The 57671-nt window shown below is 32.5% G+C and carries 54 protein-coding genes, 1 riboswitch and 1 other annotated feature (1 of these 56 running past the window's edge); of the genes, 20 read left to right on the forward strand and 34 right to left on the reverse strand.

What is annotated here, in order from left to right; all coding sequences use genetic code 11:
• Nucleotides 1-227 precede the first annotated feature (227 nt).
• From ACHAJD_RS03125 to ACHAJD_RS03135, 3 genes are all read right to left on the reverse strand, one after another.
• Entirely contained in the window at nt 228-1121 is an 894-nt protein-coding gene (locus ACHAJD_RS03125; protein WP_435584405.1) for a DMT family transporter, read from the reverse strand.
• Nucleotides 1122-2447 (reverse strand): glucose-6-phosphate isomerase, encoded by a 1326-nt coding sequence (locus tag ACHAJD_RS03130; protein ID WP_435584406.1) that lies wholly within the window; start codon nt 2445-2447, stop codon nt 1122-1124. It abuts the gene before it with no gap.
• A gap of 67 nt (nt 2448-2514) precedes the next feature.
• Complete coding sequence (locus tag ACHAJD_RS03135; protein ID WP_435584407.1) at nt 2515-2844, reverse strand: S1 RNA-binding domain-containing protein; 330 nt, start codon at nt 2842-2844, stop codon at nt 2515-2517.
• 168 nt (nt 2845-3012) lie between these two features.
• Between ACHAJD_RS03135 and ACHAJD_RS03140 the strand changes: the two genes are divergently transcribed.
• The gene (locus tag ACHAJD_RS03140; RefSeq protein WP_435584408.1) at nt 3013-3666 is read left to right on the forward strand and encodes an ABC transporter ATP-binding protein; all 654 of its coding nucleotides are present in this window, start codon (nt 3013-3015) and stop codon (nt 3664-3666) included.
• Nucleotides 3656-4438, forward strand: coding sequence for an ABC transporter permease (locus ACHAJD_RS03145; protein WP_435584409.1), 783 nt, complete (start codon nt 3656-3658; stop codon nt 4436-4438). The genes ACHAJD_RS03140 and ACHAJD_RS03145 overlap by 11 nt, the downstream gene beginning before the upstream one ends.
• A gap of 21 nt (nt 4439-4459) precedes the next feature.
• On the opposite strand, the gene asnA is transcribed toward ACHAJD_RS03145, so the two are convergent.
• From asnA to ACHAJD_RS03200, 11 genes are all read right to left on the reverse strand, one after another.
• Complete coding sequence (asnA, locus tag ACHAJD_RS03150; RefSeq protein ID WP_435584460.1) at nt 4460-5443, reverse strand: aspartate--ammonia ligase; 984 nt, start codon at nt 5441-5443, stop codon at nt 4460-4462.
• Nucleotides 5444-5485: 42 nt separating this feature from the next.
• Nucleotides 5486-5692: a binding site (T-box leader), on the reverse strand.
• A gap of 92 nt (nt 5693-5784) precedes the next feature.
• Nucleotides 5785-6303 carry a phosphatidylglycerophosphatase A family protein gene (locus tag ACHAJD_RS03155; RefSeq protein WP_435584410.1) on the reverse strand — a complete coding sequence of 173 codons (519 nt, stop codon included), beginning with the start codon at nt 6301-6303 and terminating at the stop codon, nt 5785-5787.
• Between the two features lie 18 nt (nt 6304-6321).
• Nucleotides 6322-6555, reverse strand: coding sequence for a NifU family protein (locus ACHAJD_RS03160; RefSeq protein WP_435584411.1), 234 nt, complete (start codon nt 6553-6555; stop codon nt 6322-6324).
• Nucleotides 6556-6657: 102 nt separating this feature from the next.
• A complete protein-coding gene (locus ACHAJD_RS03165) occupies nt 6658-6915 on the reverse strand; it encodes a YutD-like domain-containing protein (protein ID WP_435584412.1) in 258 nt (85 codons plus the stop codon).
• 13 nt (nt 6916-6928) lie between these two features.
• Nucleotides 6929-7216: a PspC domain-containing protein gene (locus ACHAJD_RS03170; RefSeq protein ID WP_435584413.1), complete on the reverse strand. Its 288-nt coding sequence runs from the start codon at nt 7214-7216 to the stop codon at nt 6929-6931.
• 15 nt (nt 7217-7231) lie between these two features.
• Nucleotides 7232-7708 carry a 2-C-methyl-D-erythritol 2,4-cyclodiphosphate synthase gene (gene ispF, locus ACHAJD_RS03175; protein ID WP_435584414.1) on the reverse strand — a complete coding sequence of 159 codons (477 nt, stop codon included), beginning with the start codon at nt 7706-7708 and terminating at the stop codon, nt 7232-7234.
• Entirely contained in the window at nt 7705-8349 is a 645-nt protein-coding gene (gene ispD / locus ACHAJD_RS03180) for a 2-C-methyl-D-erythritol 4-phosphate cytidylyltransferase (RefSeq protein WP_435584415.1), read from the reverse strand. Before ispD ends, ispF begins: the two co-directional genes overlap by 4 nt.
• 3 nt (nt 8350-8352) lie before the next feature.
• Nucleotides 8353-8880: a 5-formyltetrahydrofolate cyclo-ligase gene (locus ACHAJD_RS03185; protein ID WP_435584416.1), complete on the reverse strand. Its 528-nt coding sequence runs from the start codon at nt 8878-8880 to the stop codon at nt 8353-8355.
• 4 nt (nt 8881-8884) lie between these two features.
• Nucleotides 8885-10030, reverse strand: coding sequence for a diguanylate cyclase domain-containing protein (locus ACHAJD_RS03190; protein ID WP_435584417.1), 1146 nt, complete (start codon nt 10028-10030; stop codon nt 8885-8887).
• 11 nt (nt 10031-10041) lie between these two features.
• Nucleotides 10042-12363 (reverse strand): phytoene desaturase family protein, encoded by a 2322-nt coding sequence (locus tag ACHAJD_RS03195; protein ID WP_435584418.1) that lies wholly within the window; start codon nt 12361-12363, stop codon nt 10042-10044.
• A 78-nt stretch (nt 12364-12441) separates the two neighbouring features.
• Nucleotides 12442-13182 carry a diadenylate cyclase gene (locus ACHAJD_RS03200; RefSeq protein ID WP_435584419.1) on the reverse strand — a complete coding sequence of 247 codons (741 nt, stop codon included), beginning with the start codon at nt 13180-13182 and terminating at the stop codon, nt 12442-12444.
• Nucleotides 13183-13448: 266 nt separating this feature from the next.
• Between ACHAJD_RS03200 and ACHAJD_RS03205 the strand changes: the two genes are divergently transcribed.
• Nucleotides 13449-15980 (forward strand): vitamin B12-dependent ribonucleotide reductase, encoded by a 2532-nt coding sequence (locus tag ACHAJD_RS03205; protein ID WP_435584420.1) that lies wholly within the window; start codon nt 13449-13451, stop codon nt 15978-15980.
• 130 nt (nt 15981-16110) lie between these two features.
• Nucleotides 16111-17352 (forward strand): GTPase HflX, encoded by a 1242-nt coding sequence (hflX, locus tag ACHAJD_RS03210; protein ID WP_435584421.1) that lies wholly within the window; start codon nt 16111-16113, stop codon nt 17350-17352.
• A 251-nt stretch (nt 17353-17603) separates the two neighbouring features.
• Here hflX and dusB read toward each other — a convergent pair whose 3' ends face one another.
• Nucleotides 17604-18578 (reverse strand): tRNA dihydrouridine synthase DusB, encoded by a 975-nt coding sequence (dusB, locus tag ACHAJD_RS03215; RefSeq protein ID WP_435584422.1) that lies wholly within the window; start codon nt 18576-18578, stop codon nt 17604-17606.
• Nucleotides 18579-18681: 103 nt separating this feature from the next.
• Between dusB and hslO the strand changes: the two genes are divergently transcribed.
• The 3 genes from hslO (at nt 18682) to ACHAJD_RS03230 (ending at nt 21068) form a co-directional block, all read left to right on the forward strand.
• Nucleotides 18682-19554, forward strand: coding sequence for an Hsp33 family molecular chaperone HslO (hslO, locus tag ACHAJD_RS03220; RefSeq protein ID WP_435584423.1), 873 nt, complete (start codon nt 18682-18684; stop codon nt 19552-19554).
• 82 nt (nt 19555-19636) lie between these two features.
• Nucleotides 19637-20095 carry a MarR family winged helix-turn-helix transcriptional regulator gene (locus ACHAJD_RS03225; protein ID WP_435584424.1) on the forward strand — a complete coding sequence of 153 codons (459 nt, stop codon included), beginning with the start codon at nt 19637-19639 and terminating at the stop codon, nt 20093-20095.
• Between the two features lie 67 nt (nt 20096-20162).
• A complete protein-coding gene (locus tag ACHAJD_RS03230; protein ID WP_435584425.1) occupies nt 20163-21068 on the forward strand; it encodes a permease in 906 nt (301 codons plus the stop codon).
• A 38-nt stretch (nt 21069-21106) separates the two neighbouring features.
• On the opposite strand, the gene glnA is transcribed toward ACHAJD_RS03230, so the two are convergent.
• From glnA to ACHAJD_RS03285, 11 genes are all read right to left on the reverse strand, one after another.
• On the reverse strand, nt 21107-22438 hold the full coding sequence (gene glnA, locus ACHAJD_RS03235; RefSeq protein WP_435584426.1) for a type I glutamate--ammonia ligase: 1332 nt from the start codon (nt 22436-22438) through the stop codon (nt 21107-21109).
• A 128-nt stretch (nt 22439-22566) separates the two neighbouring features.
• On the reverse strand, nt 22567-23808 hold the full coding sequence (gene glyA / locus ACHAJD_RS03240) for a serine hydroxymethyltransferase (protein ID WP_435584427.1): 1242 nt from the start codon (nt 23806-23808) through the stop codon (nt 22567-22569).
• A complete protein-coding gene (gene pyrR, locus ACHAJD_RS03245; protein WP_435584428.1) occupies nt 23808-24314 on the reverse strand; it encodes a bifunctional pyr operon transcriptional regulator/uracil phosphoribosyltransferase PyrR in 507 nt (168 codons plus the stop codon). The genes glyA and pyrR overlap by 1 nt, the downstream gene beginning before the upstream one ends.
• A 126-nt stretch (nt 24315-24440) precedes the next feature.
• Nucleotides 24441-25823, reverse strand: coding sequence for an NCS2 family permease (locus ACHAJD_RS03250; RefSeq protein ID WP_435584429.1), 1383 nt, complete (start codon nt 25821-25823; stop codon nt 24441-24443).
• A 66-nt stretch (nt 25824-25889) separates the two neighbouring features.
• A riboswitch (purine riboswitch) is annotated at nt 25890-25991 on the reverse strand.
• 53 nt (nt 25992-26044) lie between these two features.
• Entirely contained in the window at nt 26045-26728 is a 684-nt protein-coding gene (locus ACHAJD_RS03255) for a TIGR01906 family membrane protein (RefSeq protein WP_435584430.1), read from the reverse strand.
• 1 nt (nt 26729) lies between these two features.
• Nucleotides 26730-28028 (reverse strand): adenylosuccinate lyase, encoded by a 1299-nt coding sequence (purB, locus tag ACHAJD_RS03260; RefSeq protein WP_435584431.1) that lies wholly within the window; start codon nt 28026-28028, stop codon nt 26730-26732.
• Between the two features lie 15 nt (nt 28029-28043).
• Nucleotides 28044-28895 (reverse strand): bifunctional methylenetetrahydrofolate dehydrogenase/methenyltetrahydrofolate cyclohydrolase FolD, encoded by an 852-nt coding sequence (folD, locus tag ACHAJD_RS03265; RefSeq protein ID WP_435584432.1) that lies wholly within the window; start codon nt 28893-28895, stop codon nt 28044-28046.
• Between the two features lie 10 nt (nt 28896-28905).
• Nucleotides 28906-29463, reverse strand: coding sequence for a GNAT family N-acetyltransferase (locus ACHAJD_RS03270; RefSeq protein WP_435584433.1), 558 nt, complete (start codon nt 29461-29463; stop codon nt 28906-28908).
• A gap of 1 nt (nt 29464) precedes the next feature.
• On the reverse strand, nt 29465-29971 hold the full coding sequence (locus ACHAJD_RS03275) for a flavin reductase family protein (RefSeq protein WP_435584434.1): 507 nt from the start codon (nt 29969-29971) through the stop codon (nt 29465-29467).
• A gap of 10 nt (nt 29972-29981) precedes the next feature.
• The gene (locus ACHAJD_RS03280) at nt 29982-31478 is read right to left on the reverse strand and encodes a carboxypeptidase M32 (protein WP_435584435.1); all 1497 of its coding nucleotides are present in this window, start codon (nt 31476-31478) and stop codon (nt 29982-29984) included.
• Between the two features lie 75 nt (nt 31479-31553).
• A complete protein-coding gene (locus ACHAJD_RS03285; protein ID WP_435584436.1) occupies nt 31554-33227 on the reverse strand; it encodes a formate--tetrahydrofolate ligase in 1674 nt (557 codons plus the stop codon).
• A gap of 156 nt (nt 33228-33383) precedes the next feature.
• Between ACHAJD_RS03285 and aroA the strand changes: the two genes are divergently transcribed.
• From aroA to aroF, 7 genes are read left to right on the forward strand one after another with little or no spacing between them, the layout of a single operon-like run.
• Nucleotides 33384-34658 carry a 3-phosphoshikimate 1-carboxyvinyltransferase gene (gene aroA / locus ACHAJD_RS03290; protein ID WP_435584437.1) on the forward strand — a complete coding sequence of 425 codons (1275 nt, stop codon included), beginning with the start codon at nt 33384-33386 and terminating at the stop codon, nt 34656-34658.
• Nucleotides 34651-35640, forward strand: a complete 990-nt coding sequence (gene aroB, locus ACHAJD_RS03295; protein ID WP_435584438.1) for a 3-dehydroquinate synthase — start codon at nt 34651-34653, stop codon at nt 35638-35640. The genes aroA and aroB overlap by 8 nt, the downstream gene beginning before the upstream one ends.
• A 12-nt stretch (nt 35641-35652) precedes the next feature.
• On the forward strand, nt 35653-36756 hold the full coding sequence (gene aroC / locus ACHAJD_RS03300) for a chorismate synthase (protein ID WP_435584439.1): 1104 nt from the start codon (nt 35653-35655) through the stop codon (nt 36754-36756).
• Nucleotides 36744-36995 carry a chorismate mutase gene (locus ACHAJD_RS03305; RefSeq protein WP_435584440.1) on the forward strand — a complete coding sequence of 84 codons (252 nt, stop codon included), beginning with the start codon at nt 36744-36746 and terminating at the stop codon, nt 36993-36995. The genes aroC and ACHAJD_RS03305 overlap by 13 nt, the downstream gene beginning before the upstream one ends.
• 4 nt (nt 36996-36999) lie before the next feature.
• Nucleotides 37000-38280, forward strand: a complete 1281-nt coding sequence (locus tag ACHAJD_RS03310) for a shikimate kinase (RefSeq protein ID WP_435584441.1) — start codon at nt 37000-37002, stop codon at nt 38278-38280.
• Nucleotides 38231-38671: a type II 3-dehydroquinate dehydratase gene (locus ACHAJD_RS03315; RefSeq protein ID WP_435584442.1), complete on the forward strand. Its 441-nt coding sequence runs from the start codon at nt 38231-38233 to the stop codon at nt 38669-38671. Before ACHAJD_RS03310 ends, ACHAJD_RS03315 begins: the two co-directional genes overlap by 50 nt.
• Nucleotides 38668-39669 (forward strand): 3-deoxy-7-phosphoheptulonate synthase, encoded by a 1002-nt coding sequence (gene aroF / locus ACHAJD_RS03320; RefSeq protein WP_435584443.1) that lies wholly within the window; start codon nt 38668-38670, stop codon nt 39667-39669. The genes ACHAJD_RS03315 and aroF overlap by 4 nt, the downstream gene beginning before the upstream one ends.
• Before the next feature lie 28 nt (nt 39670-39697).
• On the opposite strand, the gene ACHAJD_RS03325 is transcribed toward aroF, so the two are convergent.
• The 8 genes from ACHAJD_RS03325 to rpmH form a co-directional block, all read right to left on the reverse strand.
• Complete coding sequence (locus ACHAJD_RS03325; protein WP_435584444.1) at nt 39698-40984, reverse strand: adenylosuccinate synthase; 1287 nt, start codon at nt 40982-40984, stop codon at nt 39698-39700.
• A 471-nt stretch (nt 40985-41455) separates the two neighbouring features.
• The gene (locus ACHAJD_RS03330; RefSeq protein WP_435584445.1) at nt 41456-42502 is read right to left on the reverse strand and encodes a glycerophosphodiester phosphodiesterase family protein; all 1047 of its coding nucleotides are present in this window, start codon (nt 42500-42502) and stop codon (nt 41456-41458) included.
• 97 nt (nt 42503-42599) lie between these two features.
• Nucleotides 42600-46049: a transcription-repair coupling factor gene (mfd, locus tag ACHAJD_RS03335; RefSeq protein ID WP_435584446.1), complete on the reverse strand. Its 3450-nt coding sequence runs from the start codon at nt 46047-46049 to the stop codon at nt 42600-42602.
• 104 nt (nt 46050-46153) lie between these two features.
• On the reverse strand, nt 46154-46702 hold the full coding sequence (pth, locus tag ACHAJD_RS03340) for an aminoacyl-tRNA hydrolase (protein ID WP_435584447.1): 549 nt from the start codon (nt 46700-46702) through the stop codon (nt 46154-46156).
• 2 nt (nt 46703-46704) lie between these two features.
• On the reverse strand, nt 46705-47319 hold the full coding sequence (gene jag, locus ACHAJD_RS03345) for an RNA-binding cell elongation regulator Jag/EloR (protein ID WP_435584448.1): 615 nt from the start codon (nt 47317-47319) through the stop codon (nt 46705-46707).
• Between the two features lie 10 nt (nt 47320-47329).
• The gene (locus ACHAJD_RS03350) at nt 47330-48193 is read right to left on the reverse strand and encodes a YidC/Oxa1 family membrane protein insertase (protein WP_435584449.1); all 864 of its coding nucleotides are present in this window, start codon (nt 48191-48193) and stop codon (nt 47330-47332) included.
• Nucleotides 48190-48537: a ribonuclease P protein component gene (gene rnpA, locus ACHAJD_RS03355; protein ID WP_435584450.1), complete on the reverse strand. Its 348-nt coding sequence runs from the start codon at nt 48535-48537 to the stop codon at nt 48190-48192. Before rnpA ends, ACHAJD_RS03350 begins: the two co-directional genes overlap by 4 nt.
• 84 nt (nt 48538-48621) lie before the next feature.
• The gene (gene rpmH / locus ACHAJD_RS03360; RefSeq protein ID WP_435584451.1) at nt 48622-48756 is read right to left on the reverse strand and encodes a 50S ribosomal protein L34; all 135 of its coding nucleotides are present in this window, start codon (nt 48754-48756) and stop codon (nt 48622-48624) included.
• A 369-nt stretch (nt 48757-49125) separates the two neighbouring features.
• Here rpmH and dnaA point away from each other — a divergent pair, with 369 nt between their 5' ends.
• The 6 genes from dnaA to gyrA all read left to right on the forward strand — a co-directional run.
• Nucleotides 49126-50499, forward strand: coding sequence for a chromosomal replication initiator protein DnaA (gene dnaA / locus ACHAJD_RS03365; protein WP_435584452.1), 1374 nt, complete (start codon nt 49126-49128; stop codon nt 50497-50499).
• A gap of 127 nt (nt 50500-50626) precedes the next feature.
• The gene (gene dnaN, locus ACHAJD_RS03370; RefSeq protein WP_435584453.1) at nt 50627-51751 is read left to right on the forward strand and encodes a DNA polymerase III subunit beta; all 1125 of its coding nucleotides are present in this window, start codon (nt 50627-50629) and stop codon (nt 51749-51751) included.
• A 117-nt stretch (nt 51752-51868) separates the two neighbouring features.
• A complete protein-coding gene (locus ACHAJD_RS03375) occupies nt 51869-52078 on the forward strand; it encodes an RNA-binding S4 domain-containing protein (protein ID WP_435584454.1) in 210 nt (69 codons plus the stop codon).
• Nucleotides 52075-53166: a DNA replication/repair protein RecF gene (gene recF, locus ACHAJD_RS03380; RefSeq protein WP_435584455.1), complete on the forward strand. Its 1092-nt coding sequence runs from the start codon at nt 52075-52077 to the stop codon at nt 53164-53166. Before ACHAJD_RS03375 ends, recF begins: the two co-directional genes overlap by 4 nt.
• On the forward strand, nt 53159-55066 hold the full coding sequence (gyrB, locus tag ACHAJD_RS03385; protein ID WP_435584456.1) for a DNA topoisomerase (ATP-hydrolyzing) subunit B: 1908 nt from the start codon (nt 53159-53161) through the stop codon (nt 55064-55066). The genes recF and gyrB overlap by 8 nt, the downstream gene beginning before the upstream one ends.
• Nucleotides 55067-55077: 11 nt before the next feature.
• Nucleotides 55078-57671, forward strand: partial view of a DNA gyrase subunit A gene (gyrA, locus tag ACHAJD_RS03390; RefSeq protein ID WP_435584457.1) — the 5' portion only. The gene runs 55 nt beyond the window's last position; only the first 2594 of its 2649 coding nucleotides appear in the window; the start codon lies at nt 55078-55080; its stop codon lies off the right edge, out of view.

Below are 57671 nucleotides of genomic sequence, written 5' to 3' on the forward strand. Positions count from 1 at the left end.
AAAAAAATAAAAACTAAAAAAAATAAATTACCTTTTTAAAAAACAACAATCATGGCTTAAAATATGCTGTTAATAGTTCATATAATGAAGAAAAAAGCATCAAAAATAATGCTACGTAAATTCATAACTTTACTCAAATATATTGAATTTCAGTACTGTTTTTATTCTATATTTTTTAAAGTTAATTTTCCTTCTTTTAAAAAATAAAAAGGGCTTAAAATAAGCCCTTATGCAACTTCAGGTTCAATTCTTCGTTTTCTAAACGGTTTTAATTCTGTAAGTAAGATTGCTGAGATAATTAGTAGCCCTCCAAAAACGATATTTACTGTCAAAATTTCCTTAATAATTAATACCGATCCTATTGCCCCAAATAATCCTTCTAGTGATACAATTAAACTCACTCTTGTAGGATGCGAGATTTTTAACGCATAACTTTGAACTAAAAAGCCGATTGCTGTATTAAAAATACCTAAGAAGATTAGTGGCCATACATTTTGGACAGTTAATGTAGGAATTGTTTCAAAAGGAATTAAAATAAACGCAAAAATCATTGCAGTTATCATTGAAACTAGTACAAACATTGGTGGATCAAAATCATGTGTTTTTTGATAATGACTACTTGTGACTACATGAAAAGCAACCAATATAGCACAAATAAATGTAAAGATGTCTCCACGATTAATTGTGTTAAAACTCACCTGATGAAAACTAATCATATATAAGCCAAATAATGCAATGAGTACGGCTAATATGTTATGGATATCTATACGGATTCTAACAAAAATAAAATATAAGAATGGAACAAAGATAATATTCAACTGTGTTATAAATCCGTTTTTAGATGGTGTCGTAAAAATTGCGCCTAAGGTTTGAAAGTAAAATCCAAGAAATAAAAATATTCCCGCTATAAAACCATATTTAATTATAGTCTTATTAATAAATTTTAGACGTTTTCTGTAAAGTATTGAAAGCACAATACTGGCAACTAAAAATCTAGCAAGGGTAACACTATAAGGACCAAACCCTGCATTAACTGCAAGTTTAGTAATTGGGAAGCCTAATCCCCATATAACCGTTACAATAACGAGCAAAGACTCGCTTAATAAAACTTTATTTTTCATTTACTTTAAACGTTTTTTAATGGCTTTTGTTGCTTCTTCAAAGCCAGGTTTTTCAAGTAATGCAAACATGTTTTTCTTGTATGCTTCAACACCTGGTTGATCAAATGGGTTTACCTGTAATAAATACCCACTTAGTGCACAAGATAGTTCGTAAAAATATAACATATAGCCTAGATTAAATGCATCTAGTTTTTCTAGTCTAATTAGGATGTTTGGAACATCGCCATCGTTATGGGCAAGGAGTGTTCCGATTAATGCTTGTTTGTTAACATAATCAACAGATGCGCCTGCTAAAAAGTTAAGGCCATCTAAATCTTCATTAGTTTTTTCAATCTTAAAATCTTCCCTTACATTTTCGATTGAAATAACTGTTTCAAATAAATGACGTTCGCCATCTTGAATGTATTGTCCTAATGAATGAAGGTCAGTTGTGAAGTTTGCGCTTGCTGGGAAGATTCCTTTTAAGTCTTTTCCTTCACTTTCACCATAGAGTTGTTTCCACCATTCAGCAACATACATCATTGATGGTTCATAATGAACTAACATCTCAATTTTTTTACCGTTTCTATATAAAGCGTTTCTAGCAATAACATAGCGATAAGCTTCGTTATCATCATTTGATTCGCTTAAGGTTTCATACGCATTTAATGCACCATTTAAAAGTGCATCAACATCAATATAACGGCACGCAATCGGTAATAAGCCTACAGCTGTTAAAACACTATAGCGTCCACCAATGTCATCTTCAATTATAAATGTTTCGTATCCTTCTTGTTCTGCTAGATGTCTAAGCGCACCTTTTTCTTTATCTGTAGTTGCTACAATACGTTTTGAAGCTTCAGCTTTACCTACTTTTGATTCTAATAAATCTTTAAACACTCTAAAAGCAAGGGCCGGTTCTGTCGTTGTTCCTGATTTACTTATTACATTAATAGAAAAAGATTTATTTTCTAGATATTTTAATAGTTGTGCCATATAAGTACTAGAAATATGATGACCAACAAATATCACTTCGCAACCTGTTTTATCAAAATAAGGATCCAATGCTTCAATAACTGCTTTAGCCCCTAAATATGACCCACCAATACCTATGACTAAAATGATGTCACTTTGGTCTGTTAAACGCTTAGCGGTTCTTTTAATACGAGCAAGTTCTTCACTACCAACCATTTGTTTAGGCAGGTCAAGCCAACCTAAAAAATCGCTTCCTTTTCCTGTTTTGTCACCTAATTGCTTATGTGCCACTTTAACTTGTTCTAATAGCTTATTATAGTCTTTTAGATAATTTTCATGGACATAAGATAAATCTACTTTTAATGGTTTCATATACATCCTCCTTTAAACGATTAAATTGTATCATAATATGATAAAAAAGACATTAAAAACAGTGAGATTACTCACCGTTTTTTTCTTTGTATGACTTGATCCATACATTCAGTTGTTTCTTTAGGGGCGTAAACCCTTGTTTCAGTTTTATACGGTAGCGTTTTTTACGCTTGTGAAGACTTTTAAAGCTTAATGAAAGCTTATTATCTTCTTCAATACTAATAATCTTTAAATCTAAAACATCACCCACATTGACAAAGTCTTCAATGTCTCGAACATAACGATCACTAAATTCTGAAATGTGAATTAATCCTGATGTTTTATCATCAATTTTTACAAACGCACCGTATGGTTTAATCGCAGTAATTTCGCCCTTGATGATGTCGCCAACTTTCATGATTAAACACCTCGGTTCTGATTAGATTTAGTATAACAAAATCTAGTGTAAATTGAAAGAACTATTACTTATCTATTTAGTACAATAATCTATATCGTTTGAATAAGATCTGTAAAAAAATGCTATAATAACTATAAGGTTTTTAAACGATTACATGAGGTGACTTATATGCGAGAAATTTTATTTAAAGGTGAATCAATCACCTATAAAGAAATACTACAAATTGATGAAATTACTATTTATGCCAATAAAATCACTTGTATTGTTGGTGAAAGTGGTGGGGGGAAAACCACGTTACTAAAATTATTAAATAAACTTATTTCGCCTACTTCAGGGAAACTATATTATAAAGATCAAGATTTAGATTTACTTCCATCCATAGAGCACCGTAAAGAAGTGATCCTTCTTGCGCAAAAGCCTTATATTTATCCTAAAACAATTTTAGATAATTTTAATATTGCATCAAAGTATCACAATCTAACGCTTGACGAGGCTAAAATTCATGATTTATTAAAAGAAGTATCCCTTGATAAACCGCTAGATTTTGAAGTTTCCAATTTATCAGGTGGTGAAGCACAACGCTTAGCACTCGCACGTGTGATTGCATTAAACTCAGAAGTGATTTTACTTGATGAACCTTCTAGTGCATTAGATGATGAAACAGAAAAATTGGTGATTGAAAAAATTGTTCGTTATGTAAAATCTCATGAAAAAACGCTGGTGATGGTCACACACTCTAAACAAGTCGCAAACACCTATGCAGATCACATATATACTATTGATAAAGGTCAAATTAAAGGACGTGTAAATAATGGGCTCTGAAATTATTCAAATAACTTATTTACAAGTTGCATTAGGCTATATTTTTATTTTAATTGTTTTATTAATGATAAAAAAAAGAGGTATTTCACGTGAGAAAGAATTAGTTGTTGCTTCTATTAGGATGACATTTCAGTTGGTATTAGTAGGGTTTTTACTCGCTTATATAATTGAGAACCCACATCCTATAGTTACTTTTTTAATTGTGTTAATAATGATTAGTTTCTCAGTTTATACCATTATACATAAGTTTAAATCTGCTTTAACTCCTGCACTTAAAAGAATCATTGTTTTATCGATGTTTTTTGGTACTATCCCTGTAATACTATATTTTTTATGGTTAGTTATCCAAATTGAACCTTACTACAATCCGCAATACTTCATTCCTATTACAGGGATGATTGTTGGAAACTCGATGACAGGGATTTCGTTAGGGGTTCATACACTCACTAAACGTTTTACAGATAACAAAAATGAAATTGAGGAATCGCTAATATTAGGGGCGAGTCCAAAAGAAGCATCCAGTTCAATACTTAACGATTCATTTGATGCGGCCATCTTACCTACACTCAATAGTATGTTGGGTATGGGAATTATTTTCTTACCAGGGATGATGACTGGACAAATTTTATCTGGTGTTTCACCAACATTAGCTATTTTATATCAAATAGCTGTTATGCTTGGTATTTTAGGTGGAGTGAGTGTTACAACTTATATCTTCTTACACCTTGGGTATAAAACTTACTTTAATGCCCAAGCCCAGTTGAATAATTAAAACAGTCTAAGACTGTTTTTTTTATAGTAAACGAATATTTTTTTGCCTGCAATCATCGATGATTGTTTTGGGCCAAACCGAACTTTGCACTTCACCAATATGTGCTTTTTCTAAAAAGAACATACATAATCTTGATTGGCCAATTCCTCCACCTACTGTTTGTGGTAAATGTGACTGCTTAACTGCTTGGTGATAATCAAGCGCTAATCTATCTAATGCATTGGTAAAAGAGAGTTGTTTCACCAAACTTTTAGCATCCACTCTTATACCCATTGAGGAAATTTCAAAGGCACTATCTAACACTTCATTATAAAACAAAATGTCTCCATTCAACGACCAATCATCGTAATCTGGTGCCCTTAAGTCGTGCGGTTTACCTGAGGTTAGGGCGTGACCAATATGTGATATAAAAACGGCTTTATGTTTTTTAGTGATTGCTGTTTCTCTTTCTTTTGGGTTTAATGCTGGGTATAAATCTTCTAGGGATTGCGAAGTTATAAAAAATATATCTTTGGGTAATTTTTGTGATAATACAGGAAACTCATCTGCAATATATTCATCAGTAATTTTTAACACTTTGTAGATTTTATGAACGATATGCTTTAAATAACGGAAATTCCTACGTTCGTCTGGCATAACTCGTTCCCAATCCCATTGATCAACATAATAAGAATGGATTGGACTTAATGTTTCATCTTTTCTAATTGCGTTCATATCTGTATAAATACCATTTTTTTCTTTTATATCATATTGATAAATAGCCATGCGTTTCCACTTAGCTAAAGATTGTACTATTTCAACACTTTTGTTTTCAAACACAGTAAACGTAACCGGTTTTTCTATTCCGTTTAAGTTATCATTTAATCCACTCTCAGGTAAAACAAATAACGGCGCACTAACCCTAGTTAAGTTAAGTTCATATGCGAGTTGACGTTCAAAAAAATCCTTTAACTTCTTAATTGCTACTTGTGTTTCAAATAATGTTAGTTTACTTTGATACATAATCTCACCTCTTCATATATTAAAAAAAAACAGCCAAAACGTCCTGAAAGGGACGAATGGCTGTTTTTCGCGGTACCACCCTAAATTGTCTACTGACCTCTTTTAAGATAACGGTTTATCCGTCTAAATCTACTATTATTTCGAAATAGAAGCTCAAAGGTGTTCTTCGTTTTTAAATCTGAATTAGGCTCACATCGTCCCTAAATTGCTTGATCGACCATTAAAAACTACTGTCCTCATCAATGCCTTTGTTTTAATTAATCATACACATCTTCACCATCAATTACAACTTTTTTTATTGGTTGCGATACGCTTTCATAAAAAAAACAAGCCTTCGCTTGTTTTTATGCGTATCTATGTGCGATAGAACTTGCAGCTGCAGCTGCAATAGCTCCAACAATATCATCTAAGAATGTGTTGCACTTTCCTTCTTGTTTACCAATATCATCGAGTTTTTTAATGACACCAGGTTTTAATTTATCCACATAACCAAAATTAGTAAAACCAATTGAACCATAGACGTTTACAATTGCTAAGGCTAATACTTCATCAATGCCATATAAACCGTAATCATTCATGAGCATGCTACTTAAAGGTTCTGATATCAACCCTTTTTCTGCTAAAATATCTAGTTCTAATCCTGTTAAAATCGCGTTTTGCACTTCGCGCTTAAAAACTACACGTTCAACATGGTCTAAACATGTCTCCATGGTTAAACTCGGAACATAACTAATTTGTAAATCATAAGTTAATTCAGCAATTTCTTCTAAAGTAACTCCGCGTTCATTTAACATTTTTACGACGATATCATGCTTTTCCGTATCGTTCAAACGATTTTCTGCATACTTTTTCTTATCTGTCATCATTATATACCTTGTCGTTTATATTTGTTCGACACCAATAATCCCTGGTACCTCTTCTAATAAAATAGTCTCAACACCATCTTTTAAGGTTGAATCGATTGCCGCGCATCCAACGCATGCGCCAAGCATTTGAACATAAACGATCCCTTCTTCATATTTTACAAATTTAATATCTCCACCATCTCGGTTTATGTAAGGTCGGAGTTTTGCGATAATCTCTGTTACTTGGTTAATAATTTCTTGATCATTCATTTTAGATTCACCTCTTTCATGCACTCACATTATACAATACCCTACATAAAAGCGTGGAAAAAACGCTAAAGATTTTAAATAAACCCTTAAGTGAATTAAATGTTATTTTGTTTCAACTGGTAATCGTTTCAATATAAAATAAGCACAGTTTGGTGTTGCAGATTCCATTAGATAGTCTTGTATCATATGCATCGTGTCTTTTGAGAAGCCTTTTAGCCTGAGCATCTCGGCACTTACATCGCCAACAATATAGTCGTACTTATCTAAATATTCTACATAACGATCATTAAATGTTTTAACATCAAGTGCTTCTTTATAGTCTTTAATAATTTCAAAATTTCCATGTGCAGTTTCTAACATAAAATCACCTTTTCTATAATTTGTAATCGTCTGGGTCTATCGTAAAATCATCGTTTTTATCATTATTACGATATTTGCTATTTGGTTTAACTTTACCTTGTGCAACTAACACAGATTTTGATGGAATGATTAAAGCCATAACAATATAAGCAATCACTACCCCACCACCTGTGAATACTGCCAACAAGAAGGTTAAAACACGTACTAATGAAGCATCCATATCCGTATATTCTGCAAGACCAGAACACACACCAGCAATCATCATGTTTTTGTCGTCTCTATATAATACTTTGTTTTGCATCATAACACCTCGCTTTTATTTTTCTATTAATAATACTGTTTCACAAACAATGGCTTCACTTCTGCCTACAATGCCAATATTTTCACCGGTTGTGGCCTTAACACTAATTTGATTAATATCTAACTCTAATATTTTAGCCATGTTTTCGCGAATTAAGTCGATATAATTTCGCAACTTAGGCGTTTCTAAGAAAATCATGCTATCTATATTATTAATTTTATAGCCGTTTTCTTTTACTTTTTCATAAGCGAAAACTAATATTTTTTTTGAATCAATCCCTTTATATTTAGGATCATTATCAGGAAAAAACGTTCCTAAATCACCTAAAGCACATGCACCAAGTAACGCTTCCGCAATGCTATGAAGTAAGCAGTCTGCATCACTATGGCCTACACTTTCAAGTGGTGAATCAATTAATAATCCGCCTATAACTAATGATTTACCTGGTCTTAACTGGTGGATGTCTGTACTATGGCCGATTCTAATCATCATAAAATCATCTCCAATAACTCTAAATCATCTGATGTAGTAAATTTGATATTTTTTCGATCTCCAGTGACAGTATAAACACTGACATTTAACACATCTTGGATTAAGCTTGCATCACATGTATAAGTTTTAGTACTCTTTTTATACGCATCAATAATCAAATCTTTTTTAAACGCTTGTGGTGTTTGAATGGCAACTAAATTATCACGCTCAACAGAGTTTACAATAACATTTAAATGCGTTTTTTTAATCGTATCTACAACCGGTAGTGCTAGTGTAGCTGCGTCATATTTTTTCATGGCTTTTTTTAAATTAAATAACATTGTTTTTGTAAGATATGGTCTTGCGCCATCGTGAATCATAACATACGCTTCATGCGCTGCTAACAGTCCATTATACACGCTTTCTTGACGAACTGTACCACCTAGAATGAAATTATCTACCAACCCATTTAAATGCTTAATTAAGTCTTCCTTATCTTCTTTACGATAAACGACAATAATTTGACGACAGTCTGGGTCTTGCTTAAACTGCTCTACTGCATAACGAATGATCGGTTTACCGTTAATACATGCTAAAACTTTGTTTGTGGTAAGACCTGTACGTTCTCCTTTTCCTGCAGCAACAATAATCGCTGAATACATACGTCACCTCTTCAATATTCTTTGATCTGTAACAATGATATCTAACGCTTCATCGTGCGTTTCAATAGGGACAGTTTCTAGTAAAAACAGTTCAAAACAAACACCGATTTTCACACCTTTGTATCTAGATAAGCATTCATCGTAATAACCTTTCCCATAACCAATTCGGTAAAAATTATGCCCGAAAACTAATCCAGGAACAATCATGACATCAATTTCATCTAAAGATGCTTGATTATTATGTGCGGGAACAGTCGTGTTAAATGGTGCTTTTTCAAATACACCAATGTCTTTATAAAAGACAATTTGATTTCCTTTTATTTTTGGATAATAAAGTTGATAGTTTTCTTCTAAACTACGTAAATCTACTTCGTTATGCATCGGATAAAAAATCGCAACCGTTTTTGGCTTTACACTATCAAGGAACTGGGATAATTTATCGAGTAACATAAAGTTAAATAACTGATGCATTTTAGGATCGAGCAATTTACGTCGTTTTAAAAACATATCTCTATATGCTTGTTTTTCCACATTATCACCTAATTATAAAGAAGTTTTCTTGATGGTCATCACTTAATGCAATGTCAAGGGCTTTGTGTGTTCTATCAACCATTTCATCAATAGGTTCATCAAATATCGATATTTTTTGGATACCAAAATAAGGGAAAACACTTTGTTTAACATTCCCAAATACCATCTCGAAATTTAATAAATCACCGCCGTGTTTTAGGGCACGTTCTAACATATCATATTTACGATCATCTTTCATAACCATCGCAAAGCGTATGCCTGATAATCTAAATAAACTCTTTTCATCCTTTACAAAATTAAAACGGATTTTGTTTATAAATTCTCCCATAAGTAAATCACCGATATCACGACCGTATTTCTTATTAATACGTGGAATATTAGATAACTCAAAAAATACTAATCTATAAGGAACTTTTAAACGATTTAAACTTTGTAAGTACTCATAAAACTCATAATCAATTCTTAACTGATTTAATACCTCAACCTCAGAATCTGGATAAAGTTTTACATCAATAGCCTTATTCATTGATATAATCATCATACGATCTTCATACTCAATCATCATGCCGTTTTCTTTGATCCAAATATATTTCGGTCCTTTTTTAAAACGATATGTCATTTCATAATTTGATTTCTTTTTACTAAGTTTTGTCAACTTGCTTTTGTAACTTCCGATATCTTCTGGATGAATCCCTTTTTCAAATTCAATCTGTGAAAACTCGTTTTGATCAAATCCAATCAATTCTATAAAAGGATTAGTTCCAAACATCATGCCATCGTCACTACGAAACGCCATGCCATCTTTTAATAATTCTAGAGTTGCGATATAACGTTTCCTTAATGATTCATAACTTGTTAAGACTTGCTTATGTTCTTTCTTTAACGCTTCATATTTTGTGGCACTTCTTTCTTGGCCTCCAAGTTCTGAAACACTAAAGAAGAATAATGTTAACGCAAATCCTGCATAAATGGCTCCATCTAATATCGAATGATCGACTGGATATAATTCAAAGATGCCGAATGCTATTTTGGCACCAACGGCAAACACAAATAAAATGATATCTAAATCACCTTTTTTAAGTGCTAAACGTTTTACAATGACAAGTAATAACCATACACCTATTAATATTAGTATTTCTAATTCTGGCATAACATTCACCCTTACTTCCTGTTTTTAATCGTACTTCTAACATACATACTTGGATAACGATGCGTTAAGTAAAACGCAATTAATACGGTATAAAACCCAATGGTTTGGTTTACACCCTCTAAATAATAAGTTGAAGCAAATCCAACACCTAATGTTAACATCCATATGAAACTTAATCCACCCATCATCGTATTAAAAAATGGGGTCATGGCGTAATCACTACGGTAATCCTTATAAACATAGTCATAGATAATTGGTTTCTTAATAAGCCAAGTTAAAAACCAATAAAGCGTAATGAACGCTAAAAACGTTTCTATATTTAGCCATTGTGTTAAGATACCAGTCCACGAAAAGACACTCCAAACCATCCATAACAAAATTAACATTCCATCAAATAACGTGATTTCACGGACTATTTTTAGTTGTAAACCGATCTTAACTAATGATAATCCTACAGTTATTGGAATTAGTAACGTTAAAGGAACATAAAAACTCAGTATTGAAAACATGGTAAAAATGAACATTGTTAAGTAAAAAAACATCATACCATATTCTTTATGATTTTTCTCGTAAGTTTTTCCACGACGTTTTTTTCCTAATGCAAAAGCTTTAAAAACCAGGTCAATAAGGGTTTCATCCCCTAATATTTCAAGATTATTAGAATTCTTTACATCTTCTAAAGTTAAATCTTTGGCAACTAACTGATAAAATGTTTCATTTGTAGCACTTAATAATAAATCATAATCGTTATTAATGTAACGATAGATTTCTAAATATTTCCCTTTTGCTCTAATTGTGTAACTACTCTTACCTATAATAAAGGCAATATACTTTTCTTTTTCTCCTAATCCTTTAGGTGTAAATTGGTGTGCAATCATGTTAATTAGTTCATCATGACTAACTAAAGGCATATCAAGTTCTAAATTATCTAAAGCATCATCAACTAAATCGCCAACTTCCACACCCATTTGTAAAAGTCCTGTAACACCTGATTCTGGACGATAAAAACTACCTACAAAATAAGCGTTATCAAAAACGTGTAGTGGTTTGTATTGATCTAAATTGTACAAATCATTTAATGTTTTATGTGATTTAAAGAAGTCATTTTGACTACCAAAATAAGGCACTTTTTCTCCAAATCTAACTAAGGTTATCGCTTCTTTTCCTTTATCAATATATTTGCTTAATGCCTCGATAATAAGCGTTTCATCCACATCGCCTTTATCAATAAACTCTATTAACAAAGTCCCGTAATTTTTAGCGGTGCTATCTGGGGAAATATAACTATAGTTAATCATACTAAGAAGAGGAACTTCTTTAGTTAAATCAACTTCAAAGACATACTTAACATGAGATAAGCCTAATTCATTTAGCGGTTTATTTAGTCCAATCATTGCGGTGTTTTTATATATTTTATCTTTTCTACTTTTAAATACGGACGGAAGTTTTTCAATTAAAAACCCTTTGTCTTCTTTAATGTATTGATCAATAAATAACTCTGGGAGTCCGTTAATGATATAAAAATCCGCTGTGTAAAACTCATCGTTTTTGTCGATAATCTTTGTGATTTTATTATTTTCGATGATCACTTCTTTTATCGTATCATCATTAAAGATGGTTTCATGGTTATTTTTTTGGATAAAAAGTTGATTAATTTCTTCATAAGTATTTTGAATAAAGTAGGATTTTTCCATAAATATATTAAACCATCTTACAAAATAATGTACTGCATTAATCGCGTCTAAGTCCAAGCCTACAGTATGATGCATATAGGTAAACTCTTGCATTAAATTGATGTCTTTAAAATAGTCTTTTAAAACTTCTTTTAATGACTTGCCTCCCCAATTTGCAGTTAAGGCATTTAATGTGAATACTTTACCTCTTAATCGACTCATACGTTGATTTTTATAATCAATATAATAGTCTGATAGTGTGTTGAAGAATTCATGAATTGCGTCTCTGGATTTTGGATAATGACGCACTAAGAATAGTTTAAACCCGTTAAAATCGTTTGGTCTAGATATGATTCTTCCATTTTGTTTTACAAGGATAGTTTCCTTATTTTCAACAACCTTAAACTTCTCATCCATACCAAGTCTAGTCAGATAGTATGATAATAACTCGTCTTTTTCTAATCCGCCAAACTCATAATATGGGACTTCAAATTTATAGCGTTTTCGGTTTTTATCCGCATAGGTTTTTGATCGTGACATAATTTTGGTTTCATCATTCAATACAAACAAAGCGACATTTCTTAATCGCTTAGATAAATACGCAGCGGATGTCATAGCTGCAACACCACTTCCAATTACAATCACATCAAAATGCTTCATAAGTTCACCTTCTTTAGTCTATTATTATTATATCATAGATAAAGTGCTAATTTATTATAGAAAAAAAAGCCTTTCGGCTTAATTTTGTAAATATTTTTCGAAATATAAAATTAGTGATTCTTTACTAATATCTTGATCTAAGTACCCATCAATTGCGACACTGATTTGACCGGTTTGTTCACTGACAATAATCGTTAGTGAATCAGTTACTTCACTAATTCCTATTGCGGCACGATGTCTTGAACCTAAATACTTAGGAATATCCATGTTTTCACTTGGTGGAAAATAGGTTCCAGCACAAACAATTTCACTGCCTTTAATAATCACAGCCCCGTCATGTAAGGGGGTTTTAGGAATAAAAATAGTAGTGAGTAATTCTGAGCTTATTGGTGCGTGAATAGAAAAAGCAGTTTGGATGAATTCATCTAGTGACATGGCACGCTCAAATGTAATGAGTGCCCCTATTTTATTGATAGATAAATAATCTATTGCTTTTATGAGTTCGATTTTCACATCTTCTTCAATGGTATTTGATAATAATAATCCCGATTTAACCCCAATGAACTTTAAAGAAATTCTAACCTCAGTTTGCACAATAATAACAACTAAAATTAAAAGGGGTAAACTTTTAGGAATCAGGTATAGAAAATTAATTTCTTCAGTTGGTGTCTTAAATACGCCATAGATAAAAATACCAAACAAGACGACAACGAAAAATTTAAGAAAACGATAAATATTCGGTGTTGTTTTTTGTTTGACGAGGGTTGCGAATATAGCAAGTAAGTAAATGTGTATAATAATTAAGTCAAGTTCTGTCATCATGTTGCCCCCTAAAAAAATGAAAATGCGTTTTTATCTACAAGTTGGTGTTTTCATGATAAATTATAACATATATTTATTTTTTTATTGATAGGCATATAAGAAAACGCTTTATTTTTTTGTATTTAAAACTATCAAAATTATTTATTGTTTTCTACAGTGGCTAAACATCTAGATTTCATACTCACTTTTAAATGTCAAGGCTTAATTTTTATGTTGTAATAACTTATAATAATTGATACCAGTTTAAAGGGGAAGTGATTTAATTGAAACAATATCTAAAAGAAACCATCGCACAATTAAATGAAGATATCAAAAAGCATTACCCTCATCTATACCCAATCACTGAAGATATGTATCAATCATTTACTGGTGTATCTCGACTAGTTATGCTTGATCGTTACACACAAAAAGACCTTACCTTGTCTACACTTCGCGAAGGAGACTTAGTTATTACCATCGTTCGAGATGATCCTAAATTCCCAGCACGTGGTGTAGGGATTGTTAAATCGATTGATAAAGATAAAGTAACCATCAAAGTTGAAGAAGAGTATTTAGCAACAACTGAAGACGCTGATAAAGATGGCTGTATTGTTAGAACAAAGCGACAACTTGATAAACCACTTGAACTTTATTACGAGCAAATTGCTATGCGTTTAGCTTATCATTTAGGTGAAGACGAAAGTGATGACATGAAGAAAGCATTTTATCATGAAGTTGCTTCGTTAAATTTAGTTCCTGCCGGTCGTGTATTATTCGGTGCTGGTTCTAAAACTAATGTTACTTACTTTAATTGTTTTGTAATGCCATTTATTCATGACTCTCGTGGTGGAATTAGTGATCACCGTAAACAAGTTATGGAAATTATGAGCCGTGGCGGTGGCGTTGGAACCAATGGTTCTACACTGCGTCCTAAAAACAGTTTAGCTAAAGGTGTAAATGGAAAATCAAGTGGCGCTGTTAGCTGGTTACATGATTTATCTGAACTAACCCATCTCGTTGAACAAGGTGGTTCAAGACGTGGGGCACAAATGATTATGATGTCTGATTGGCATCCTGATATTGTTGAATTTATTATTTCTAAGATGCAAAACCCAAAAATTTTACAATTCTTAATTGAAACGATTAAAGAGCCTTCAATCGTAAAAGCGGCTAAAAATAAACTTAAATTTGTTCCCTTAAGCGATTCTGAAGTTGAAATAAATGAATACATTTTAGAACAATCTAAGACTAATCCTGATTTATTCTCAAAACGTATTTTAGATACGGCATTTGAACGATTAAATAAAGGTGGAAATTACGAAGTTAATAACTCAGAATTCCTAACTGGTGCAAATATATCTGTTGCTATCACTAAAGAATTCATGGAGGCTATCGAAAACGATGTCCTCTACGACTTAAGGTTCCCAGACATTGATAACTACAACGAAGAACAAAAGCGTGCTTACGATGAACTGTGGATGCATGTAGGAGACGTTAGAGAATGGGAACGTTTAGGTTATCCTGTTAAAACGTATCACTCAATTCGCGCAAAAGAGTTATGGAACTTAATCAATATTTGTGCGACTTACTCTGCAGAACCTGGAATCTTCTTTATCGACAACGCAAACGAAATGACTAATGCTATTGGATATGACCAAAAAGTTGTTTGTACGAATCCGTGTGGAGAACAACCATTAGCACCTTATTCTGTTTGTAATTTAGCTGCTATCAACTTAGCAAACATGGTTGTCCATGAAACTAAAGATGTTGATTGGGAAAAACTAGCACAAACCATTAAAACCGCTGTTAGACTACAAGATAATGTTATTGATAAAACCCATTACTTTTTAGAAGATAATAAAACCCAAGCACTAGGTGAGCGTCGAATTGGCTTAGGTGTTATGGGATTACATGATTTACTCATATGGTGTAATCGAAGATACGGAGCCCCTGATGGTAATAAACTTGTAGAAAAACTCTTCAAGTTCATTGCTACAAAAGCTTATGAAACTAGTATTGAAATTGCCAAAGAAAAAGGATCTTTCCCTTTCTTAGAAAATGAAAAAAATCGAAACAAGATTCTAAACAGTGGATTCATGAAAAAAATGCCAGAACATATCCGTGAAGGTGTTAAAAAATATGGTATTAGAAATTCTCACTTACTCACTATTGCCCCAACAGGATCAACAGGAACTATGGTCGGTGTGTCTACAGGATTAGAACCTTATTTCGCATTCAGTTATTTTAGAAGTGGTCGTTTAGGTAAATTCATTGAAGTTAACGCACCAATTGTTGATAAATATCTAGAAAAATACCCTGGGTTCACTAAAGAAACTCTTCCTGATATATTTGTAAGTGCTATGGATTTATCACCTGAGGCTCATGTTGATGTCCAATGTACCATTCAACACTGGGTAGACTCTTCTATTTCTAAAACAGTTAATGCACCAAAAGGTTATACAGTTGAAGAAGTTGAAGGCGTATACCAACGCTTATATCGTGGTGGCGCTAAAGGTGGAACTGTTTATGTAGATGGTTCGCGTGATTCTCAAGTTCTAAGTTTAACTAAAGATGATACTGAAAAACCATCTAAACCACAACAAGTTGGTTTATCTGATTTAGGTATTGAACTAGAAGATGAGAAAAAAGAACCTAAAGTTTCTAAAACACAAGGATTACGTAGCGATAGACAAGATCGAAACATCGGTGTTGAAGCTGGAAATATTTGTCCGATTTGTTTAGAAGGTACGGTTGAGAATCTAGGCGGTTGTCATACTTGTACTAACTGTAACGCTCAACTAAAATGTGGATTATAAAGCGCAGAACTTGCGCTTTTTTCTTTGATTAAAATAATTCTTGTAAACATGCTATAATAAGATATATAAAGCCAATATAAATTTGCTAAATAAAGGGCTTAAACCAATTATTCCAAAAAGAGGTGACCCAATGAAAAATGCAATACTAGTAGGTGTTGATTACTGTCCAAAAAACAAAATTTCCATATATATGGAAGAACTACGTGCACTGACACAAACTTTAAATATTGATGTAAAATCGATATTTACTCAAGACGGAAAACAAGCTTCTGCTCAATATAAAATTGGTACTGGTAAAGTTGAAGAATTAAAAGAATATATTGATGATGCATCTATTGATTTAGTAATTTTTAACGATGAGCTTACAGGGAGTCAAATAAGAAACTTAGAAGCAGCATTAGATAAGCCTGTTATAGATAGAACCTTACTAATTTTGGATATATTTGCTAAAAGAGCTAAAACAAAAGAAGCGATGTTACAAGTTGAAGTGGCTCAGTTAAAATATATGCTTCCGAGATTAACTTCTTTGCATGCATCATTTGAAAAACAACAAGGTGGAATTGGTTCAAGAGGACCAGGAGAAAAGAAAATTGAGTTAGACCGTAGAAAAATAGAAAATGAAATCAACCATTTACAAAAAGAACTAAGCAATATTGTTCAAGTAAGACAAAGTAACCGCAAACAAAGAAAGAACTCCTTAATTAAAACTGTTGCAATTGTTGGGTATACCAATGCGGGTAAAAGTACTTTAATGAATACTTTATTGGAATACTCAAAAGCTTCATCTGATAAAGATGTTCACGTGAAAGATCAACTTTTCGCGACACTTGAAACTTCAAGTAGACGTATTGAATTACCGAATACTAAACCTTTTGTTTTAACTGATACCATTGGATTTGTATCTAATTTACCTGTTGATTTAGTAGATTCATTCAAGTCAACATTAGAAGAAATACAAGAAGCTGATTTATTATTACACGTAGTTGATTTCTCAAATCCATATTATTTCTATCAAATTATGACAACACAAAAAGTATTAGAAGAACTTGGCGCTGATGAAATCGAAACGCTTTATGTTTTCAACAAAATTGATTTAAATCAGGAAAATTTACCCCATGGTTTCACCCCAAGTGTTAAAATATCACTCACTGATAAAACAAACATAGATCTTCTACTAGAAAAAGTAATTTATATGCTTTCTAAAGATGATGCCGTTGTAGTTTACCGTATTCCCTATGATAAAGGTAATATTGTAAATGTATTAACAGAATATAGTCAAATATTAGAAAAAAGTCATGATGAACATGGAACAGTAATTAAAGCACGTGTTTCTAGTGTATTAAGACATCAATATAAAGAGTTTGAAATTTAATACTATTTTGTAATCAAAAAACTGCACTCAAGTTTAATTGGGTGCAGTTTTTTTTAATCGATTAGGTATCATTTAAGGTTACAATAATCTCTAACACTCATTTAAATACCAATCGTATCATGACTTGTAATTCAGATAGGTCAAGTGATTTTCATCAATAAAAAAACTCTCTATGAAAATAGAGAGTTGAATCCTTACAAAATCGTCTAATCTCAATGCATTTCAATGATAAAATACACCGAGTACGCTTACTAATTATTTAAATATTCTAAATACTTATCTAAGGTTTCAAATAAAGACTCTTTATCTTTAATTTTTGCAATTTCTCTTTTTACATAGGTTGCACCAGGCATTCCCTTAACATACCACGCTGCATGACCTCTCATTTCTAAAATTGCAATTTTTTCTCCTTTTAAATCAGTTAATAAATTTGCATGGTACTTAATCATTTCGATTTTTTCATCATAAGTAATTTCTTTTTGATAAGTTCCTGTTTCTAAGTAATCAACCGTTTGCTTAATTAACCAAGGATTCCCCATTAATGCACGGCCAATCATTATGGCGTCGCATTTTGTATATTCCAACATGCTCTTAGCATCTTCTGGTGTTTTAATATCACCATTCCCAATAACCGGAATGCTGACGGATTCTTTAACCGCTTTAATGATGTCCCAATCAGCTTTTCCACTATACATTTGTGCACGTGTTCTACCGTGAATTGCAATAGCTGATACTCCAGCTTTTTCAAGTTTTTGAGCTAGTGAAATAGCATTAATCATTGTACTATCCCAGCCTGATCTTATTTTAACAGTTACAGGCTTACTCGATACATCTACCATTTTAGATACAAGTTCAAATGTTAAATCTTCATCTTTCATTAAACTTGCCCCGCCATTCCCTCTTACAACCTTAGGCACAGGACACCCAATATTAAAATCTACAATACATGCATCAGAATCCTCATTGACGAGTTTTGTAGCGTAGGCTAAACTTGGCATGTCTGCTCCAAAAAGTTGTAATGAAACAACCCCTTCTTTAGCACTTACCTTTAACATATCAAGTGTTTTTTTATTACGATGTTTTAATGCTTTATCGCTAACCATTTCTGTATAAATTAAACCAGCACCCATTTCATGGGCTATCAAACGAAAAGCTTCATTTGATATGCCAGCCATCGGCGCTACAATAACTTTATTCTTTAATGTTACATTACCAATTTTAAACATAGTTCACCTCATTGAAAACCGCATCTATTTTGCCACAAAATAGATTTATTTTCAATCATTTTGTATTTAATTCTAACTATGCTATAATTATCGCGGTGATATTATGAGTGATTATTTAGTAAAAGCATATGCTTTTGGTGGTACTGTAAGAATTTATAGTGCTCAAACCAAAAATCTTGTTTCACATGCACAAAAAATACATGATCTTTGGCCGACTAGCGCAGCTGCTTTTGGTCGTTTACTAACAGCAAGTGTTATTATGGGCGCTATGTATAAAGATGACCAAGAATTAACCATTAGAGTTGAATGTGATGGGCCTATTCAAGGGATGTTGGCTACAACAAACACTTACGGAGAAGTAAGAGGCTATGTAGGCAATCCACATGTATTTTTACAATACGATTCAGGGAAATTAAATGTAGGTCAAGCTGTTGGAAACGGATTTATCCATGTAACTAAAGATGTGAAAGTTAGAGATACTTTTACTAGTACTAGTGAAATTAGAACAGGTGAAATTGCTGAAGATTTTGCTTATTATTTTACTGCTAGTGAACAAATTCCATCTGCAGTTTCATTAGGCGTTAAAGTTAATGAAGATAATAGCATCTTAAGTGCTGGCGGATTCATTTTACAAATCATGCCTGGTTGTAAAGAGGAAACTTTACAACTTATTGAAGATAAAATTGCGAATTTACCCTCGATATCTTGTTTATTAGAAGAAAATTTTACACCAGAAGACATTATTAAAGCCATTACAGAAGGTGACCATGAAATTCTTCAAGAAATGCCACTTTCATATGCTTGTAATTGTAATAAGGAAAAATTTGAACGCGGGATTATTTCGATTGGTGAAGAAGAACTAAAGTCCCTAATCGAACAAGATGGTAAAATAGAGACGTATTGTCATTTTTGTACAACGACATATACATTTAATGAAGACGAGGTTATTGCCTTAATAAACGAAAACAAAAAGTAAGCGCCAATGGCGCTTTTTTTTATCAAAATAGTTTACAATCTTTTTGTTGTATGATACAATCTTTTTGTAAGGAGTGATGATCATGAATAAAACTTTCGATGACTGTTGTTTAGAAGATGTAAGTCAGACCGTTCAAGAACTCGTAAGGGTATTACAAATTTTTGAACGAGATGAGATTAAACCTTTAGGTTTTACAACTTCACAATGTTACACATTGATACACTTAAAGAACAATCCCCATTTTACCATGCAAGCTTTAAGTGAAAAGATGAACTTAGATAAAAGTACTATGACTCGAATCTTAAATATTTTGGAACGCGATGGGTATTTATTACGTTATAAAGATCAAAATGATAGGCGTGTTGTAATGGCAAAGTTAACCGAAAAAGGGCTAACTGCAACCACTCAAATTGAAAGCTCTATTCATGCTTATTACTTGAAAATCGTTGAGAATCTTCCGAAAGGTCAAGTAGAAGATGTGCTCAAAGCTGTATCTACATTAATTGATGCATTTAAGAAAGCTAACCCAAGTTGTTGTTAAAGCTACAATATTTGTAGCTTTAAAAAAGACTTTTAGTTGTATAATACAATTTAATTAGGAGGTAATTATGGAAGCAATTTTTTTCATCTTTTCTTCTTTATATCAATCAATAATTAATATCAGTGTCTATTTTTCGATTGGTATAGGACTTGCAACCCTCATCAAAGTGAATGGCTACGACAAATATTTACAACTATTAATCGCTAAAAGACATCATACATCAATTCCAATATCAGTTGGAACAGGGTCATTTACACCGTTATGTTCTTGTGGGGTCATCCCAGTAATTGCCGCATTACTAACAGCAGGCGTACCTCTTGCGCCTATCATGGCTTTTTGGATTACCTCACCATTAATGGACCCAGAATCATTTATTTTAACTATTGGACTTTTAGGTATGGAGATGGCAATTGCAAGACTGGTTGCGACTATATTTATTGGACTCACCGCTGGATACTTAACACTTTTTTTCGTTAAAAAAGGGTATTTAAACAATCAAATTCTTAAGTTGAAAACATGTGGATGTGAAACTGATAAAGACACAAAAAATGTAATATCGTTATCTAACAAAATCAGGCTATATATAAGAGGATTTTTTTCTTTAAGCTTATTTGTAGGAAAATTTTTAATCCTTGCGTTTATTTTAGAAGCACTAATCGTTTTATATATCCCTATGGATTGGGTTCCTAATGTTTTAGGACATAGTAATCCTTTTGGCCCAGTTATTGCTGCATTTATTGGCATCCCTGCTTATGCGAGTAGTTATGCTTCGATGCCTATTGTTAGAAGTATGATTGATTTAGGAATGGATAAAGGTACCGCATTATCATTTATGATTGCAGGAGCTGCTACATCAATTCCTGCAATGGTTGCAGTTTATACGCTTGTTAAAAGAAAAACATTTATTCTTTATATTAGTTACTCTCTTGTAGGTGCAATTATATCAGGATATATATTTCGACTATTTTTGTAAATTAAAAACCGTGAATTTCAATTTCACGGTTTTATTTATTAAATACTTTTTAAGTACGCTTTAAGTTCCCATTCTGAAATGCTCATTCTGAAACGGTCCCACTCATCGTATTTTGCTTCTAAGAATTTCTCAAGTACATGATGCCCTAATGCTTCAATTACTATTTCATCTTTTTTAAGTTCTTTTAAAGCATCTTTTAAGTTCTCTGGTAGATTTTTTATACCCATGGATTCTCTTGATTCTCTATCTAGTTCATATAAATTGATGTAAACTGGTTTTACACCATTTAGTTCGTTTTCTATTCCATCTAAACCACTAGCTAAAATTACACTCATAGCTAAGTAAGGATTAGCAGAAGGGTCTACACTTCTTATTTCAGTACGTGTTTGTCTTCCGCGTTTAGCAGGAATTCTAATCATCGCTGAACGGTTAGCATCACTCCATGAAATATAACAAGGGGCTTCATAACCCGGTATTAATCGTTTATATGAATTAACTGTTGGATTTGTGATTGCGGTAAATCCACGTGCATGCTTCATAATTCCTGCGATCCAGTTAATAGCTAATTTGCTTAGCTGTAATGGTTCATTTGGATCAAAGAAAACGTTATTACCATCTTTATCACTTAAAGAGCAATTTGTATGCATTCCAGATCCGTTAATGTTTGCGATTGGTTTAGGCATAAATGTCGCATGAAGGCCATGTCTTTTAGCAACATTTTTAACAACTAATTTAAAGGTTTGTAAATTATCACAGGCTTCTAGCGCATCATCAAACTCAAAATTGATTTCATGTTGTCCAGGAGCAACTTCGTGATGTGATGCTTCCATTCTAAACCCAAGTTTTTCAAGTTCTAAAACAATATCTCTACGGCAATCTTCAGCTCCATCAACAGGTGCTAAATCAAAATAACCACCATTGTCGTTAAAATCTAATGTAACTTCACCTTTTGAATCAAGTTTAAATAAGAAGAATTCAGGTTCAACACCAATATTGAATGATTTGAATCCTAATTTTCTCATGCGTTCTAAATTACGTTTTAATACATGTCTTGGATCTCCTTCAAATGGTTTTCCATTTGGTAGATAAACATCACATATTAAACGGGCAACTTTACCATAAACAGGATTTTCCCAAGATAAAATTAACCAGGTTTTTGGGTCAGGATATAAATACATGTCTGCTTCTTGAATACGAACAAATCCCTCAATACTAGATCCATCAAACATGATTTTGTTTTCTAAAGCATCTTCTAAACTACGTGCTGGTATTTCTACATTTTTAATAACGCCATGAATATCAGTAAAAATTAAACGGATGTACTTAACATTTTCTTCTTTTGCACTTTTTAATATTTGTTCTTTAGTCATATATTAATCCCCCATAAATTTAAAACTCTGCATAAAATGCCTAAGGCATTTCGTGCAGAGTATTTTCTCTTATTGCCTTTGGATACCATTATACTGGTATACCTATAAAGATGCAATATGAAAACGTTTTAATGGTATAAAGGGTACTTGTCTGTTAGCATTTTTACCTGTTCTCTAACTTTAGATAAAACGTACTCATTACTAGGGTTCATGAGTGTATCATAGATTAATTTTGCGATGAGTTTAAAATCCTCTTCTTTAAATTTTCTACTGGTAAGTGCTGGTGTACCTAAACGTATACCACTGGTAATAAATGGCTTCTCAGGATCGTTTGGAACCGTGTTCTTATTACAAGTTATATTTACTGTTTCTAACAGTTCTTCAGCTTGTTTTCCTGTAAGACCTGTCAAAGTTTTAACTTCAACTAAAACTAAGTGATTGTCTGTGCCTTTACTCACCACTTTAAATCCTAAATTTAATAATTCTTCAGCTAAAACTTTAGCGTTTTTGACTACTTGATGTTGATAAGCTTTAAATTCAACGCCTGCTGCTTCCTCAAATGCAACTGCTTTAGCTGCAATAACGTGCATTAGTGGCCCGCCTTGTATTCCAGGAAAAACTATTTTGTTTATAGTTTTATAAATCTCAAAATCGTTTGTTACTATAATTCCACCACGTGGTCCACGTAATGTTTTATGGGTTGTAGACGTAACAATATCAGCAACATCGCACGGATTGTTATGTATCCCTGCAGCAACAAGCCCCGCTATATGAGCCATATCAACCATTAGTTTAGCGCCTACTTTATCTGCGATTTCTCTAAACTTTTTAAAATCAATTTCACGTGAATACGCACTTGCTCCAGCAACAATTAATGCCGGTTTAACTTCTTGAGCGATTTTTAATACTTCATCATAATCAATCATTTCAGTTTCTTTATCAACACCATAGCTGTAAAAGTTGTAGTCAACTCCACTAAAGTTTAATGGGTGTCCATGAGTTAAGTGACCTCCGTGATCAAGACTCATACCTAATATTTTATCTCCTGGTTTAACCACACTTCTATAGGCACCCATATTTGCTGTTGAACCTGAATGTGGTTGAACATTTGCGTACTTAACATTAAATAATTTCTTTAAACGATCACGTGCTAAATCTTCAACTTGATCAACAAACTCACAACCGCCATAATATCGTTTATTAGGGTAACCTTCAGCATACTTATTCGTTAAAATACTACCTTGTGCTTCTAAAACTGCTTCACTTACAAAATTTTCACTAGCAATTAACTCTAAATGACTCTCTTGTCTATTTTTTTCAAGTTCAAGCATTTCATAAAGTACTGGATCTTTTGTTTTTAAAGTATTCATTATTCATTCTCCTTTGAGATCATGACGCCTTTTTGATTCACAATATCTACGATGATTTTTTCGTCTAACTGTGTTGGAATATTTTTACCTACATAATCTGCTCTAATGGGTAATTCTCTATGTCCGCGATCAATAAGCACTGCTAACTGCATTTTACTAGGTCTACCTAAATCCACAACTGCATCCATCGCTGCTCTTGCTGTTCTACCTGTGAATAAAACATCATCAACTAATATGACATGTTTATTCGTTAAATCAACATCAAGTTTAACTAATGGACCTTTTTTTTCATCATCTCGATAAAATGAAATATCTAAATCATAATTAGGAACAGTGATTCCTTCAAACTCAAGTAGATTTTCTTGAATCATTTTTGCAAGTGGAATCCCACTTTTTTTAATACCTATAATAACCACATCATCAAGTTTATGTGTGCGTTCTAATATTTCATGGGTCATCCGTTTTAACGTTCTTTCAACCTTAATATAATCAAATAATACTTTCATATTTAACACCTCAATCACCTACTATTTTAACTAATATAAAGGTTATTGTAAACCACTTATTAAAGCGTTTACAAAGTCGAATAAAAAAGGACCACCAAAGTGGTCCTTATGTTGAAATACTATTTATTATACAATGGCATTTAATACGAAGAATAAAATGAAGAAAGCCATTAATACATACATTACAGGATTAACTTCTTTATGGCGTCTTGAAGCAACCATAACGATTGGATAGAAAATAAATCCAATAGCAATACCTTCAGCGATAGAGAATGTGAAAATCATAAATACGATTGTTAAGAATGCAGGAATAACAATTGCTTTATCTTTCCAATCAATTTCTTTTAACTGAGTAACCATTAATGCACCTACCATAACAAGTGCCATTGAAGTTACAGGTGAATAAACAATAGGATCACCAAATCCATCAAATCCAACTACAACACCAGTGAAAATACTTAATAAAGGATAAATTGCAAGTGATAATAAGAATAATACACCTACTGTAACTGCAGTTAATCCCGTACGTCCACCTTGCTCAATACCTGTACTTGATTCAATATAGCTTGTTACAGTACTTGTTCCAAGTAATGAACCAGCAATGGTTCCTACTGAGTCTGCAAGTAATGCTTTATTACCATCTTTTAACTCACCGTCTTCGCTAATTAAACCAGCACGGTTACCAACTGCAATTAAAGTTCCAGCTGTATCAAAGAAATCTACAAATAAGAATGTGAAGATAATAAATAATGCTTGAGGTGTACTAAACAACTCTGCTAATCCTCTAAATGCTGCGAAAGTCGTCTCGCTAGCACCTTCAAATAAGTTTCCAGCACCACCTGCAACATATTCAGGCATCATTGGAACACCTAATGCATTTAAAATTAAACCAACGACTGCAGTAACCATAATCGAAATAATTAATGAGAATTTGTTACCCATTGAATAAAGAATAACAACTAAAATCAATCCGAATACACCTAATAAAACGGTTGGATGTGCTAAATCTCCAAGTGATACAAATGTTGGACCATATGCAACAACTAGTCCTGCATTTTTTAGTCCGATAAAAGTAATGAAGAACCCAATCCCCGCACCAACAGCATATTTTAATCCCTGTGGTATTGCGTCAATGACTTTTTTTCTTAATCCTGAAACCGAGATGATTAAGAATAAAATCCCTGAAATTAATACTGCTGCTAATGCAGCTTCCCAGCTTAATCCATATCCAAATACAACAGTGAATGTGAAAAAGGCATTAATCCCCATACCTGGTGCTAAAGCTACCGGATAATTTGCCAGTAAACCCATGATAAGTGCTGCGATAAACGAAGCTACTGCTGTTGCGAAGAACACACCTGCGATAGGCATTCCTGTAAGACTTAACATATTTGAGTTGACTGGTAAAATATACGCCATTGCTAAGAATGTTGTGAGCCCAGCTAATATTTCTGTCTTAACTGAAGTATTGCGCTCATTGATCTTAAAAAATTGTATTACTTTCTCCATTAAAAAAAATCCTCCTATTTTTTGTTGTTAGTACGTAAAAAAACAAAAAAAGGGAGAATTCATCTCGATTATTTTGCAAGGTAACGTAGTCCCGGCTTTTACGGCGCCAGGGTAGAGACAACCAGACCCTATTTCTAGTCATATACGATACTAACCATGTTTATTGTAAACAAATAAAAAAAATATTGCAATGGTTAATTGCAATATTTGTAATTTTTTTATTATGATAACGTTTTTAAAAAACGATGCGAAATAACTACTGTAAAACCTAATGCTATTACTGTTCCAAACAAAATTATGACACCACTCACTAACCAAAAGTTTTCAGGTAGCAAAGGAATTAGTACATTATAATTTTCTATCATCCAATCATCATTATCGAATAATAATTCATGAAACCATGTAAATATTCTAGCAAAATCAATCAAGAACCAAGTTCCCACAAAGATTAAGAACCCAAGTGGTAACCAAAAGATGTTTTTGTAGGTGTGATATAGCAATGGTTTATCTTTATAGTACATATATGTCGTTAATGCAATAACTATAAGTAATGAAACCCCAGCTAAAATACGTAGTCTTGTGTATAAAATTTTAACATCTTCCATATGTTTTACTTCTTGTTCATCCATGATTTGCTCAGTGTCAGTTTCACTGCCACCAAAAGATAGATCATCATGCTTATAGTTAAGATAATCAATTAGTTCTTTAGCTACATAATTGTGATCAAATGTAATATCATTATGACTTTCATATAATCCTTTTGAAATTTTCAAGTAGGGATTCGATGTTAGTAAAGATGCAAATAACATAATGATGACAATAGGATATGCAATCCATATAATCATAGGAATAATTTTTCTTGTTAATTTTTTAAGCCTTGTAAGAACTGGTAATAATTTATCCACATTAATCATCCTTAAATACGCGTTTATAAATGGTTGGAACTTCTTTTAAATAGTAATCTAAAGTAAAACAGTCATCTAGTACTTCATCATATAAATGTGCCATTACATGATTGTTTTGTTTAAGTAACGCTTTAAAGTCTTTTCTTTCTTCATATGCAGTTAATGCAATAGGTTGAATTAAATCATAAGCAGTCTCACGATTTAAACCTTCTAATATTAAGGTATTCATAACGCGTTGTGCAAAAATAACGCCATGAGTCTTATAAATATTTTCAATCATTTGTTCTTCATTAACGATTAAATCACGTACAACAACTGTAAAGCGGTTAAACATATAATGCATTAGTTGTAAGGCATCAGGGAATACAACACGCTCCACAGAAGAATGCGAAATATCGCGCTCATGCCATAATGCTATGCTTTCAAAAACAGGATGCATATACCCTCGCATGATACGGGCTGCACCAGTGATGTTTTCTGATGCAATAGGGTTTTTCTTATGGGGCATAGCAGAAGATCCTTTTTGGTCTTTGCTAAAATATTCAGAAAGTTCTCGTACTTCTGTACGCTGTAAATGTCTTATTTCTAAGGCTATTTTTTCCATGCTTGATGCCATTAACGCTAATACACTCATGTATTCTGCATGGCGGTCTCTTTGTAAGGTTTGTGTAGAAATGTTAACACTACCTAACCCTAATAAACGACATGCTTCATCTTGTATAAACGGTGGTGTGTGGGCAAAATTTCCCACAGCACCACTAATTTTACCTACTTCAATACGTTTTCTAACAGTATTAAAACGCTCTAAGTGTCGTTTAAACTCATCATAATATAAAGCAAACTTTAACCCAAAGGAAGTAATATCCGCATGAATCCCATGTGTTCTTCCAATACATGGCGTGTTTTCATATTTAAACGCTTTTTGCTTTAATATTTCTAAAAAATCTAAAATTTGAAGGTAGATTAAATCGTTAGCTTTTTTGTAAATAATACTTAAAGAAGTATCGACAACATCTGTTGAGGTAAGTCCATAGTGAACCCATTTTTTCTCCTCATTAAGTGTTTCACTTATTGCACGGGTAAAAGCAATCACATCATGTTTTGTGATTTGTTCTAACTCTTTTATTCTATCAACATCTACTTGTGCATTTTTCTTAATCTTATTTACATCTTCAATCGGAATGACACCTAACTTACTAAATGCTTCAAGTGTAGCAATTTCAACTTTTAAAAACGTTTCATACTTCGCTTGATCAGTAAATAAATCTGCCATTTCTTTTAATCTATAACGTTCAATCATACCATCACCACTTCTTTATTTTGATTCTATCATTACAAAACATTCAATTGTGTTTTGGAGTAAAGATGCTATCGTCATTGGTCCTACACCACCTGGTACAGGTGTAATAAATGATGCTTTTTCTTTTGCTGCTTCAAAGTCAACATCACCAACAAGTTTTTCATTTAAACGATTAACACCAACATCAATTACAATTGCGCCTTCTTTAATCATGTCAGCAGTCACCATATGAGCTCTACCAACAGCTGCAACTAAAATATCCGCTTGCAAAGTTAGTTCTTTTAAGTTTTGTGTTCTTGAGTGGGCAATTGTAACGGTTGCATGCTCTTTTAATAATAACATAGCAACTGGTTTTCCAACAATATTACTTCTTCCAATTACGACTGCATGCTTTCCTTTAATTTCGGTGTTAGTACTTTTAAGCATTGTGATAATCCCTTTAGGCGTTGCAGGTAAAATTCCTTTTTCTCCTAAATGCACTGCCGCAACGTTTAACGGGTGGAATCCGTCTACATCTTTTTCTTTTAAAATTGCATTGATGACTTTGTTTTCATCGATATGTTTTGGAAGTGGTAACTGAACTAATATTCCATGAACATCTGAATCATTATTTAAATCGTCAATCATTCCTAATAATTCTTCTTCTTTAATCGTTTCTTTTTTACGAATGAGTGTGCTTTTCATCCCAGCATTAATACATGCTTTTTCCTTTGCGGTGACATAAGAATTACTTGCAGGGTCTTCACCGACTAAAATAACCACTAAATGTGGAACTTTCCCATAGTTTTTCTTTAAAATTTCAACTTCTTGTTTAACTTGTAGACGAATTTCTTTTGACAGTTCTTTTCCGCTAATAATATTACTCATAGTCATCTCCTTATTTTATATAATCTTTTTTTAATATGGCATATTGCCCCATATCAATAAATTGTCCGTTTTTATCTAAGTCTGACTCTCTTGTAATCCCCTCAAAAACCATGCCTGATTTTTCCATGACTCTACCAGATGCAGGATTATGCATACTGTAACGTGCCATAACTCGGTTAAATCCAGCTTCTTTAAATAGGTAATCAATGACCGCTTTAAGGGCTTCGCTCATATAACCTTTTCCCCAGTATAAAGACCCGATACAATACCCAATTTCACACGTTGATTTTTCAATATCTACTCTGATACAGTCGATTGAACCAATCAGATTTTGGCTTGATTTTTCTACAATTGCCCAGCGATAACAATAATCTTCATTATATTTATATAACCACATTTTTAAAATTGATTCTGTCACATCGACAGTTTTATGTGTTTGCCAAGTTAAATGTTTTGTGGTTTGTTCATCTGAACAATAATTTGTAAACATTGCTAAAGCATCATCTTCTGTAAATTTTCTTAAAGTTAGGGTTGCAGTTTCTAAAGGGGTTGTTCCTACGTTTTTCATGTTATACCTCTTTTAACATATACGTATCTACTATTTCTCCATAAAAAGCGATATGTGTATCGTGGTTTGGATAGTAACGTGCCGTAATGGTTTCATTAATAAGTGCTGGTTCTAAGGTTTGTCTATAGATAATTTTACATTCATAATGAAGGGCACATTCTTCTAGGATAGGGCTAGCTACTTTATTAGATTTTCTTAATGTAAGTTTAGCGTGTGTGATTTTATCGTAATCTCTTCCTGAGGTTGTACCTGCAATTTTTAACGCTTCTTTTAGATCTTGTTCTATCGGTACATTAATCGTAAAGTCTTCAGCCTCAAGTAATAAATCATACGTAAATCTTGAATATCTTACGTAAGCAATAAATACGGGTTTTCCCCATAATACGCCGATATGTCCCCATGCAATGGTCATTGTGTTTGTTTTTTCCTTACCTTTAACTGTAATGAAAACCCCTTTTGGAAGTTGTTTTAAAAACGCTTCACTATGTTCATAGTATTGATTTAACACATCATCACTCCTATTTTTTTAGATAGATTGGTGTGTATTTCTCTTTTAAGTATCTAACATAATATTGTGGATTAAATGGTTCGTTAGTAACTTCTTCTAAAATTTCTAATGGTTTTTTTGTACTACCAAATTGATGAATTTTAACTTTTAACCATTCGTTAATAACTTCAATTTTATCTTCCTTAATGATGGTTTCAAAATCGATGTCTTTGATTAATGTATAATAAATTTGAGCCGCATAGGCACTACCTAATGCATAAGTTGGGAAATAACCAAATAACCCTGCACTCCAGTGTACGTCTTGCAAGATGCCATCACTTGCTTTTTCTGGCGTTACATTTAAATAGGTTTTCATTAACTTATTCCATAAATCAGGTAATGTATCTAAATCGACATCATCATTATAAATTGCACGTTCCATTTCATAACGTAATAAGATATGTAGTGGATAAGTTAGTTCATCCGCTTCAACACGGATAAAAGACTCTTCTACATTGTTGATCCCTTTATAAAATGTATCTAAGTCAACATCCTTAAGTTCATCTTTGAAAATTTCTTGCATTTTTGGATAATGTTTTTCCCAAAATGGATAACTTCTACCAACCATATTTTCATAGAATCTAGATTGTGACTCATGAATCCCCATAGAAGCCCCACCAGATAAATTGGTTGTATCTAGCTCTGGATCAATTTGTTGCTCATATAAAGCGTGACCGAGTTCATGAATCGCAGCAAAGATACTAGAAAAAACAAAGTTTTCTAAATATCTTACAGTTAAACGTACATCTTGTGAATGTGTATTCCAAGTAAATGGATGCACACTTTCTTTTAATACGCCACGGTCTAGATCATAACGGAATACTTCTAATAGATAATCAACAAATTCCTTTTGTTTTGCTTTAGGATAAAATGCTGTGATGAATGATTGATCTTCTTCTTTTTTTTCCGCTAAAACTTCTTTAACAAATGGGACCAAATCTTCTTTTAATGTATTGAAGAATGAATCATATAATTCCATATTCATGCCTTCTTCAAAATCATCTAGTAAAACGTTATAAGGTTCTTTACCTGTATCGCGATATTTTATAATTTTTCTTTGCATAGCAATGATTTCTTGTAAGCTCGGTTTAAATGCTTCATAATCATCATTTGCTTTTGCGTCTTCCCAAGTTCTTTGAGCTAAATTTAATAATTTATTGTAAGCTACATAATCTTCTTTAGGGATTTTAATAATTTTATCAAGATTCTTTTTAGCTTCTTTAACTTCTTTTTGTTGTAAAACTTCTAATTCATCTAAACGCTTAATTAAGCCGTTAACCACTTCTTGATAACGTGGTGAAGTGCTTAAAGAGAATGATTCTCCACTAATAAAACTAAGCATGTCTGCACGGTATGGAAAACATTTTTTAGGGGCTTCTGTGTTAGAATCCCAACTCGCAATATTAAGTACTAAACGATAGGCTTTTAATTGTTTTTGAATGCTTTTAAACTCATTGAATAATTCCATTTATATCACTCCTTAAGTGTATTATATCCTATAAAAGCTAAAAAGGTGCGCATCCATGAATGCGCACCTGAAGTTTTAGAATAATCCTTTAGCGTTTCCTTCTTCATCGATGTCCATTTGCATAGCAGCTGGTTCTTTTGGTAGGCCAGGCATGGTCATCATTTCACCTGTTAAGGCTACGATGAATCCTGCGCCAATAGATGGACGAAGCTCACGTACTGTAATGGTAAAGTCTCTAGGACGTCCATATACTTTAGGATCGTCAGATAAACTCATTTGTGTCTTAGCCATACAGACTTGGAGTTTATCCCAACCTTCTTTTTTGAACTTTCTTAGTTGAGCTTGTGCTTCTTTACTGTATGAAACATCTTTAGCACCATATACTGTTGTACAGATTTTTTCGATTTTAACTTCTAATGAATCGTCCATCTCATACATACGTTTAAATGTTTTAGTGTTTGTATCGATTTGATGGATAACTTTATTTGCTAAATCAACAGCACCTTCTCCACCAAGTTCCCAAACTTTTGAAACTGAATATGGATGGTTGTTTTTGTCTAACCAAGTACTTAATGCATTAACCTCAACATCGGTATCAGCAACAAAATGATTAATTGCGACCACATATGGTAAGTTGAAGGCTTGAATGGTTTCAATATGTTTTTCTAAATTTTCAATCCCTTTAACTAAAGCATCAACATTTTCTTCTTTAAGGTTTTCTTTTTTAACGCCACCATGCATTTTTAATGCACGAATGGTTGCAACAATTACAACAGCACTTGGATCAAACCCTGCTTGTTGAGTTTTAATATCTAAGAATTTTTCAGCACCTAAGTCAGCTCCAAATCCTGCTTCTGTAATTACATAGTCAGCTAGTTTTCTTCCCAAGTTTGTTGCAATAATACTATTACATCCATGAGCGATATTCGCAAATGGACCGCCATGAACTAATGCTGGTGTATTTTCTAATGTTTGAACTAAATTAGGTTTAATTGCATCTCTTAAGATTAAAGTTACAGCGCCTTCGGCTTTTAAATCACCAACCGTGATAACTTTACGGTCATAAGTATACCCTAATACAATACGTCTAACACGTACTTTTAAGTCTTGTAAGTCTTTTGCTAAACAAAGGACTGCCATAATCTCACTTGCCACTGTAATATTAAATCCGTCTTCTCTTGGAAGTGAGTTTCCAATACCACCAAGTCCGACAACTACTTGACGTAGTGCACGGTCATTCATATCAAGTGCACGTTTCCAAGTAATTCTTCTTGGATCGATATTTAATTCATTTCCTTGATGAATATGGTTATCGATTAAAGCACTAATCGCATTTGTAGCAGTTGTGATGGCATGGAGATCTCCGGTAAAATGTAAGTTTAAATCTTCCATCGGAACTACTTGTGCATAACCACCACCAGCAGCACCACCTTTTACACCCATAACTGGTCCAAATGAAGGTTCTCTTAATGCAATAATTGCATTTTTACCAACTTTATTAAATGCTTGGCCAAGTCCAACGGTTGTTGTTGATTTCCCTTCACCAGCAGGTGTAGGATTAATGGCAGTTACAAGAATAACTTTACCATCTTTTTTTCCTTCTAAACGTTTTTGAACGTCTAGTGAGATTTTCGCTTTGTAATTACCATATAATTCGATGTCGTCTTGGCTTAACCCAAGTTTGCTAGCGATGTCTACTATTTTTTCCATTTTTGCCTGTTGTGCTATCTTTAAATCAATATTTTCCAAATGAAACCCTCCATTCATAATATGTTATCATTTATTTATTATGACACATTTTACTATGACTTTCAAGGCAAAAATAAAACGCTTTCAAAAGGATGCATTAAAGGAAAATGCTTTATTATTGTATAATTAAATTATCTTAAAAATGGTGGTGGCAAGATGAAGTTTGACGTAATAATAAATAAATCCGAACTTAAAGGGAAACTCAGTGCTTTTCCTTCAAAAAGTATGTTGCATAGAACGATTATTGCAGCAGGTCTATCAAAAGGAAAAAGTGTGATTAAACCTTTTGCTTATAGTGATGATATTTCTGCAACTTTAAATGGCATAAAAGCATTAGGAGCAACCTACAAAGTAGAAGGGAATGTGCTTTATGTATATGGGGTCGAAAACTATCGTTATTCAAAAGATGTTATTCATGTGTTCGATTCTGCCTCTACATTAAGATTTTTTATTCCTATCATGTCTTTATTAAATCAACCTGTTACTTTCTCAATGGATAAAAGCTTACAGAAAAGACCATTAACTACTTATGAAATGATTTTCAAAGATGGCCTTGTTAAAAAAAATGAACTTGTAACAATCGCAAAACCCATACAATCTGGTGATTTTTATTTAGAGGACGCACTCAGTTCACAATATATTACAGGGTTACTTTTTACGTTACCCTTATTAAAAGACGCCTCTAAAATATACATAGAGAACCTTGGTTCAAAAGCTTACATTGATTTAACCATAGATGTATTAGATGCTTTTGGGATTCACATTGAAGAAACCGATTATGGGTATTTAATTCCTGGTAATCAACGTTATAAAGCCAAAAACATTAAAGTAGACGGGGATTACTCACAATCCGCTTTTTTCCTGTGTGCGGGATTGTTTCATCCTTATGTTGAAGTAGACGGATTAAACTTAAACTCTAAACAAGCCGATTATAAAATTGTCCAATATATTAAACAAATGAATGGGAAGATTATCTTTAACGAAGAAGGGTTTACAACCTTTAAATCCTCTTTAAAAGGCATTGATATAAATATCAATCAAAGTCCTGATTTAGCGCCTATTTTAGCCTTTACCCTTTCACTTTCACAAGGTAAATCATCTCTTTATAACGGGTCTAGATTAAGACTTAAAGAATCAGACCGTATAGCCTCAACTGTTTCTGTTTTAAATGCGTTGGGTGCTGAAATTGAAGTCGATGGCGATACGATGATCATTCATCCTATTGAAGCTTATAAAGGCGGCATTACATTAGATGCCCATAAAGACCACCGCATTGTTATGATGTTAGCTGTTGCAGGCTCAATCCTTGATAACCCTATTACAATTAAAAATGCTCATTATATTAACAAGTCTTATCCGACATTTTTTGAAGATTATAGCAAACTAGGTGGCTGTGTTGAAATTATAAAACGAGGTGAAGATCATGATTAAAATCGAAGTAAATATTGCGAATCATAAATACCCAGTATTTATCCGTGACGGGTTACTAGATTCACCTCACGCGTATTATAAAATCACCAATGATTGTTTATTAATTACTGATGTTAATATTCCAAAAACTGCAATAGAAAAAGTTTTAAAAAGTTATCCTATTAAGCATGTCATAAAACTCCCTCAAGGTGAGCAAAATAAATCCCTATCAACTTATGAAATGATACTTAAAGAAATGTTGGAAAACGGCTTTAATAAGGCTACAACCGTTATCGCTTTAGGTGGTGGTGTCATTGGTGATTTAGCGGGGTTTATTGCAAGTACATTTTATAGAGGTGTTGATTTTGTTCAAATTCCTACAACCTTACTATCGATGGTAGATTCTAGTATTGGCGGTAAAGTAGCGATCAATATTGATCACTACAAAAATATGGTTGGTGCCTTTTATCAACCAAAAGCTGTTTTAATCGATCCATTCGTTTTATCTACTTTACCTCATAAAGAGTTAATGAATGGGTATGCAGAGATTATCAAAATCGCACTTATAAGAGATAAAAAGTTATTTGAACAGCTAAAACAACCTCACGATATTAATGAAATCATCGCAAAAGCCATTACACTTAAAAAAGACGTTGTCGTAAAAGATACTTATGATCAAAATATTCGCAACTTACTTAATTATGGTCATACTATTGGCCATGCGCTTGAGACTATTCACTTTCCTAATTTTTTACACGGAGAATGCATTGCTTATGGCATGCGATTAATGGCAAAAGGAACCGCATTTGAAGCAGAACTTTTAGACGTTCTTAAAAAATATCAACTCGATATGGAAATTCCTTATGACAAAAATACTTTATATTCTATCATCTTAAAAGATAAAAAATTAAAACATAACACTTTAACAATTGCATTAGTAGAAGAAGTAGGAAATGGCTTTATTAAGACAATAGATAAAGAATCGTTTAAAATTTTTTTATAAAGGAATGAGACGATGAGTACCTTTGGAGAAATCATTAAAATTAGTTTGTTTGGTGAAAGTCACGGCAGTGAACTAGGGATTACAATCCACGGGTTACCTGCCAATAAAACACTAAATTTGTCATCCATAGAACATGCCTTATCCTTAAGACGTCCACAGTTTTCTTTTACTACCTCACGTATTGAAGATGATGATTTTAGAATCGTGAGTGGGTTTCATAATCAAAAAACAACTGGTATGCCACTAACAGTCATTGTCGCAAACACGGATGTGGATTCTTCTTCTTCTTCTTCTTCTTCTTCTTATGAATATAATCCTTTTAGACCAGGTCATGCTGATTATCCAGCATTCATTAAATATGTTAGCGCAAATGATACTAGAGGTGGTGGACATTTTTCTGGTAGATTAACAGCACCCCTTATAATCCTTGGTGACATTGCAAGACAATATTTAGAAGACTATGGGGTCAAAGTGTTTTCTCATGTTAGAAGCATCCATTCAATTGAAGGGGAAAGTGTATCTAATTTAACCTTATCCTCTGAATTTATAGAAACCCTTCAAAATAGCGCTTTTCCTGTACTTAACTCAGACTTAAAAACCCAATTTACAAAGAAAATTGAAGCCATTAAATTAGATAGTGATTCAGTTGGTGGCATCATCGAAACCGTTGTATTAAATCCACCTATAGGCCTTGGTGAACCGTTCTTTGATTCTTTAGAAAGTATTCTATGTCATTTATTATTTAGCATTCCTTCAGTAAAAGGTGTTTCCTTTGGTAAAGGATTCGAACTAACCAAAATGACCGCTAAAGAAGCCAACGATCCTATAAGGGTTATCGATGGTACTGTTAATTTTAGTAAAAATGATATGGGCGGTGTCTTAGGTGGCTTATCAACTGGACAATCTATTATATTTAATACAGCCATTAAGCCAACTCCGACCATTGCATCTTCACAAGATACCATTACAAGAGAAAATGAAAATGTTACTTATACATTTAAAGGAAGACATGATTCATGTATTGTGCCTAGAGCGTTACATGTTGTTAATGCATTAACTGCGTATACTATCTTTGAACTACTCTTAAGAAAAGAGGCGACACTATGGAAAAAATAGATCAAATTAGAAAAGAAATAGATTTAATAGATGAATCCCTTATGAATCTACTTGAAAAACGTTTTAACTATGTTCTAAAAATAGGGGAACTTAAAAAGCAAACAAGTGTTCATGTTTTAGATCAAAACCGAGAACAAATTATTCTAAACAAAATAAATTCTTTTTCCCACAACGAAGCGATTTACCATGTTTATTTATCCCTTTTAGATGTCAGTAAAAGACTACAAAGAAAGCTGTGATTTGATGTATGGACTTGTAGGCAAAACCTTAAAACATAGCCTATCAAAAATGATTCATGAAGCTTTAAGACCAATAGATTATCATTTATTTGAAACCGATGATATTCAAAGTTTTCTAACTAACACGCCGTTTAAAGCTATTAATGTTACCATACCATATAAACAAGCTGTCATTCCTTATTGTGATTACCTTAGTGACTTAGTTAAACGTACAAACTCAGTTAATACAATTATTAAAAAAAACGGGTTACTCTTTGCATACAACACAGACTTTGAAGCATTAGATCAAATCGCTAAATATTTCTTACCACAAGATAAAAATCTAGTTATTGGGATTATAGGAAATGGTGCAACAGCGCGCTCAATGAAAGAGGCTCTTATTAAAAACAACTACAATAATATTACCGTTTTCGCGCGTAATCCAAACAAAAATGAACCTCCATTAACTTCCTTACAAAACTATTCAAACTTAGAACTATTAATTAATACAACCCCAGTCGGGATGTATCCTAATAACGAGCAGTCTCTAACCCTAGATTTAACTGCATTTAAAAATTTAAGTTGTGTCTATGATGTTGTTTATAATCCGTATAAAACGAAGTTATTACTTGATGCAGAAGCATTAAACATTAAAACCTTAGACGGATTACTTATGTTAGTTATTCAAGCGGTCTTATCAAATGGTAAGTTTTTTAACACAACCTATAGTAAAGATACTTATGAAACCCTTTATAAAAAAGCGTTAAAATACTTACTTAATATTACTTTTATAGGCCTACCATTTTCAGGTAAAACACGTTATAGCAAAGAACTAGAATATCGCTTAAATAAGCCAATTATCGATATTGATTCTTTAATAGAACATCAAGAGAAAAGTTCAATTGAAACCATTTTTAATCAAATGGGTGAACCTTATTTTAGAGTACTTGAAGAACAAATAACTGTTAATCAAGCCACTTCATTTAACCATATTTTATCTACAGGCGGTGGCATCATTCAAAATGATCGTGCGATGCAAGCAATAAAACAAAACAGTGTTGTTGTATATATTGACATTGATGAGGCGATTATGGATCAAATTAATTATCATAGTAGACCGCACGTGAAAAATAAAAGCGATTTACTAATCCTTAAAAATCGTCGTCATAAATTGTATTTAAAATACGCAGATGTTATTATTAATAAGTCAACGCTTGATGTTGATAAAATTTTGAGTGAAATCGAGGTGAACATTGATGCATATATTAGTGATCAATGGGCCAAACTTAAATCTATTAGGAACTAGACAGGTAGAAATTTACGGTAATAAAACCTATCAAGATTTAGAAAACATTTTAAAAGAAGAAGCGCTAAATTTAGACATTTCCATAGAAATTCATCAAACGAATTTTGAAGGTATCATTATCGATTTACTTCATTATGCAAAACATAAAAATTTTGATGGCATCTTACTAAATGCCGCAGCGTACACTCATTACAGTTACGCTATCTACGATGCAATCTTAGCAATACATTTACCCGTTGTTGAAGTTCACTTAACAGATCTTGCTTCACGAAAAGAAACTTTTAGAAGAACATCTGTCATAGAAGATGCTTGTATCAAAACATATTCAGGTAAAGGCTTTGATAGTTACATTGAAGCGCTACATTATTTATCTAAGGAAGTGTCAAAATGATAGTTACACTTAAACAAAATGCTGATTTAAGTGATATCAAAAAGTTAAAAGAAGATTTAGTTCGTGCAGGCTTTGAGTGTCATGACAGTAAAGGAAAATATTATACTTTAATCCATGTAATAGGAGATACCTCAACTTTTGATGCAAAAAAACTCTATGCTTATGAGTGTGTAGAAGATGTCACACGCATTCAAGAGCCCTTTAAAAAGGTAAATAAATCAAGTCACCCTCTCAAAACGATTATAAAAGTTAAAACACTTGAAATCGGATCTAATACACGTATTTATATTGGTGGACCCTGTAGTGTTGAATCCTTAAGTCAGATGAAAATAACTGCAAAAGCGATTCACGAAGCCGGAGCTCATATCCTTAGAGGTGGCGCATTTAAGCCTCGTACAAGTCCTTATTCCTTTCAAGGATTAAAAGAAGACGGTTTAAAAATATTAAAAGAAGCCGCTGATTTATACCAACTAGCAACTATTAGTGAACTTGTTAATAAAGAAGATGTTGCTTTATTTGAAAAGTATGTTGACATTATTCAAATTGGTGCGCGCAATATGCAAAATTTTGAACTGTTAAAAGCATTAGGAAACACCAAAACGCCTGTTTTATTAAAGCGTGGTTTTGGAAATACCATTGAGGAATGGTTAATGAGTGCTGAATATATATTAAATAGTGGGAACCCAAATGTTATATTATGCGAACGTGGTATTCGAACATTTGAAAGTTATACACGCACAACTTTAGATATTTCTAGTGTACTAGCAATCAAACAACTAAGCCATTTACCAATATTTGTAGATCCTTCTCATGCTGCTGGCAAATGGGAATTAGTTGAAGGATTATCTAAGGCAAGTATTGCTGCTGGTGCTGATGGATTAATGATTGAAGTTCATCCTCATCCAGAGCGCGCTTTAAGTGATGGTGCCCAATCTTTAAAACCCGAAAAATTTATTCAACTCATTAAAGATTTAAATAAACTAACCACTGTATTATAAAAAAAAGGACGAATATCGTCCTTTTATATTATTCAAAAAATGGTGTTTTTATAATGGTTTGGGTTCTATCAGGACCAACCGATACAATTCCGATTTCTACACCTGTTAGTTCTGAGATTTTTTCTAAATATTTTTTAGCATTTTTAGGTAAATCTTTATATGTTTTAACCTCAGTTAATGGCTCATCAAATCCATCCATTTCAATATAGATTGGTTCACATTGTTCATAATCATCAATTGAGGCAGGGACTTCATCAATAATATCTTCACCTAGTTTATAAGCAACACAAATTTTTAGTGGATGCACATCTTTTAAAACATCTAGTAACATCACTGATAAATGAGTCAACCCATTTACACGTTTTGCATGTCTTAACACAACGGTATCTAACCATCCAATTCTTCTAGGTCTACCAGTAGTAGTTCCAAACTCATTTCCTTGAATACGGATTCTTTTGGCTAAATCATCTTCAAACTCAGTAGAAAAATAACCTCCACCTACACGCGTGGTATATGCTTTTGTTACACCAACTACTGTTTGAATATTTTGTGGTGAAATCCCTGTATTAAGGGCTACACTTGCAGCAGTTGGAGAACTGCTTGTCACAAAAGGATAGGTTCCATGATCTAAACAAAGCATGGTTCCTTGAGCGCCTTCAAATAAAACTTTTTTATCTTCTAATAATAGACCATCTAGTAGTTTAGATGTATTTTTAACATAAGGCTTCACTTTACCTAATATATCTTTATACATCGACAATATTTCATATTTATCAAAAGGTTCTTTATTAAATGCTTTTAAAAAGGTATTGATATAAGGAATATATTCAGCTAAATAACTTTCAAATCGGTTTAGATTAACAAAATCGCCCATTCTAATACCTAAACGACTTGTTTTATCCATATAAGCAGGCCCTATTCCTTTAGCGGTTGTCCCTACTTTTTTACTTGAATCTTTAAGTGATTCAAATAACTGATCAATGGCTTTATGAAATGGTAAAATCACATGGGCACGCTCAGAAATAAATATATTTTTAGTTGAAACTTTAGCATTTTCAAGCATATTAATTTCTTCTAAGAATGCAATAGGATCAATCACCATTCCATTTCCTAAAATATTAATAACATCTTTCTTAAAAACACCTGACGGAATTAAATGAAGTGCAAATTTTAATCCATCAAATTTAATTGTATGTCCTGCATTGTTTCCCCCTTGATAGCGAACAACAACTTCAGCTTTTTGAGCTAAATAATCTGTTACTTTCCCTTTACCTTCATCGCCCCATTGGGTTCCTACTACAGTAATTGTACTCATTTACGACACCTCGTTTACTAGATTTCTATACCCATTATTAAAACTATTTACTAAAATTAAAAAGTGTACCCTTCCTTAGGGTACCACAAAAGGCAACCTCTAAATTTGTATCAGGTACGCCGCAATAGTCATAATCCAACTAAAGTGTAACAAATACGGGTTGTTGTGTCAATGGATTTTTAAAGTAAAAACATGGACAATTTTTGTCCATGTTTATTGACATATAAATCTATTCTAACTACGTTTAATACTTTTTTGATACAGTTTGTGGGTATTGTTTTCTTCGTGATAGAAGTCAATTTTTCTATCTAATAGATCCATGGTAATTTCTTTAAATTTCGCATGAAGTTACATTGCTTTTAGATTTCCAAAGTTCATTGGGTATTCCCTTCGTTAAGGTCTTTAATATAATATCTTTAATCAATAATTGTCCGTTCAAACTCATCTATAATAACGATGTTTTCAGGAATATTAATCCCCGTAGTATTCATCAAGAATGTTTTTGAGTAATTGGACTCTATCTGTCATAATGCCGTCAACACCAAGTTCTATGAGTCTTCGCATTTCGTCTTCATCATTAATAGTCCAATAATGTACGGCTATATTGTGTCTTTGAGCAGTACTTATAAAATTACGTGTTGATAAATCAAGTCCAGAATGGGTTGTGGGTACTTGTAAAACTGCAATTTCATCTCTGAAGAAAAGTGATAATCTAGTAACTTGTAAAATGTAATATTTTTGAACTACTCTATTTTGTGGTGAATACATTAATTCAGGATGTGTGGTATTTCTTAGGTTGACGAATTGATCATAGATTTCCTCATGAAATGTTGCTAATACAATTCTGCCAAAGGTATTATAATCATCATCTAGTTCATCCATAAGTTCAATGACTTTTTCTAATGCCTCAATCCCCACATCGCCTCGTTGTTTTATTTCAACATTCATGTAGTTATTTGGGAAGGCCTTAATTAATTCTTCAAGTGTCGTAGCTAAAAAGACTGTTTCATGTCGTGGTTCAATCCCTTCTGGATAGTTAACATCAAGTGGTGTGACTATTTCACCTCTATAATTTCTATATTCGATGAGTTCTCCACTTACATTAAAACCATTAGAGAAGGGTTCTATATTATTGTAATACCCAAAATTAATCTCTTGTTCAATCAAATCACTATAATTGGTTTCAATAACTTCTGCATATTGCAAACTCGTTCTGCGGTCTAATGTCGTATCATGTGTTAATATAATCACGCCATCTTTTGTTAAAGAAACATCTGTTTCTAGCATGACGGTAGGATCAATACTAAAAGCATTATAGTATGCTTCTAAAGTATTATCAGGGAACTCTTGATTACCGCCACCATGGGCGATTATAACTGGACGGTTGCCTTGTCCTACGATAAAAGGGTTATTGTCAATATTGTTTGGTTTTGGGGAAAATGCAAGGAGTGACCAAACAACGAAGAAAGATAAAACGAAGAACCCTATTTTTCTTAATATTGGTTTAGTTTTTAACATGGTATTCCTCCCTAAGTAATTTCTATATATTATACATGATTTTAGGTAAATTTACCTTGAATATAAACTAAAAGATGGATAGACTATCCATCTTTTGTTAAAGACTTTCTAAAATATTAATCATGTAATTTAAGTAATGTTGAGCGGTTTTTAACTTTTCGATTTGAATTAGAATGCGTTCTTTTTTATATGAAAGGTGTATGAAGGGTGACAAATCAGAGATTACACTAAACAAACGTTCACCGTTAATAGTCTTTGTTTTTTCTTTACTAAGCGTAAACTGGATTGTAGTTTCTTTATCATGAACACGTTCAATATCATGGACTATGGCTAAAGATTCATAAAGTTTTTCTAACATATAAAGTTCTAAAATTTCTGGGAGTTTGCCAAATCTGTCATTGAGTTCTTCTTTTAGAAGTATTAATTCATTTGAACTCATTAAGTCATTAATCCTTTTATGTAGTTCAATACGGATATCATCATCACTAATATAGTCTTCAGGGATGGTTTTATTTACAGGAACTTTGATTAATTGTTTTGCTTTTTCTAAGGTGCCTTTTTCTAAGACATTAATATCCTTATTTTTATCTATTTCTTCTTTCAATATTTCTAAAAACAAATCAATGCCAACACTGTCAATAAAGCCTGATTGTTCTGTGCCTAGTATATCTCCAGCTCCTCTAATGGCTAAATCACGTACTGCAATTTTATAACCACTGCCAAGTTCTGTAAATTCTTTAATGACCTGGAGGCGTTTTAATGCTTCATCTGTTAGTTGTTTGTTTTTTTGATACATTAAATAACTATATGCGATTCGGTCACTTCTACCTACGCGTCCTCTAATTTGATAAAGTTGTGATAAACCAAGCTGATCGGCATCATGAATGATTAGTGTATTTGCATTAGGTATATCAATCCCTGTTTCAATAATTGTTGTACTTACTAATACATCATATTTATGATCTAAAAAATCTTCAATGACTTGTTCTAATCTTAACCGACTCATTTTGCCATGGGCAAAAACAATGCGCGCATCAGGGACTAAATGAGAAAGTTTGTCTTGAATACTTTCAATAGTTTCTACTCGGTTATACAAATAAAATGTTTGTCCACCTCTAGCCAGTTCTCTTTCAATTGCATCTTTAATTACATGGTCATTACGTTGTAAGACATACGTTTGAATTGGGAATCTGTTTTTAGGTGGGGTTTCAAGAAGACTCATTTGTTTAACCCCTGTCATAGCCATTTGCAAGGTTCTAGGTATTGGGGTTGCACTAAGGCTCATCACATCTATATTGGTTCTTAGTGTTTTAATTTTTTCTTTATGTTCTACTCCAAAACGTTGTTCTTCATCAATGATGAGTAACCCTAAATCTTTATAGACGACATCTTTAGATAACAAGCGATGGGTACCTAAAACGATATCTATTTCTCCAGTTTTAAGTTTTTCTAGAACAATTTTTTGTTTAGATTTTGTTACAAAGCGGTTTAAGAGTGCACACTTTATACCGTGCTGTTCTAATCTATCTTTAAAAGTATAATAATGTTGGCGTGCTAAAACAGTTGTTGGCGCTAAATAAGCGACTTGTTTGTTATCAAGAGCGGCTTTAACTGATGCACGTAAAGCGACTTCGGTTTTTCCATAACCAACGTCCCCGCATATTAAACGATCCATAGGACGCTCATCTTCCATGTCTTTTTTAACATCTTCAATTGCTTTGCGTTGATCTTGGGTTTCTTCATAGGGAAAATCAGCTTCAAAAACACTCATAAGTTCGTTATCTTCACTAAATTTAAATCCTTTAACTTTTTCACGTGCTGCATATAACTTAATAAGTTGATCAGCAATATCTTTTGCTTTTTTACGAACACGTTGTTTAGTTTTTGCCCAGTCAGCACTGCCGAGTTTATTAAGTTTAGGGCGTACCCCTTCATGGGCTTCATACTTTTGAATAAGATGGATATTTTCAACAGGGATATAAAGGGTATCATCCCCTTTATACTGAATAACGATATAATCGTTGGTATGATTGGATATATGCATGGTTTCTATGCCAAGAAAACGTCCAATTCCGTGATCGTAATGAACAATATAATCGCCTTTTCTTAGTTCTTTAACGTGACTAATTTTTTTAGTATCTTTAAAAACACTTTTGTATTTAGCTTGTTTTTTTTCGGTCTCGTGATAGATTGCGTATTCATTTAAAACAATTAAATTCGTATCAAACCATTCAAAACTCATCGGATTATCTTCGAGGGTTACGTTAATTTTACGTTCGAAAATGGTATCATTTTTTCCTAATAATTTCACTTCTACATGGTCTTCAATCGATTCAATAAAGTGTTTCATACGTTTTTCATTTTTTAACGTGATTAAAACAGTTGTGTAATTATTATATTTTTGTAGTTCTTTTAAAAGTAAATGAAAGTTATTATCATAAATTGGTGTTTGTTTAGCGCGTAATATAAATGTTTTATGTTTATGTTTAATCGTATCCAGCGGATTTAAATAAACCGTTTTATCATGATAAATTCTATCGATATCTTTAATAAATTTAAACCCTAGTTTAGGGTAATCGTCTAAGTCTAGTACCCAGTCAGTTAAATCACTGACTATGTTATCATAAGATTTTTTAACATAAGGTTGATTAATGTAGATAATAAGCGGGTCATCTAAATAATCTGTAATTGTTTCAAGTGGTTCTTTAAAGAAACTCATATAGCGTGAGAGTTGATCTAAAGAATCATATTCTTTTAGTTGTTCTAACTCATAGAGAACTCTATTTCTTGACTCTTCTTCTAAGTTTAAATGTTCTACTGTTGTTAATACATGACTAACAATTGTATCTAATTGTTCTTGATTATAGAAAAATTCAACCCTTGGAAATAGGGTAAAAGACGTTTTTTTCTCTATAGATCGTTGTGTATTAATATTAAAGGTTCGAATAGAATCGATTTCTGTATCAAAAAAATCAATTCTTATTGGATGATCTAAATCAGTTAAAAATAAGTCAATGATGCTTCCTCTTTGAGAAAATTCACCCACTTGTTCGACGGTGACACTTCTTTTATACCCGAAACGAATTAATGTTTGGATTAAGTGATTAATATCAATATCATCACCAACGTTATAAACGATTTCAGCTTGTTTATAAAAGTCTAATGGAATAAGTTGTTTTATAAACCCTGTTGGATGTGTAATAACAATATTTGATTTTCTTTTAAGTATCGATTGAACTGTATAGAGCCGTTCAAACTTAAGTGCCTCACTCATTGCTAACATTTCTGTAGTGATAAACTCATCTTGAGGATAAAACAAAATTGAATCATCAATATCATTTAATTTATCGTACATTTTTTGTGCGTGGTAAAGATTATGGTGAACGATTAAAAGATTACGATCTGTCATAGATTGCAATAATTTGATCAACAATAGGTTTAAATCGTCAAAAGTATCATTGAGTTCAATTTTACGGTTGTGATCTAAGGCTTCTTTTAAGTCTTTATAATAGGGGGTTGTTTTTAAGTAATTTAGTAATTTATCCATGTTTCACCTCACGCGTTATGGCGAACTTCCCATAAATGGGGGGTTCGCCAAGTTAAGAATAGTTTATCATAAAATAATCGTTAAAAAAACCCTTTTACAAGGGTTTAGTTATAAGTATTCATAATAGCTACGAAGTCAATTCCATCAATGAAGTCGTTCATAATTTTAAAGACTTCTTTAACAGCATCTTCTGTTGGTTTTACTTCTTCTTTATTAAACTGGCTAAGTACATAATCTTTGGTTTCCATATGCGGATGTTTATCAATACCAAATTTCACACGCTTTAAATCGTTTGATAAAAGTGAACTTTGAATTGATCGCATCCCTTTATGACCGCCATCGCTGCCTTGATAACGCAGGCGTAACTTAGCTAAGGGTAAATCTAAGTCATCATAAATGATTAAAATATCTTCTAAATCAATATTGTAGTACGTGACAATTTTAGAAACGCTAATTCCTGAAAGATTCATAAAGGTTTGGGGTTTAAGAAGAATATAATCATTTGTTTTAATTAGTTCTCCTTGAAACTTTTTATCGTTTTTAAATGATTGTTTGGTTTGTTTAGCAAAATAATCAAGGCATAAAAATCCAATATTGTGTTTGGTATTTTGATATTTTTTACCAGGATTTCCTAGTCCAACAATAAGTTTCATGATTATTTCTTTTTCGGTTTAATCACTAAGTAACGGTTTGGATTTTCGCCTTCAGATTTAGTGATAACGTCACGCCAATCTGCAAGTTTAGTATGAACAATACGACGTTCATAAGCATTCATTGGGGTTAATTTAACCGGTACTTTAGTACGTGCAACTTCTTTAGCGGTTTTGGTTGCTAAAATTTCAAGTTGTTTTTTTCGGTTTTCTTTATACCCACCAATATCTACTAAAACCATTTTGTGATCTTCAGTATATACATTGATTAAATTACGAATATAAAATTGAATGCCTTCTAATGTTTTACCGTTTTTACCAATTAAAACAGGGTTTTCTTCAGTTTCAACTTCATAAACAATTTCTTGTTCACTTGGTGTAGACACTGTTATTGTTGCCTCAACACCCATATTTTCAAACAGAGCTTCTAGCGTTTCAAGACCAAGTTTAACCACATCAACATCCACATAAGCTTCTACTGTGTATGATTTTCTTAATCCTAACATGCTTTTTTTCTCTGTTGTATCGAATTTAATATATTTTTCATTAACACGGAAATCTTTTACCGCTTCTAGACGTGCTTCTTCGAGTGTTTTTACTTCAAACGTTAATTTTTTCATATAAATCACCCTATATTTTTGATTTTTTTGCTTCTAAACGTTGAATGGTTTGTTTACGGTTTACATAAGTTTGAACAAACTGGAATAAGTTCCCAATAATCCAATAAAATGCAATCCCTAGACTTGTGAATGCGATAAATACTAACATGAAAGTCATGAAGTACATCATATATTTCATCGTTTTTTCTGATTGTTCTTGTTGTGCTGTACGATATTTTCTGTTTTGTAAGGCTTCAGGTTTAGTCATTGCATATTTTTGATACCCAAACATTGTTGCTCCTACAATAAATGCTAAGACAATAAATGTGGTATTTTGCAAACTATACCATGGCGTAACTGGTTCATCTGTAAAACTAAACCATAAGAAGTTAAAATTTAAATTTTCAGTAAATCTTGGGGTTAAAGGAATACGACGTACCGTTTGATACATAGCAATAAAGATTGGCATTTGTAATAATGGGAGTAAACATCCTAAAGGATTAATTCCATATTCTTTATAAATTTGCATCATTTCTTGTTGTTGTGCTCTTTGGCTTGCAGGGTCAGTTTTACCTTGATATTTTTGTTTTAATTTTTCAAGTTCTGGTTGAGCGATTTGCATGTTCGTACTTAACGCAGTACTTTTTGAGTAAATTGGCCATCCAAGGATACGAATAAGTAATGTAATAATAATAAGTCCGACTGCATAATATCCACCAGCTAACATACTAACTACATAAATAAGATCAGCTACACGTGCAACAATCCATTGAACCCATGTGAATCCGCCACCTTCGCCGATACCCATTTCGTAATGAGCTGTGTTACAGCCACTTAATGTTGTCACAACAAGTAGTAGTACAACAACTAATACCAGTTTTTTATAATTTTTCATTTTTTCACCTCGATGATATTTTGTTTAATCAACAATTGTTCTAGTGATTCTTTTAATGTTTGATAACTACAACTTCTTGCTTCTGGATTCACAATAATAAAGAAATCAATATTTGATTGAATGGTTTGTTGGCTTACAATCATGCGTAACTGTCTTTTAACTTTATTACGATTAACTGCATTCCCATATTTTTTGGGGACACTAACTGCAAATCTAAAATAAGGTATCTCATGGTTTTTTCTACTGTATAATTTAAAATACTTATTTCTAACTGCGTTACGTGTCTTAATAATTGATTCAATGTCTTGTGATTTTTTAACTCTAAATAATTTCTTCAGCCTCATCAACCCCTAAATAATAAAAACACCTAAAAAAGAATCTTTTTTCAGGTGTTTACAAGTTTAATTAAGATTTAGTTTTTTATATTATTATGCGGTTAATGTTTTACGACCTTTAAGTCTGCGTCTAGCGATTATTTTACGCCCACCGACTGAAGCCATACGAGCGCGAAATCCATGAACTTTTTTTCTCTTACGTGTGTTTGGTTGATATGTTCTTTTCATGATCAACACCTCCTAATTCATTTGCGAAAAACCATGCTACAACATTATATATAATAATAAGCAGTGTGTCAATAGCATTCCATTTTTTTTTGATTTATAAAGATTATAAAGTAGTTTTCCACACAATATATCGGCTAATTTCTCATATTTCGACATTTGTGAATGTGGAAATGTGGAAACATTGAAAACTACCAAATATTAAAATGTGTATAACTCTTACAACGGCTAATTAAAGCATCTTTTTACTAAATAGTTTTGCGCATTAAGTATGTTGACTTAAAAAGTTTTCCACATTTTATGTCTATAAATATTTGTTTTTTTTATGGTTTTTCTATGCTAAACTAATGATACGTTTTTAGGGGTGATTTAATGCAAGAACATGTTGAAGTCTGGAACGAGATTAGGAGCGAACTCGCCGACACATTTGAAGAACAATCATTTCAAGAGACAATCGGGGCGATTGACTCTATTTTTAAAGTGAAAAATAATTACATTTATTTGCTAGTTGAAAATGAATTTGTAAAAAAAAGAATTGAAATGCTTTATCTAACAAAAATGAACCGCTTGTTAGAAGGACATATGTCTGATACCTATAAATATAAACTAATTACTAAAGATCAAGCTGAAAAGGAACTCGTTGCTCAAAAAAGTTATGAAATTAATACCCCAGAAAGTGAATTTGGACAAACAGAATTTAATACAAACTTAAATCCTAGTTACACTTTTGATAACTTTGTTGTAGGTAACTCAAACCGTTTAGCTTATACATCTGCTATTAAAGTAGCTGATCAACCTGGTATTGTTGCGAATCCTTTATACATCTTTGGGGATGTAGGCTTAGGTAAAACGCACTTAATGCAATGTGTTGGTAACTATATTTTAGAAGGCGATATTCATAAAAAAGTCCTTTATGTAAAAGCAGATCAATTTGTAGAAGAGTACGTTCGTTTAGCTAGTAAAAAGAAATTTGATGAATTTAACGATCAATACCGTGATGTGGATGTTTTGTTAGTAGATGACATCCAGTTTTTAGCTAAAAAAGAAAAATCGCAAATCGAATTTTTTAAATTATTTGAAATATTACACTCACATCAAAAACAAATAGTTATAACCTCAGACCGCAGTGCTAGTGACTTAAAAGACATTATGTCAAGACTTACATCACGATTTTTATGGGGTGTTTCTGTTGATATTAATCGACCTGATTTAGATCATCGTATTAAAATTCTAGAGAAAAAATTAATGGCAGAAACAAGTGATAAAAACCTAATTCCTACAAAAGTATTAGAATATATCGCCAGTGTTTTTGATAACAATGTTCGTGAATTAGAAGGCGCACTTAAACGTGTATTATTTTATTGTACTGCGTTTAATTTTGAATTTAATATTAAAAATGCAGAAATTGCACTTGAAAGTTTAGTAAAACCTAAAAAAAATCATAAAGATTTTGTTAAATCAAAAATTAATAATGTCTTAAGTCTTGTAAGTGATTATTATAATATTTCTACAACAGATTTAGTATCAAAAAAACGTACTAGAAATTTTATGTATCCTAGACAGGTAGCCATGTACTTGATTAAGACAACCTATGATTTACCTTATAAAAAAATAGGTTCTTACTTTAGCAATAGAGACCACTCAACTGTGATGCATTCTGTTGAAAAAATAACTAATGATATTCAAATAGATACTAATGTAAAAATCGATGTAGAAAAATTGTCGATAAAATGTGGAGAAAACTAAAAAAAATAACACGTTTTTTCGCTAAACTATGGTATAATTATCTAGGTAAGATAGTGTTTTAAACATTTCCACGCTACACTTATAATAATAACTTTAAAAACATATTAATTATTTAAGAGGTGATTTCATGCGTTTCGAAATTAACAAAGATAAATTACTGTACCATCTTATCGTCGCACAAAAAGCTTTATCTAATAAAACACCAAACCCTGCATTACAAGGAATTAAACTTGATGTTTTAGAAGATCATTTAATACTCACAACTAGTAATTCAGATATTTCAATTAAAATTAAATTAGAAGACTCTAGTTTAAATATTGAAGAAAAAGGATCTGTATTAATTCCTGGTAAATATTTTATTGAGATTATTCGTAAGTTAGATGGTCAAATGGTTCAAATGTCTTATATTGATGATAATTTACTACGTATAGAAGCTGATCACTCAGATATTACTTTAAATATGCTTGAAATTGACGATTATCCAAATTTAATATTTAATGAAAAAGAAACGTTTATTAAAATTAATGTTCGCACATTAAAAACCATTATTAGACAAACAGCTTTTTCAACTTCAACTATTGAAAATCGTCCAATATTAACAGGAGTTAATCTAAAAATTGATGGTCAAAAACTTAGTGCAGTTGCGACAGATTCATATAGATTGAGTCAAAAAACAATTACACTAGAAGATACTTACGATAAAATGAATGTTATTATTCCAGGAAAAAGTTTAGAAGAACTTATGAAAATCCTTGAAAACAATCAAGATTATGTTCAAATTCATTTTGATCAATCACGTGTTTTATTTAAGTATAACAATATTTTATTCTTATCGAGATTACTTGAAGGAAATTATCCTGAGACCTCAAAATTGATTCCTCAAGAATTTCCTGTTCAAATTAAATTTAACAAAGAACAACTTTTAACGGCAATTGAACGTGCAAGTCTATTATCAAGTCGAGATGGGCACAACGCGATTGTAAAATTAAACTTAAGACAAGATGATACAGTTGAAATTTCTTCTAATTCACCTGAAATTGGGCGTGTACTAGAAGAAATCTATCCAGTTGATGAAGTAGTTGGTTCACCTATAAAAATTGCTTTTAGCTCAAAATATGTCCTTGAAGCACTTAAGGTTTTTGCCTCAAGTGAAGTGAGTGTAAGTTTCACTGGAGAGATTCGTCCATTCATCATAACAGGTGAATATGATGAGGATATGTTACAACTTGTTTTACCAGTAAAAACAGATTAAAAAAACTGATATTTTTAGGGCTCATTTTGAGCCCTTTTTTTTACGTAAAACCTTGTTTTCACATACTATATAATATATAATATATATAAGTATTTATATATATGAAAGAGTGGTTCTATGGAGACTGTAAAAATACATACTGATTTTATCACTTTAGGTCAATTATTGAAGTTTGTAAATATTGCGAGTAGCGGTGGAGATATTAAAGCTATTTTAGCAACAAAAAAAATAACCGTAGATCAAGAAGTCGATAACAGACGTGGCCGTAAACTTTATAAAGGCATGGTTATTGATATTCAAGATTACGGCGTTTTTAAAATCGTATGATTATCAAACAACTAGAATTATCCTCTTTTAGAATTTATAACACCTTAAATTTAGAATTTCATCCTAACTTAAATATTATTATAGGAGATAATGCTCAAGGTAAAACTAGTATTTTAGAAGCGATTCATTTATTAGGATTAACCAAGTCTCACAAACTATCTAAAGATGAGGATATCATTCAAAAAGGCGCAGAGTACGCTAAAATTTCCGCACTCTGCGATTTTAAAGACAAAAAGACCCAACTGAACATGGTCCTATCAAAAGGCGGTAAGAAAGTAAAATACAACCGTATAGAAATGACAAAACTTAGCGATTATATAGGATTGTTAAATGTGGTTATGTTTTCTCCAGAAGACTTAGATTTAATTAAAGGGGCGCCTTTAGAACGTAGAAGATTCTTAGATTTAGAAATTGGACAACTCTCAAAAAACTATATAAATGATTTAACACATTACCGTAGATTATTAAAAGAACGTAATGATGTTTTAAAAGGAATTTCACTTAAAAAATTTGATCATATAACCCTTGAAGTTATAACAGACCAACTAATTCATTATGCTGAAAAAATTGTAACTAAAAGAAAAACATTTATTGAGTCATTAAACAATCATTTAACAGAAACCATTCCGCTAATCAGTGAAGAAGACCCTGTTGTAAAAATTGTTTATGAGCCTTCAATAGAAAAAGATTTTAAAAAAGCATTAGAAAAAAAAGAACCTATTGATATCTTGACAGGCTCAACAAGTTTAGGGCCTCATCGTGATGATTACGGATTTTATTATGATGATGACGTTGTTAAAAACTTTGCATCACAAGGTCAAATTAGAACAATAGTTCTTGCATTAAAGCTCGCAGTTACCGAAATGATATTCGCTAAAAGAGGCCATTACCCAATTGTTTTACTTGATGATGTTTTTAGTGAATTAGATTATAAAAGGCAAGAAAGTATTATTTATAAGTTAAACAAAAACGCACAGATTTTTATAACAACGACAGACTTAAATCAAATTAATAAAAAGTATATAAAAGAATCAACTGTATTTGAAATACACGCAGGTAAAATCAAAGGAGTGAAACACCATGGATGAAAAAAGAACTTATACGTCGAGTAATATTCAAATTCTTGAGGGGTTAGAAGCAGTTAAGAAACGCCCAGGGATGTTTATTGGTTCAACAGGACCAAGAGGATTACATCATTTAGTATGGGAAATCGTAGATAATGCTGTTGATGAGGCATTAGCTGGGTATGCATCAACCATAACTATTGATATTTTAGAAGACAATATTGTTAAAGTTCAAGATGATGGACGTGGGATTCCAGTTGATACCCATCCTAAAACAGGATTACCAGCTGTTGAAACAATTTTAACTACCCTTCATGCGGGTGGTAAATTTGATAACCAAAGTTATAAAGTATCTGGAGGACTCCATGGGGTTGGTGCAAGTGTTGTTAATGCATTAAGTACATGGCTAGAAGTCGATATTCACCGTGATGGTAGACAATATATTCAACGCTATGAAAAAGGAATCACTTCAACACCACTACAAGAATTAGGTGAAACCCCGTTAACAGGGACAATGATTACTTTTAAAGCTGATCCAGATATTTTCAAAGAAACAACGGAATACGACTTTGAAACATTAAGATTACGTATCCAACAAATGGCTTTTTTAAATAAAGGGATTAACTTTCACATAACTGATCATCGTGAACCAAATAATATTGTAACAAAGAGTTATATTTATGAAGGCGGAATTATAGAGTATGTCGCTTATTTAAATAAAAACAAAGAAAACCTTCATCAAAAAGTTATTTATGCTGAAGGGGAACAAGAAGGTATTATCGTTGAGATTGCAATGCAATATAACGATTCTTTTAGCCAAAACATTTTCCCATTTACTAATAATATTCATAACATGGAAGGTGGGACGCATGAGGAAGGATTTAAACTTACACTTACTCGTATCTTAAATACTTATGCGAAAACCAATAATATCTTTAAAAAAGATGAATCTTTACTAGGTGAAGATACACGTGAAGGTCTTACAGCTATTATTAGTGTAAAACATCCTGATCCTCAGTTCGAAGGTCAAACTAAATCTAAACTAGGTAGTACTGAAGTTCGTAAAGTTGTGGCCCAAATTTTAAGTGAAGGGTTAGAACGATACTTACTTGAAAATCCGAATGATGCAAGAATCATTATTGAAAAAGCACTTCTTGCCTCTCGTGCAAGACTTGCGGCTAAAAAAGCACGTGAAGCCACCCGTCGTAAAAGCCCATTAGATGGGTTAGGGTTTGCATCAAAACTTGCAGACTGCCGCACGAAAGATCCTAGAAAAAGCGAACTATATATTGTAGAGGGTGATTCTGCAGGTGGTAGTGCAAAACAAGGAAGAGATTCTGAGTTTCAAGCCATTTTACCATTACGCGGAAAAGTGTTAAACGTAGAAAAAGCCCGTTTAGATAAAATATTAGGAAATAAAGAAATATTATCATTAATCCAAGCATTTGGAACAGGTATTGGTGATGAGTTCAACGCAGATAACAGCCGTTACCATAAAGTTGTAATTATGACGGATGCGGATGTGGATGGAGCACATATTAGAACATTACTGCTCACGTTCTTGTTTAGACACATGAAAGCATTAATTGAAAAAGGGTATGTCTATATTGCGCAACCGCCACTATATAAAATACAACAAGGAAAGCGCATAGATTACGCGTTTACTGAAAAAGAATTAGCGATTAAACTTGAAGATTTCGGACCAAGATCTCAAATCCAACGCTATAAAGGACTTGGAGAAATGAATCCTGATCAGTTATGGGAAACAACTATGGACCCAAATACAAGAACATTACTTAAAGTATCCCTAGATGATGCAATGGATGCAGATCATGTATTTAGCATGTTAATGGGTGATGATGTTGCCCCACGTAAAGAGTTTATACAAGAAAATGCATTAGCCGTGCAAAATCTAGATGTTTAGGAGTGAATTAAATGGATGATAACAATATAATAAAACCAATAGAGTTTGATAAAATATCAGAAATAAATATCACCAAAGAAATGAAAAGCTCATTCCTAAGCTACGCAATGAGCGTTATTGTTTCACGCGCATTACCTGATGTTAGAGATGGATTAAAACCAGTTCACCGCCGTATTTTATACGGGATGGAAGAACTAGGTGTTCAACCAGATAAATCCTTTAAAAAATCTGCCCGTATTGTCGGGGATGTTATGGGGAAATATCATCCTCATGGGGATAGTGCAATCTATGATGCAATGGTACGTATGGCACAAACATTTAGTTACCGTTACCCACTAGTTAATGGACACGGAAACTTCGGTTCCATTGACGGAGATGGCGCAGCTGCAATGCGTTACACCGAAGCTAAAATGCATAAAATTACTGCAGAAATGCTTTCTGATATTAAAAAAGACACCATCGATTTTGTCGATAACTATGATGGATCTGAAAGAGAACCAAGCGTTTTACCAAGTAAATTCCCGAACCTACTTGTAAATGGGTCAACAGGGATTGCTGTTGGTATGGCCACAAATATTCCACCACATAACTTAACTGAAGTGATTAATGGCGTATTAGCGTACATTGAAAATAATGATGTTACCACTGAAGAGTTAATGGATATCATCACAGGTCCTGACTTTCCAACAGGTGGTACGATCATGGGAATTAGTGGATTAAGACAAGCTTATGAAACTGGAAATGGCTCTATTAAGATAAGAGCTAAAGCTGACATAACAGAAGAAAAATCAGGAAAGAAAACCATAACCATTACAGAAATTCCATACCAAGTTAATAAATCACGATTAATTGAAAAAATTGCAGAGCTTGCAAAAGAAAAACGTATTGAAGGCATTACAGATTTAAGAGATGAATCTAATCGTAACGGAATTAAGATTGTTATTGAACTTAGAAAAGATGCAAATGCTGAAGTAACACTTAATAATTTATACAAGTTCACCCCTCTTCAAACGTCGTTTGGGATGAATATGTTAGCACTTGTTAACAATCAACCTAAAATTTTAAGTTTAAAAGAAATGCTTATTCATTATGTTGATCATCAAGTTGAGGTTTTAACAAGAAGATCGATTTTCGACTTAGATAAAGCAAAAGCAAGAGCACATATCCTTGAAGGATTACTCATTGCACTTGACCGTATTGACGCGGTCATAGAAGTTATTCGTAATGCTTATGATGATGCAGAAGAACAGTTAATGAGTAAGTTTGATTTATCTAGTGAACAAGCAAAAGCGATATTAGAGATGCGTTTACGCCGCTTAAGTGGCTTAGAACGTGAGAAGATTGATCAAGAATTAAAAGATCTGTATGTAACTATTTCAGAACTTGAATTCTTACTTGCAAATGAAGGGCGTAAATTTGAAATTATTAAAGATAATTTAATTCAGTTAAGAGAAACTTACGGAGACGGTAGACGTACAGAAGTTTCATTAGCACTTGATTTAGATATTGAAGATGAAGATTTAATTCCAGAAGAAAATGTCATTATCACTATTACACAAGGTGGTTATTGTAAACGTATGACTACTGAGAGTTATAAAACTCAAAACCGCGGTGGTAAGGGATTAACTGGTATTAAAACCAATGAAGATGATGCGGTTGAACATATTATTCCAACCTCAACCCATGACTTCTTACTGTTCTTTACTAACAAAGGACGTATCTACAAAATGAAAGGGTATAAGATTCCATCTTATAGCCGCCAATCTAAAGGATTACCACTTGTTAACTTATTGCAACTTGAAGATAATGAAACTTTACAAGCCATCGCAAACATTAAAAACTTTGATGAAAACCAATACTTGTTCTTTGTTACTAAAAAAGGTGTTGTTAAACGTACACACGTCAATGCATTCCAAAATATTAGAGCATCAGGAATCCGCGCAATCAACTTAAAAGAAGGCGATGAACTTCTTGATGTGCGACAAACATTCGGAAACCAAGATGTCATTATTGGCGCATCAAACGGAAAAGCGATTCGCTTTAACGAAGAAACCGTTCGTGATATGGGACGTGTGGCTAGTGGTGTTAGAGGAATTAGACTAGGTGAAAACGATGAAGTTGTTGGAATCAGTTTAGTTGGAGAAGAAAGAAATCAAGTACTAATAGTTACGGAAAATGGCTATGGTAAGCGAACAGAGATTGAAGAATATCGCCAACAAAACCGTGGTGGTAAAGGGGTTAAAACCTTAAATGTTACAGAAAAAAACGGACAACTTGTTAAGCTAAAAAGTGTTTGTGGTGATGAAGATTTAATCATTATTACTAATAAAGGCATGATGATCCGTATAGCTATAGAACAAATTGCCCAAACAAGCCGTGCAACTCAAGGGGTTCGCCTGATGAGATTAAACGAAGGACATAGCGTCGCAACCGTTGCAGTTGTACCTAAGGAAGAAATCGATGATATCTTACAAGAAGAAGTATTAAATGAACAACTTGAAGCTACAAAAGAAGTTGCCCATAATGAAAGTGTAGAAACCCCACTTCATATAGAAGAAACCCCATCTATAAACTCAGAAATTACTGAAGAATTAGAAGATAACGA

It is taken from the genome of Liberiplasma polymorphum (genome assembly GCF_043951795.1).
Classification (GTDB): Bacteria; Bacillota_I; Bacilli_A; order Izemoplasmatales; family Izemoplasmataceae; genus Liberiplasma; species Liberiplasma polymorphum.

Excerpts from the sequence above, each read along its gene's own strand:
- ACHAJD_RS03165 (WP_435584412.1), bottom strand. The coding sequence starts at position 6,915 with ATGTTAGAAACTGCACATGGAAATTTTGAAATTATTAAAGACTATAAA.
- ACHAJD_RS03200 (WP_435584419.1), bottom strand. The coding sequence starts at position 13,182 with ATGACAGAACTTGACTTAATTATTATACACATTTACTTACTTGCTATA.
- ACHAJD_RS03280 (WP_435584435.1), bottom strand. The coding sequence starts at position 31,478 with ATGGAATTATTCAATGAGTTTAAAAGCATTCAAAAACAATTAAAAGCC.
- ACHAJD_RS03330 (WP_435584445.1), bottom strand. The coding sequence starts at position 42,502 with ATGTTAAAAACTAAACCAATATTAAGAAAAATAGGGTTCTTCGTTTTA.
- ACHAJD_RS03325 (WP_435584444.1), bottom strand. The coding sequence starts at position 40,984 with ATGAGTACAATTACTGTAGTAGGAACCCAATGGGGCGATGAAGGTAAA.
- ACHAJD_RS03140 (WP_435584408.1), top strand. The coding sequence starts at position 3,013 with ATGCGAGAAATTTTATTTAAAGGTGAATCAATCACCTATAAAGAAATA.
- ACHAJD_RS03170 (WP_435584413.1), bottom strand. The coding sequence starts at position 7,216 with ATGCAAAACAAAGTATTATATAGAGACGACAAAAACATGATGATTGCT.
- ACHAJD_RS03375 (WP_435584454.1), top strand. The coding sequence starts at position 51,869 with ATGGAGACTGTAAAAATACATACTGATTTTATCACTTTAGGTCAATTA.
- aroA (WP_435584437.1), top strand. The coding sequence starts at position 33,384 with ATGAAGTTTGACGTAATAATAAATAAATCCGAACTTAAAGGGAAACTC.
- ACHAJD_RS03190 (WP_435584417.1), bottom strand. The coding sequence starts at position 10,030 with ATGCCAGAATTAGAAATACTAATATTAATAGGTGTATGGTTATTACTT.
- purB (WP_435584431.1), bottom strand. The coding sequence starts at position 28,028 with ATGATTGAACGTTATAGATTAAAAGAAATGGCAGATTTATTTACTGAT.
- ACHAJD_RS03155 (WP_435584410.1), bottom strand. The coding sequence starts at position 6,303 with ATGACAGATAAGAAAAAGTATGCAGAAAATCGTTTGAACGATACGGAA.
- mfd (WP_435584446.1), bottom strand. The coding sequence starts at position 46,049 with ATGGATAAATTACTAAATTACTTAAAAACAACCCCCTATTATAAAGAC.
- glyA (WP_435584427.1), bottom strand. The coding sequence starts at position 23,808 with ATGAATACTTTAAAAACAAAAGATCCAGTACTTTATGAAATGCTTGAA.
- hflX (WP_435584421.1), top strand. The coding sequence starts at position 16,111 with ATGAAAAATGCAATACTAGTAGGTGTTGATTACTGTCCAAAAAACAAA.
- glnA (WP_435584426.1), bottom strand. The coding sequence starts at position 22,438 with ATGACTAAAGAACAAATATTAAAAAGTGCAAAAGAAGAAAATGTTAAG.
- ACHAJD_RS03160 (WP_435584411.1), bottom strand. The coding sequence starts at position 6,555 with ATGAATGATCAAGAAATTATTAACCAAGTAACAGAGATTATCGCAAAA.
- ACHAJD_RS03195 (WP_435584418.1), bottom strand. The coding sequence starts at position 12,363 with ATGAAGCATTTTGATGTGATTGTAATTGGAAGTGGTGTTGCAGCTATG.
- ACHAJD_RS03135 (WP_435584407.1), bottom strand. The coding sequence starts at position 2,844 with ATGAAAGTTGGCGACATCATCAAGGGCGAAATTACTGCGATTAAACCA.
- ACHAJD_RS03125 (WP_435584405.1), bottom strand. The coding sequence starts at position 1,121 with ATGAAAAATAAAGTTTTATTAAGCGAGTCTTTGCTCGTTATTGTAACG.
- ispF (WP_435584414.1), bottom strand. The coding sequence starts at position 7,708 with ATGATGATTAGAATCGGCCATAGTACAGACATCCACCAGTTAAGACCA.
- ACHAJD_RS03350 (WP_435584449.1), bottom strand. The coding sequence starts at position 48,193 with ATGAAAAATTATAAAAAACTGGTATTAGTTGTTGTACTACTACTTGTT.
- dnaA (WP_435584452.1), top strand. The coding sequence starts at position 49,126 with ATGCAAGAACATGTTGAAGTCTGGAACGAGATTAGGAGCGAACTCGCC.
- dnaN (WP_435584453.1), top strand. The coding sequence starts at position 50,627 with ATGCGTTTCGAAATTAACAAAGATAAATTACTGTACCATCTTATCGTC.
- recF (WP_435584455.1), top strand. The coding sequence starts at position 52,075 with ATGATTATCAAACAACTAGAATTATCCTCTTTTAGAATTTATAACACC.
- ACHAJD_RS03305 (WP_435584440.1), top strand. The coding sequence starts at position 36,744 with ATGGAAAAAATAGATCAAATTAGAAAAGAAATAGATTTAATAGATGAA.
- aroC (WP_435584439.1), top strand. The coding sequence starts at position 35,653 with ATGAGTACCTTTGGAGAAATCATTAAAATTAGTTTGTTTGGTGAAAGT.
- ACHAJD_RS03225 (WP_435584424.1), top strand. The coding sequence starts at position 19,637 with ATGAATAAAACTTTCGATGACTGTTGTTTAGAAGATGTAAGTCAGACC.
- jag (WP_435584448.1), bottom strand. The coding sequence starts at position 47,319 with ATGAAAAAATTAACGTTTGAAGTAAAAACACTCGAAGAAGCACGTCTA.
- pyrR (WP_435584428.1), bottom strand. The coding sequence starts at position 24,314 with ATGAAAGTATTATTTGATTATATTAAGGTTGAAAGAACGTTAAAACGG.
- pth (WP_435584447.1), bottom strand. The coding sequence starts at position 46,702 with ATGAAACTTATTGTTGGACTAGGAAATCCTGGTAAAAAATATCAAAAT.
- gyrB (WP_435584456.1), top strand. The coding sequence starts at position 53,159 with ATGGATGAAAAAAGAACTTATACGTCGAGTAATATTCAAATTCTTGAG.
- dusB (WP_435584422.1), bottom strand. The coding sequence starts at position 18,578 with ATGTTTAAAATTGGTAATGTAACATTAAAGAATAAAGTTATTGTAGCG.
- rnpA (WP_435584450.1), bottom strand. The coding sequence starts at position 48,537 with ATGAGGCTGAAGAAATTATTTAGAGTTAAAAAATCACAAGACATTGAA.
- ACHAJD_RS03230 (WP_435584425.1), top strand. The coding sequence starts at position 20,163 with ATGGAAGCAATTTTTTTCATCTTTTCTTCTTTATATCAATCAATAATT.
- hslO (WP_435584423.1), top strand. The coding sequence starts at position 18,682 with ATGAGTGATTATTTAGTAAAAGCATATGCTTTTGGTGGTACTGTAAGA.
- rpmH (WP_435584451.1), bottom strand. The coding sequence starts at position 48,756 with ATGAAAAGAACATATCAACCAAACACACGTAAGAGAAAAAAAGTTCAT.
- ispD (WP_435584415.1), bottom strand. The coding sequence starts at position 8,349 with ATGTATTCAGCGATTATTGTTGCTGCAGGAAAAGGAGAACGTACAGGT.
- ACHAJD_RS03315 (WP_435584442.1), top strand. The coding sequence starts at position 38,231 with ATGCATATATTAGTGATCAATGGGCCAAACTTAAATCTATTAGGAACT.
- ACHAJD_RS03270 (WP_435584433.1), bottom strand. The coding sequence starts at position 29,463 with ATGAAAAACGTAGGAACAACCCCTTTAGAAACTGCAACCCTAACTTTA.
- ACHAJD_RS03145 (WP_435584409.1), top strand. The coding sequence starts at position 3,656 with ATGGGCTCTGAAATTATTCAAATAACTTATTTACAAGTTGCATTAGGC.
- aroB (WP_435584438.1), top strand. The coding sequence starts at position 34,651 with ATGATTAAAATCGAAGTAAATATTGCGAATCATAAATACCCAGTATTT.
- ACHAJD_RS03250 (WP_435584429.1), bottom strand. The coding sequence starts at position 25,823 with ATGGAGAAAGTAATACAATTTTTTAAGATCAATGAGCGCAATACTTCA.
- aroF (WP_435584443.1), top strand. The coding sequence starts at position 38,668 with ATGATAGTTACACTTAAACAAAATGCTGATTTAAGTGATATCAAAAAG.
- ACHAJD_RS03310 (WP_435584441.1), top strand. The coding sequence starts at position 37,000 with ATGTATGGACTTGTAGGCAAAACCTTAAAACATAGCCTATCAAAAATG.
- ACHAJD_RS03130 (WP_435584406.1), bottom strand. The coding sequence starts at position 2,447 with ATGAAACCATTAAAAGTAGATTTATCTTATGTCCATGAAAATTATCTA.
- folD (WP_435584432.1), bottom strand. The coding sequence starts at position 28,895 with ATGAGTAATATTATTAGCGGAAAAGAACTGTCAAAAGAAATTCGTCTA.